The organism is Janthinobacterium sp. 1L-D-8-B-C4, from assembly GCF_057291295.1.
In genome coordinates this window covers 57468-113263 of record NZ_JBXAVX010000006.1, presented here as the reverse complement: position 1 = coordinate 113263, position 55796 = coordinate 57468, and the positions used below count along the sequence as shown (strand labels likewise).

The following is a 55796-nucleotide window of genomic DNA, read 5'->3' as shown; positions in this document are numbered from 1 at the left end:
TCCAGTCGATCCAGGCGTACACGCCGCGCGACGCGACCACCAATCCTTCGCTGATCCTGAAAGCGGTGCAAAAGGATGAATACAGGCCGCTGCTGGAAAAGGCCGTGCGCGACCATCCGAACGCGTCCACCGGCGAGATCATCGACCGCCTGTTGATCGCCTTTGGCGTGGAGATTTTGCAAACCATTCCCGGGCGCGTGTCGACCGAAGTCGATGCCCGCCTGTCGTTCGATATCGACGGCACGGTGGCCAAGGGCCGCGACCTGGTGGCGCTGTATTCGAACGCTGGCATTCCGCGCGAGCGCGTGCTGATCAAGATGGCCTCGACCTGGGAAGGCATCCGCGCCGCCGAGATCCTGGAAAAAGAAGGCATCCGCTGCAACATGACATTGCTGTTTTCGCTGGCGCAGGCGATCGCCTGCGCCGAAGCGGGCGCGCAGCTGATTTCGCCGTTCGTCGGCCGCATCTACGACTGGCACAAGAAGTCGACCGGCATCGACTACCTGGGCGCGGAAGACCCGGGCGTACAATCGGTCAAGCGCATCTACAACTACTACCGCAAGTTCGGCTACACCACCGAAGTGATGGGCGCGAGCTTTCGCAACACCTCGCAAATCCTGGAACTGGCCGGCTGCGACCTGCTGACCATCAGCCCCGACCTGCTGCAAAAGCTGGCCGACAGCGATGCGCCGGTGGCGCGCAAGCTGAGCGCCGAAGCGGCGCCCGGCGCCAGCATCGTCAAGATGTCGCTCGATGAAAAATCATTCCGCTTCATGATGAACGAGGACGCGATGGCAACCGAAAAACTGGCCGAAGGCATCCGCGCTTTCTGCGTCGATACGGGCAAGCTGAAACAGCTGATCTCGGCCCTGCGCTAAACAGTACCGCGCCAGGCGCATGTCTGCCCTTTCGTCCGCCATCACTATCCGCCTGGGCCGCCGCGCCCGCGCGCGCATTGCCGAGCACGGCTTGCGCGCGCGGGACATCGCCATCGTGCCGGCCGCCGCCGGCGGACCGAAGGGCCTGATCCTGCACCAGTTTGACTGCTGGCTGTTCGGCGACTTTCTGCCGCGCGCGCCGCGCCGGCGCCAGTTCATCGGCGCTTCGATCGGCGCCTGGCGCATGGCGGCCGCCACGTTTCCCGATCCGGTTGCAGCGCAGCGCCGCCTGGTGCATGAATACGTGGGCCAGCGCTATCCCGACAAGCCCACGCCGGCCCACGTCAGCCGCACCTGCCGCGCCCTGCTCGATACCATGCTCGACGGCCAGGATGCGCAGTTGCTGCAACACGCGCAGCACAGCCTGGGCGTGCTGGCCGTACGCGGCATAGGCGGCCTGGGCCGGCCGGGCCTGTGGCGCGACCGACGCGGCTTCCTGCTGGCCGCCGCTGGCAATGCGCTGGCGCGCGAGCGCCTGGCCGGCTCGCTTGAAAGAGTGGTATTTCATGCCGGGCCGGACGGCGCCAGCTGGCTGCGTTCGCGCTTCGACGCGTTCAATGCGCATTTCGTGCCGCTGGCACAAGACAATCTGCGCGACGCGCTGCTGGCCTCCGGCTCGATTCCGCTGGTGCTCGATGCCGTCAACGACATCGCCGGCGCGCCGCCGGGACGCTACTGGGACGGCGGCCTGGTCGACTACCATTTGCACCTGCCCTACCAGCGCGAGCCGGACCTGGTGCTGTATCCGCATTTTGCCGATCATCTCGTGCCGGGCTGGCTGGACAAGGCCATGCCCTGGCGCCGCGTGCACGGCCGCGATACGTCGCTGGACAACATGATCCTGGTATCGCCTTCGCCGGCCTTTGTGGCCAGCCTGCCCAACGGCAAGCTGCCCGACCGGCGCGACTTTCCCCATTACGGCCAGGACCATGCGGCGCGCATGCGAGACTGGCGCCGCGCGATCGCCGAAAGCGAGCGCATGGCCGCCGCCTTTGCGCGCTGGGCCGAGCAGCCGGACCTGCGCCAGGCGCTCGACCTGCACGCCTGAGCAAAAAACAACAGTGCGTCTGAAGCGCACTGAGCCGGTGCATTTTCATACCGACAGTCATTTTTGCGTGGTAGGATTTGCGCATCGCCTCCTTCATTCCTGACGCAAGGCATGGCGTTTTTACGCTATTTTTTCTTGCAGCATTTCGGGCCCCGACCCCGCCTGACGCATAGCGTTTGAGCACGATTACCATCGTCATGTCCATGTAGCATTTCCAATGGAAAATGCTTTCTTGTTCAATGTAACCAAAAGACATCATGAAGACACTCACCAACATCCGCATCGGCGCCCGCCTGGCGATCGGTTTTGCCATCGTGTTGCTGCTGGCGATCGTGTGCACCTCGTTTTCCGTGATCAGTGCCTGGGATAATGCCAGGGCCACGCGCGCCATGATGGAAAAGCCGCTGGCCAAGGAACGCCTGACCTCCGACCTGTACCTGCTGATCTATTCGGCCGTCGAGCGCACCACGCTGATCGCCAGGAGCACCGATGAAACGCTGTCGGTGACGTTTGCCGACGCGATAGCGGCCGGTACCAAAAAGGGCGGCGGCCTGCTGAAACAAGTCGAAGGCATGCTGTCGACCGAGCAGGAAAAGGCCGCTTTTGCCGCCGTGATGCAGGTGCGCGGCGTCTACCAGGAAGCCAAGCAGGCCGTGATGGCGGCCAAGAAGACCGGCCAGGCCGCCGACGCCGAGCGCGCCTACACGCAGCAGTACATGCCGGCTGCCGATGCCTACCAGGCCAAGGTACAGGGTTTCCTGGCGCAACAGCGCCAGGCCATCGACGACACGGCACGCGCCATCGAACAGGCCAATGCGCGCAGCCTGACCCTGACCCTGATCCTGGGCGTGCTGATGATGGTCTTCGGCAGCCTGTGCGCATGGCTGATCACGCGCTCGATCACGCAGCCGCTGCAGGCGGCCATCGCGGTCGCCGCCACCGTCGCGCAAGGCGACCTGCGCACGCAATTCGGCCACGCCACGCGCGATGAAGTGGGCGACCTGATGCGGACACTGAAAGACATGAACGATGCGCTGACCAATGTGGTATCCGAAGTGCAGACGGGCACCCATGCAATCGCTACCGCGTCCAGTGAAATTGCCGCCGGCAACCAGGATTTGTCATCGCGCACGGAACAGCAGGCCAGCTCGCTCGAAGAAACCGCCTCGTCGATGGAAGAGCTCACGTCGACCGTGCGGCAGAATGCCGACAATGCGCGCCAGGCCAACCAGCTGGCGCTGTCCGCCTCGGAAGTGGCGGAGCGCGGCGGCGGCATCGTCGGCCAGGTGGTCGACACCATGGGCGCCATCGATGCCTCGTCAAAAAAGATCGTCGACATCATCGGCGTGATCGACGGCATCGCTTTCCAGACCAATATCCTGGCGCTGAATGCGGCCGTGGAAGCGGCGCGCGCCGGCGAACAGGGACGCGGCTTTGCCGTGGTGGCCACCGAAGTACGCAACCTGGCCCAGAGGTCAGCAAGCGCGGCCAAGGAAATCAAGAGCCTGATCGACGATTCGGTGGCGCAGGTCAACGGCGGCAGCCGTCTGGTGCAGCAGGCCGGCAGCACCATGAACGAGGTGGTCGACAGCGTGCGCCGCGTCACCGACATCATGGCCGAGATCACCTCGGCCAGCGCCGAGCAGAGCATGGGCATCGACCAGGTCAACCAGGCGATCGCGCAGATGGACCAGGTCACGCAGCAGAACGCCGCGCTGGTAGAGGAAGCGGCGGCGGCGGCCGAAAGCATGCAGGACCAGGCAGCGCGCCTGGCGCAGGTAGCGGGCGGCTTCAAGCTGGAGCAGACGCTGACAGCGCCAGTGGCAGCTGCGGCCAAGCCACGTCCTGCCGTGCATGCGATGGCGGCCGCACGCAAGAGCGCCGTCAAACCGGCCCTGGCCGCCTAGCCTGCGCCGCGCAAGGCACCCGCCATGCCGTCTGGGGAACAGGACTGGGAAGAGTTCTAGGACAGCCGGCCTGGCCGAAGCCTATTCTTCCAGGAACATTTGCTGCAGGTCGTTGAGGAAACTGAGGCCCAGCTCGGTCGGCCGGATGATCTGGTGATCGCGGTACAGCAAGCCCTTCGCTTCGGCCGCATTGAGCGGCTGCTCGATGGCGTTCAGCGCCAGGCCGGTGCGCTCGGCAAACAAATTCGGCGCAAAGCCGCCTGTCAGGCGCAGGGTGTTGAGCATGAATTCAAAGCCCATTTCCTCGCGCGCCAGTTCGCGCTCTTCCTGCACCGGGTTACCGTTGCGTACCGCGTCCATATAGGCGCGCGGCTGCTTGTAGCGGGCCTGGCGCAGCACGCGGTGCGGGAACGAGATCTTCGAATGCGCGCCGGCGCCGATGCCCAGGTAGTCGCCAAACTCCCAGTAATTGCGGTTGTGGCGCGCCTGGCGGCCGCTCTGGGCATAGGCCGACACTTCGTAGCGGCCGTAGCCGGCCTGGGCGGCGCGCGCGGCCACCATGTCGGCGATATCGGCGCTCTCGTCGTCGTCGGGCAGCACCGGCGGATACTTCGCAAACAGCGTATTCGGTTCCAGGGTCAGGTGGTACAGCGACAGATGCGGCGGCGCGAATGACAATGCGGTTTCCAGGTCAGCCTGCGCTTCGGCCAGGGTCTGCGACGGCAGTGCGTACATCAGGTCGAGGTTGAAATTGTCGAAATGCGCATGCGCGATCTCGACCGCGCGGCGCGCTTCATTGTCGTCATGGATGCGGCCCAGCGATTGCAGGTGGCGGCGATTGAAACTCTGGATGCCAACCGACAGGCGGTTGACGCCGCTGGCGCGGTAGGACTTGAATTTTTCCGTCTCGAACGTGCCCGGGTTCGCTTCCATGGTGATTTCGCAGTCCGGTTCGAGCGGCAGCAAGGTGCGCACGTCCGACATCAGCCGGTCCAGCCCGGCCGCCGACATCAGGCTGGGCGTGCCGCCGCCGATGAAGATGGTGTGGATCTTGCGGCCCCAGATCAACGGCAGCGCCATTTCCAGGTCGAGGCGCAGCGCCGCCAGGTATTCGTCTTCCGGAAAGCCTTGCTCCTGCCTTACCTCGTGCGAATTGAAGTCGCAGTACGGGCATTTTTTGACGCACCACGGAAAATGGATATACAGCGACAGCGGCGGCAAGGCCGTCAGGTTCAACGCGCCCGGCTGCAGATAACGCAGAGCCGCGCCGGCGGCGCCGGAAATGCCTTCCTGCGGCGCGGGGGTATTGCCCGGCTTGCTGCCTGGCTTGCTGGTGCTGCCGGCGACTTTGATCGGGATCATTGCGGCTTCCGCAGTTTTTCTACCAGCACGCGCAGTGCCTGGCCACGGTGCGACAGCGCGTTCTTTTCATCCGACGTCAGCTCGGCGGCGCACTTGCCCAGGGCCGGGATATAAAAATGCGGGTCGTAGCCGAAGCCGCCCGCGCCGCGCGCAATGGCAATCATTTCGCCGTGCCAGCGCGCGTCGGCGATCACCGGCTGCGGATCGTCAGGGTGGCGCACATACACCAGCACGCAGTAGTAATAGGCCGATTTGTCGGCGTGTGGCCTGAGGTCGGCGATCAGTTTGGCGCTGTTGGCGGCGTCCGATTTCGGCTCGCCCGCATAGCGCGCGGAATACACGCCCGGTGCGCCGCCCAGAGCATTGACGCAGACGCCCGAATCGTCGGCCAGTGCAGGCAAGCCTGTCAGGCGCGAAGCGTGACGCGCTTTTTGCAGCGCGTTTTCAACGAAAGTATGAAACGGCTCGTCGGCCTCGGGCACATCGTACTCGCCCTGGGCGTGCACGGCAAAACCGATGGTCGAGAGCAGCTCGTTGAATTCCTTGAGCTTGCCGGCGTTATTGGAGGCGAGGATGAGGCGTTGGGTCATGTCAGTAGTCCGTTGGAAGTGCCGACATTGTAAACCTTTTGCGCCCCCGCCATCGCCCCGGCTTACAAGCCCAGCGCCTGCTTTTGCAGGGTAATCAACTCGGCGATGCCGCCTTGCGCCAGGTCCAGCAGGCGGTTCATGCCGGCGCGGTCGAACGCGGCGCCTTCGGCCGTGCCCTGCACTTCGATGAAGTGGCCCGCTTCCGTCATCACCACGTTCATGTCGGTATCGCAATTGGAGTCTTCGACGTAATCGAGGTCAAGCACCGGCATGCCCTGGTAGACGCCGACCGAGATGGCGGCGACAAAGCTTTTCACGGGAATCGCGGTGATCGCACCGCGCGCCTGCAACTGCGCAAACGCATCGTAGGCGGCAACCATCGCGCCGGTGATGGAAGCGGTGCGCGTTCCGCCATCGGCCTGGATCACGTCGCAATCGAGGTGCAAGGTACGTTCCCCGAACGCTTGCAGGTCAAACGCGGCGCGCAGCGAGCGGCCGATCAGGCGCTGGATTTCCTGGGTGCGGCCCGATTGCTTGCCGCGCGCCGCTTCGCGGTCCATGCGCGTGTGCGTCGAACGCGGCAGCATGCCGTATTCGGCCGTCAGCCAGCCTTGGCCCTTGCCCTTCAGGAAACCCGGCACCTTGTCTTCGATGCTGGCGGTGCAGATGACCTTGGTATCGCCGCACTCGATCAGCACCGAGCCTTCGGCATGCCTGGTGTACTGGCGGGTGATGCGGATGGCGCGCAGCGCGTCGACGGCGCGGCCGCTCGGGCGGGAGTCAAATGTCATGTGGGTGTCCTGTAGGGTTGAATGCGCAGCGATTTTAACACTGCACGCCGGCCGGCCAGCCAGCCATGGCGGCATGGCCGGGCCAATGGAAAAACAACACGCACACGATCCCTACAATCCTGCCCCGCCCTACTCAATTTTCTTTACAATGCCGTAAAACGCACACTATTCTGCACCATGAGCCATTTCATGCGCAAAAAACAGGCCGCCACATGATGGCTGGGCTGTTTTCAGGGCGCGGGCGGTCTTGCCTGCGCTGGCTGATTAAGTGTATAAGTGACTGTATACAAGACCAAATCGGGGAATCCTTTGAGCATTTCAAGCATGACAGGCTACGCGGTTGCCACCAGCGAAGGTGCTGCAGGCACGCTGACCATTGAAATCAAGAGCGTCAACTCACGCTTTCTCGACCTGCAATTCCGCATCAACGATGATTTGCGCACGCTCGAACCGGACTTGCGCGCCGCCGTCATGTCGGCCATCACGCGTGGCAAGGTCGAGGTCCGCCTGAGCTTTGGCCGCAAGGCCGCCACTGCCGGCACGCAGGCACTGAACCTGCCGCTGCTGGCCGAGCTGGCGCGATTGCAGTCGGAAGTGGGCCAGCATTTCGTGTCGGCGCCCGTGATGTCGGTAGCGGAACTGCTGCGCTGGCCTGGCGTGATCGAAGAAGCGCAAGTAGGCCAGGAATCCCTGCAGGCCGATGTGAGCGCACTGACCAAACGTACGATTGCCGCCTTTGTCGACAGCCGCAAGCGCGAAGGCGCGGCGCTCGAAGCGGTGCTGATCGCGCGCATCGAAGCGATGGAAGCGATCGTCAAGCGCATTACTCCGCTGATCCCGCAAGTGGTTGCCGCCTTCCAGCAAAAAGCCATCGAGCGCATGCAGGACGCGCTGGGCCTGGCCAGCCAGGGTTCGAATTCGGCCCTGTCGCGCCAGGACGCGATGGAACGCATCCGCCAGGAAGTGATTTTGTATGGCATCCGCATCGACGTGTCGGAAGAGCTGGCGCGCCTGTCGGCCCACCTGGGCGAAACGCGCCATATCCTGACCAAGGGCGGGCAAGTGGGCAAGCGCCTGGACTTCATGATGCAGGAACTGAATCGCGAAGCCAATACGCTGGGCGCCAAGGCTTCCGTCAAGGAACTGGCCGACGCCTCGATGGACCTGAAGCTGCTGATCGAGCAGATGCGCGAACAGGTGCAGAACCTGGAATAGCGGCTGGCCGCTGCGCCATGGGGCTGGCCGGGCGCCTTGCCTCTTGGTAAAATAGCGGATTGGGCGCCGCCAACCGGGCGCCGACATTACCCGCTATGGAAAGAATCGCATGAGCCACCCTACCGCCTTCTCCGGCAGCCTGTTCGTGGTCGCCGCCCCCTCCGGCGCCGGCAAATCGACCTTGGTCAACGCACTGCTGGCGCAGGAACCGGCCATCAAGCTGTCGATCTCGACCACCACGCGCGCGCCGCGCCCCGGCGAAGAGCACGGCCGTGAATACTATTTCACCAGCGCGGAAGACTTTATCGCGCGCGCCGACAAGGGCGAATTCCTGGAGTGGGCCGAAGTGCACGGCAATTACTATGGCACCTCGCGCATCATGGTTGAGCAGCAGATGGCGGCCGGCACCGATATCTTGCTGGAAATCGACTGGCAGGGCGCGCGCCAGGTGCGCAAACAGTTTCCGCGCGCGGCCGGCATTTTCATTTTGCCGCCGTCGATCGACGCGCTCGAAGAGCGTTTGAACAAGCGCGGCCAGGACGAACCGCACGTGATCACGCGCCGCCTGCTGGCGGCCGGCGGCGAAATCGCCCACGCGCCAGAGTTCGAATATGTTATTATCAATGAAGAGTTTACGGTCGCTTTGTCCGAACTGAGCGCGATCGTGAGAGCGGCCCGTTGCCGGTTTGCGCAACAAGCGGCCCGCAACGCCTCGCTTTTCGCCCAACTGGGCCTGCACGCGGAATAAGCGCGCTGCACGCCAGTCACACAGCGCCACGCACCAATACTGTAATAATATTAATAGATTAGGAGTTACCATGGCCCGTATCACCATTGAAGATTGCTTGAAGCAGATCCCTAACCGTTTCCAGCTGACCCTGGCAGCAACCTACCGCGCGCGTCAGTTGCTCCAAGGCCACACTCCCAAGGTGGAAGCCAAGGACAAGCCTACCGTGGTAGCACTGCGCGAAATCGCTGCTGGCAAAGTCGGCATCGAGATGCTGAAAAAGGTTCCGATGTAACAGGAGCCCGCGTGCCGGAACAGTGCTGATCCCTGGTTCTATTTTTTCCTTTATTCACACTGCGAAGTAACGCGACGTTTTATGAGTCTGACCCCAGCCGACACGACTTCAGCAGCACCGCCGCCCCTGGCCCCGCGCCAGGCGGCAAAACCGCAGGGCGCGCATGCGCCAGGCAGTGTCACGCCGCCCGCGCCGGTACCTGGCGTGGCATCGGTCAGCCACCTGGCCGACAAGCTGGCCGAATACCTGTCCCCCGCCGACCTGAAAAAAGTCAAGGAAGCCTACCGCTTCTCCGACGAAATGCACCTGGGCCAGATGCGCCGCTCGGGCGAGCCGTATATCTCGCACCCGATCGCCGTGGCCGAAATCTGCGCCGACTGGAAGCTCGACGCGCAAGCCATCATGGCCGCCCTGCTGCATGATGTGATGGAAGACCAGGATGTCAAGAAAGACGAACTGATCGAGCGCTTCGGCGCCCCCGTCGCGCACCTGGTCGACGGCCTGTCGAAGCTGGAAAAAATCGAGTTCCAGAGCCAGATCGAAGCGCAGGCGGAAAACTTCCGCAAGATGCTGCTGGCGATGGCCTCCGACGTACGCGTCATTTTGATCAAGCTGGCCGACCGCCTGCACAATATGCGCACGCTGGACTTCATGACGGCGGCAAAAAAAGCCCGCATCGCCAGCGAAACCATGGAAGTGTACGTACCGATCGCGCACCGCCTCGGCCTGAACAATATATTCCGCGAATTGCAGGATTTGTCGTTCTCGCACCTGCACCCGATGCGCTACCGGACCCTGGCCAAGGCCGTCAAGGCGGCGCGCGGCAACCGGCGCGAAGTGGTCAACAAGATCATGGAAGCGGTAAAAAGCACGCTCTCCATGGCCGAGATCGACGCCGAGGTCACGGGCCGCGAAAAATCCCTGCATGACATCTATAAAAAGATGCGCAGCAAGCACCTGTCGTTCTCGCAGGTGCTCGACGTGTATGGTTTCCGCGTAGTGGTCAACAACTTTGCCGACTGCTATGTCACCCTGGGCACCCTGCACAGCCTGTATAAGCCGATGCCGGGCAAGTTCAAGGATTACATTGCGATCCGCAAGCTGAACGGCTACCAGTCGCTGCACACCACCGTCATCGGCCCCTACGGCACGCCGGTGGAATTCCAGATCCGCACCCAGGAAATGCACCGCACGGCCGAGTCCGGCGTGGCGGCGCACTGGCTCTACAAGAGCGGCGAATCGAACCCGTCCGACCTGCAGCAGCGTACCCATGCGTGGCTGCAATCCTTGCTCGACATTCAGCAGCAGACGGGCGACTCGGCCGAGTTCCTGGAACACGTCAAGGTCGACCTGTTCCCTGATTCGGTGTATGTATTTACGCCCAAGTCGAAGATCATCGCCCTGCCGCGCGGCGCCACCGCCATCGATTTCGCCTATTCGATCCACACCGGCATCGGCGACCAGACCGTGGCCGTGAAAATCAACAACGAAACCTCGCCGCTGCGCACCGAGCTGCACAATGGCGACATCGTCGAGATCATCACCGATTCGGCCTCGCGCCCGAGCCCGACCTGGCTGTCGTTCGTGCGCACCGGCAAGGCCCGTTCGGCGATCCGCCATCATCTGCGCACCATCAACCTGCCCGAGTCGATTTCGCTGGGCCAGCAGCTGATGTCGCAGGCTTTGCTGACCCTGAACATCGACGCCGACCTGCCGGCGCCGCTGGTCGAACGCCTGCTCAACGAATCGAGCGCCAATTCGCTCGACGAACTGTACGCCGACATCGGCATCGGCAAGCGCATGGCCACTTTGGTGGCGCGCCATATCTTTGGCCTGATCGGCGGCGAAGCGGCCAGCATGCCGGTCGAGCATAACAGTGGCAGCGAGCTCGACCCGGTCACCATCTGCGGCAGCGAAGGCGTCTCGGTCCAGCTGGCGCCATGCTGTCTGCCGATCCCGGGCGACCAGATCATCGGCCAGCTGCGCCGCGACCAGGGCTTGCTGGTGCACACCAGCGACTGCACACAGGCAAAACGCCAGCGCATCAAGGAACCGGACCGCTGGATTGCGGTGCGCTGGGGAACCGAGCTGAACCGCCGTTTCGACTGCCGCATCAAGGTCCTGATCAACAGCGAGCGCGGCATCCTGGCGCGCGTCGCCGCCGAAATCGGCGAGTCCGACGCCAACATCATCTATGTCGGCATGGACGAGGACAAGGACAACGTGCTGGACCAACTGCGCTTCACCGTGCAAGTGAAAGACCGCGTCCACCTGGCCGCCCTGCTGCGCAATGTGCGCAGGGTCGCAGGCGTCAACCGCATTCTGCGCGAACGCAATTAGAAAACGCAGCGTAGAGCTGGGGTCAGACCCGACGGGTCTGACCCCGGATTTCCGCTGCGGACTACCGGCTTGCTTCAGCAACGCGTCGCAAAAACACCTGATCCCCCACAGCAAACTCCGCATTGATTGCCGCCCGCAACTGACCGACGCTCTGCTCGGTCAGCTTCTCCTGAAATAGCGATTGATACGTTTTTTGCCGCTCAGGCACCGTAACGCCCAAGCTCAAATACAAGGGATGTGGCGTAAGCAAGTCATCTTGCATCCCCTGCGCATTGCCGCGATAACTCGACCACCTGTACTGCCCAGGCAAATCGACGATATCGGCTCTGACCGGATTGAGTTCAATATAGCGCTGGCAGGTCAATAAATAGCGGTCACCTTGCACCAGACAGGATTTGTAACGCCCTTCCCACAAGCTGCCGCTTCGGCCATAACGCCAGTTGAAATATTGTGTATATCGCTGATTCAGCGTCTTCATCAGCAGGGATAGATGGGCTACTTCCTGCGTGGACAGCAAAAAATGCACATGATTGTTCATCAGCACATATGCATGCAGATCGCATGGCGCACCAGTTAAACAAGAGCGCAGGTAGTCAAGATAACGGTGCTTGTCGTGCACATCGCGAAAACAAGCTTGCCGGTTGACTCCGCGCTGTACAACATGCAACGGCATGCCAGGCAGGAATAAGCGTGCTGTACGGGGCATGGGACACTTTCCTGTTCAGGAAAACCTCCAGCGTGACAGCAATACGCCAGCAGTCACTGCGCCACCACAACCTACCCCTCCCCCGGCGCCGGATACGTCACCTCCAGCAACTCCAGCTCCTGCGCCCCCAGCGGCGTATTCAGAATGATCACATCGCCTTCGCGCGCCTTGGTGATTGCGCGCGCCATTGGCGAGACCCAGCTGATCTTGCCGTTCAGGGGGTCGAATTCGTCGATGCCGACGATCGTGATGGTATGGCTTTCGCCGTCGCTGGTCAGGTAGGTGACGGTGGCGCCGAAGAAGACCTGGTCGTTGCCGTGGTGCACACTGGGGTCGACGATGGCGGCCAGGTCCATGCGCTTGGTCAGGAAGCGGATGCGGCGGTCGATTTCGCGCAGGCGGCGCTTGCCGTAGATATAATCGCCGTTTTCCGAGCGGTCGCCGTTCGACGCCGCCCAGTGCACGATGCGCACCACTTCCGGGCGGTCGACGTCGATCAGTTGCAGCAGCTCGGCGCGGATGCGCTGGTAGCCTGCCGGCGTGATGTAATTCTTGGCGCCGGCGGGAATCGCCAGCGCCAGCGCGGCGGCTTCTTCATCGTCGTCGTTGTCGGACTCTTTTACAAATGCTTTATTCATCTGCCTATTGTAGCCTTGCAGGCGGACGCGTACCCCCTGTGTGCGGGCTTTTTTGACGTATCATCGGGAGAACCTCTGGAGCCGATGAAAAAACATTACCGTTTCAGGCGCTGGCTGTTCGCGCCGCTGGTCTACCTGGCCGCCATTTTCCTGCTGATCGAGGAATGGCTGTGGGCGACCGGCGCGCGCGCGATACAGGTGGTGGCGCAGTTTCCGCCGCTGCATGCGCTCGAGGCGCGCATACAGCGCCTGCCGCCTTACTGGGCGCTGGCCGTCTTCGTGCTGCCGGCCGTGCTGCTGTTTCCCGTCAAGCTGCTGGCCTTGCTGGCGATTGCGCGCGGCCATGCCTTTTCCGGCATCGGCGTGATCGTTGCGGCCAAGCTGGGCGGCGCGGCAGCGGTGGCGCGCCTGTACACCCTGACGCGCCCTACCCTGTTGAGCCTGCCGTGGTTTGCCCTCTGGCATGGTCGCTTCATCGAAACCAAGGACCGCTGGATTGCCCGCCTGCAAAGCACCCACGCCTGGCGCCGTATCAAACGCCTGTCTGCCCTGCTGGGACGCGCGCGCCGCACCTGGTGGCGCAGGCTGCGTAGTGGCGCCAGCAAGCGCGGCCGCCACAATTCGCGCCCGGCCCGCGTGCTGCGCCGTTTTACCGCCTTCTGGCGCGCCCGCCGCTAAGATCATGAAGAAAGCCAACACCATGCCGTCTCCGCCCAGGCTGGCCGCTACCATGCAGGCCGCCACCAGCGACGCCTATCTGTTCGACGCGGCCAGCTGGCAGTTGCTTGACGCCAATGCCGCTGCCTGCAGCCACCTGCAATACGCCTTGCCCGAGTTGCAAGCGATGAGCTTGCACCAACTGGCGCCGCAATGGCCGGCCGGGCAGCCGCTGCTGGACGAAGGCATCGGCGCATACGCCGAGCTCAATGCCCGGCTGCAACGGCGCGATACAACCATCCACGCCGTGCGCCTGCGCCTGAGCCGTACCGAACACCAGGGACGCGCACTGATCCTGGCCATCGGCGAGGACCTGCGCACGCCGCAAGAGACCGCCGCCGCCCTGGCGCAAGTGCAGTCGCGCTTCAACGCCATCGTCTCCAATACGCCGGGCCTGGTGTACCAGTTCAGCATGACGGCTGACGGGCGCGCCGGTTTTCCCTACCTGAGCGACGGCTGCCAGGCGCTGCTGGGCCTGTCACCAAAGCAGCTGCATGCGCAGCCGGAGCTGTTCTACCAGCTGATCCTGCCCGAAGACCGGGCCTCGTACCGCGACTCGATGCAGGCGTCGAAAAACGCGCTGTGGAGCTGGAACTGGGAAGGCCGTATCTGGGTCGACGCGTGGAAGGACGTCAAGTGGATCAACCTGCGCTCGACACCACGCGCGCTGGAACACGGCACAGTGCAGTGGGAAGGCATCATGACCAATATTACGGAAAGCCGGCTGGAACAGATCGAGGTGCGCCAGTCGCGCGCGCGCCTGGCCGAGCTGACGGCGCATATCGACAAGGTCAAGGAACAGGAACGTACGCGCCTGGCGCGCGAACTGCACGACGACCTGGGCGGCAACCTGACGGCGATCAAAATGGCGCTGGCGATGCTGACGCGCCGCCTGCCAGCAGGCGACGCGCTGCTGCAGGAAAAAGCCGCCTATGTCGACGACCTGGTCGACCGCAGCATCGACGCCGTGCATCGCATTTCGCTCGACCTGCGCCCGTCGATGCTGGACTTGGGGCTGGTCGCCGCGCTCGACTGGCAGGTCAGGGAGTTCGCCCGCCAGGCCGGCATCGGCTGCGCGTTTTCCTCGAACCGCAAGGACATCGAGCTGAGCCAGGACCAGGCCACCACCCTGTTTCGCATCGCCCAGGAGGCGCTGACCAATATCGCCAAGCACGCGCGCGCCAGCGCGGTCACGGTGCGCCTCGACAAGCAGCGCCAGCATATACGCCTGTGCATCAGCGACAATGGCGTCGGCATGCGCCCGCTTGATCGCGCCAAGCCGCAGTCCTTCGGCATCCGCGGCATGAGCGAGCGCGCCAGTGCGCTTGGCGGCACCCTGCAGCTGGCCGACGCCCCGGGTGGCGGTACCATGCTGACCATAAAAATCCGGCTGGCCTCGCCCCGAGAGGCGATAATAGCGGCTGCCGCCACTATGCCCACGCAACATGGCCAGCGGCAGCCAGACGTCAGTGAACCATAAAGAAACACATGCAGAAACGAACGCAGTCATGAAAGACAAAGCCATCATCCGGGTATTCATCGCCGACGACCATGCGATCGTGCGCGAGGGCCTGAAACAGATCCTGGCCGACACAAAGGACATCATCGTGGCCGGCGAGGCCGAAAACGGCCACGATGCGATCAAGCGCTTCCGTGCCTCGAAGTGCCAGGTCATGCTGCTTGACATCTCGCTGCCCGACCGCAGCGGCATCGACGTACTCAAGCAGATCAAGAAGGAAAAACCGGAACTGGCCGTGCTGATGCTGTCGATGCACCGCGAAGACCAGTATGCGATCCGCTCGCTGAAAGCGGGCGCGGCCGGGTATCTGACCAAGCAGAGTGCGCCGCGCGAGCTGGTCACGGCGATACGCCAGGTGGCCGAAGGCTTGAAATACATCAGCGCCGCGCTGGCGCAGGAACTGGCCAACACGGTGGGCGAAGACCATGAAACGGCGCTGCACGAAACCTTGTCGGACCGCGAATACCAGACCCTGGTGCTGATCGCCTCGGGCAAGACGGTCGGCGCGATTGCCGAAGAACTGAAGCTGTCGGCCAAGACCGTCAGCGAATACCGCGCGCGGCTGCTGCTGAAAATGAAGCTGAAAAACAGTGCCGAGCTGACCCATTATGCGATCCGCAACCAGCTGGTAGAGTAGCCGCCGGCGGCGTATCGCGCGAATTGGCTGGCCTTAGCCTTGCTGCTCGCACAATAAGTGCTTTGCCAACTCGCATATCATGGGGATAATTAGCAAATATCTAAAAAGGCCGTGCCTCAATGTCCAGTAAATTGCCCTCCCCGCCGGTCAGCGTGCCTGCGGCCCCTGTCAACCCCGCCACGAATCCTGCAGACATCGCGCGCGAAGCATTTCGCCGCCTGGCCACGCGCCGCATCGCGCCCACGCCGAACGCCTACCGCGACATCTACAATGAGATCGCCGGCATCACCGAGCCGGCTGAAGTCGCCGCGCCCGCGCCCGCCCCCGCCGCCGTGCTGGCGGCCAGCGCACCGCCCGACAATGGCGCCGAAAACGTGCTGAGCCAGTTTGCAGCGAAAATGAGCGAATCCGGCGGCGAACTGGGCGACTTTGGCCGCCGCTTCCAGCGCGCCCTGAAAGCGCGCGACTGGGACAGCTATGCGCGTACCCTGGCGCAGCTGTCGGAAAAGCAGGCCCGCAAGGGCGGTGGCATCGAGCTGCCGCCGCTGCCGGACGGCGAACAGACGCGCACCCTGCGAGAACTGCTGAGCCGCACCCTGGGCTTTGCCGTGGCGACCTTGCTGACCGGCACGCCGGCACTGGTGGAAGAAGCCGAATCGCTGGGCGCCGCCATCAAGCAGGCGCACACGGAAGACGCGCTCAACGAAGCGGCAGTACGCCTGAAACAGCTGTGCTACCAGATCGAGCTGAAAAGCGGCGATACGGCCGAGCAGCAGGAATTGCTGCTGCGCTTGTTCAAGCTGCTGCTGGACAACGTCAGCCAGTTGCTGGACGACGACAGCTGGCTGCGCGGCCAGGTCGAGGCGGTGCAGAACCTGATCGCCGGCCCGCTCGACCAGCGCGCGCTGGAAGACGCCACGCGCAGCCTGAAGGAAGTCATCTACAAGCAAAGCCAGCTCAAGCACAGCCTGTCGGACGTCAAGCTGACCGTCAAGAACATGATGATGACCTTTATCGACCGCCTGGGCCAGGTGGCGGCCAGTACCGGCGACTTCCATGAAAAGATCGGCGGCTATTCCGACAAGATCAGCCAGGCGGAAAATATCACCGACCTGAACCAGGTGCTCGACGACGTGCTGCACGAAACGCGGCTGGTGCAGACCGAGGCGCTGCGCGCGCGCGACAAGATGGTGCTGGCGCGCCAGGAAGTGCAGGATGCGGAACAGCGCATCCATACGCTGGAAGCCAAGCTCCAGCATATGAGCGAACTGGTGCGTGAAGACCAGCTGACGGGCAGCCTGAACCGGCGCGGCCTGGACGATGTGTTCGAACGCGAGACAGCGCGCGCGGACCGGCGCGGCACGCCGCTGTGCGTCGCCATGCTGGACCTGGACGATTTCAAGCGCCTGAACGATACCTATGGACATCTGGCCGGCGATGCGGCGCTGAAACACCTGGTCAAGATCGTCAAGGAGACCTTGCGCTCGATGGACGTGATCGCCCGCTTCGGCGGCGAGGAATTCCTGATCCTGATGCCCGAAACCACGGTCGAAGCGGCGTCCTCGACCATGACGCGGCTGCAGCGCGAACTGACGCGGCACTTCTTCCTGCACGACAATGAAAAGGTATTGATCACTTTTTCCGCCGGGGTCGCCCTGCGCCTGCCCAATGAAGACCAGGGCGAACTGGTGAAGCGCGCCGACCGCGCCATGTACCAGGCCAAGCAAACCGGCAAGAACCGCGTGGTGGTGGCCGATTGAGCGGCGCCGGTGACACGCCATGCCCGCCTTCCGGCGGGCTTTTTTTTGCCTGCCGCACCGGAAAAACGCGTTCATCGCGCCGAAATTTGGCATTTATTTTTTTTATTTTTGCCATAAAGTATCAAAAAACGCTGCCGTATAGGAGCGGCGACGGCAGCGCCTCATAGGGGAAAAGTCGAAAAAAGCGCATTTCCTGCCCTAAACTTTTTTGACCAGCGTCCGTTAATCTTTACAACTACGGTTTGAGTGTCCCAGAGCGCGGGGACAGACCAAGGTGAGCAGGCACAGAGCCAAAACCCGCACATCGGGAGCATCAAAATGGCCGCAGTTATCAACACCAATATCGCATCGCTCAACTCGCAACGTAATCTGGGCGCATCCCAAGCCGCACTGTCCACCTCCCTGCAACGCCTGTCGTCCGGTCTGCGCATCAACAGCGCGAAAGACGACGCCGCAGGGCTGGCGATTTCCGAGCGTTTCACCTCGCAAATCCGCGGTCTCGATCAGGCACGCCGCAACGCCAACGATGGCATCTCGCTGCTGCAAACGGCGGAAGGTTCGCTGCAATCGACGGGCGATATCCTGCAACGCATCCGTGAGTTGTCCGTGCAATCGGCCAATGCCACCAACTCGGCAGGCGACCGCAAGGCAATTCAACAGGAAGTTGGCCAACTGCTGTCGGAAGCGGACCGTATTTCGCAAACCTCGGAATTCAATGGCTTGAAATTGCTCGATGGCTCTTTCGGCTCGGCCAGCTTCCAGGTCGGCGCCAACGCCGGCCAGACCATCCAGGCCACCACCGCCAATTTCCGCACCAATAACTACGGCAACAATGAAGTGGGTACCAGCGCGCCCACCACCGCCGCGGGCCTGCAATACACCCCTGGATCGTTCACTATCCAGGGCTTGCAATCGGCCACCGTCGCCGTTAGCAGCGGCGATACCGCACAAATACTGGCCACCAATATCAATGGCGCCAGCGAAAAAACCGGCGTGACCGCCACAGCGAAAACCGAAGAATCGGCCACTTTCATTGCCGGCGGCGTGTACTCGCTGGCCGTCACCTCCGATAACTCCACCGCTGCCAACGTCGCCTTCACCGTGGGCAATCCGCTCAATGCAACGACCTTGGCCGCATCGGTCAGCGCGTTCAACGATGTTTCGGCCTCGACCGGCGTCACCGCCAAGCTCAACAGTACCAACAATGGCCTGATACTGACCAATGCAGCCGGCAACAATATCACGCTGGTCAACGGCAGCACCGATGTGGCGCATACCGTGTCGGCGGCAGCCATCGATGGCGCCGGCAACGTAGGCACACCGTTCGCTATTGCGGGCAGCGGCGGCACGGGCACCACCATGGGCCATATTTCGCTCAACTCCGACAAGGGCTTCTCGATCGGCGGCGTCACGGGCACCAATGCCGTGCCACTCGCTGGCGCCGGCTCCAAGCTGAACTCGGTATCCGGCATCGACGTATCGAGCGTCAAAGGCGCCTCCGATGCGCTCAAGGTGCTCGATTCGGCCCTGGCCAGCGTCAACAGCCAGCGCGCCACATTCGGCGCCTTGCAGTCGCGTTTTGAAACCGCCGTTACCAGTTTGCAATCGACGTCGGAAAACCTGTCGGCTTCACGCTCGCGCATCCAGGACACCGACTTTGCGGCGGAAACGGCCAAGCTGACGCGCGGCCAGATCCTGCAACAGGCAGGCACGGCCATGCTGGCCCAGGCCAACTCGCTGCCAAACGGCGTGCTGTCGCTGCTGCAAGGACGTTAAACCACCTGACGCGCGCGCCGCCAGGCGCGTTTGCCAACCATGTTCATCCCCGGCCGGAATATTTTCGCGCCGGGGCTTTTTTTTGATAAAAAAATAATAAAACATATTTCTTTTATTTAATTATTTTTGACCCTAAAGTTTATGGAAATCATGTCGCTTAAGCGCCCTCAACCATGGCAACTTGAGAGTGACAAACAAAAATATAGTCGCTTTCCTTTCCTAAACTTTCCATAGGGCATTCCGTTAATGAATATAACTGCGGTGTGAGTGTCCCGGAATGAAGGGGCAGACCAAGGTACCAGGCATATAGCCAAAACATATAGCAAGGAGCTTCAAAATGGCCTCAGTAATCAATACCAATACCGCGTCACTGAATGCACAACGCAACCTGAGCACGTCGCAGTCCGCCCTGTCCACCTCATTGCAACGCCTGTCCTCGGGTTTGCGCATCAATAGCGCAAAAGACGATGCTGCAGGCCTGGCGATTTCCGAGCGCTTCACGTCGCAAATCCGCGGCCTCGATCAAGCCAAGCGCAATGCCAACGACGGCGTCTCGCTGCTGCAAACGGCCGAGGGTTCGCTGCAATCGACGGGCGACATTCTGCAACGTGTACGTGAACTGTCAGTCCAGTCGGCGAACGCCACCAACTCGGCCGGCGACCGCAAGGCGATCCAGGCCGAGGTAGGCCAGCTGCTGTCGGAAGCCGACCGCATCTCGCAAACGTCGGAGTTCAACGGCCTGAAACTGCTCGACGGCTCGTTCGGTTCGGCATCGTTCCAGGTGGGCGCCAACGCTGGCCAGACCATCCAGGCCACGACCGCCAACTTCCGTACCAATAACTACGGCAACAACCAGTCCAGCGCTTCGGCACCAGCCACCTCGTCAGCTGCCGCTTATTCATCGGGTTCCTTCGATATCCAGGGCCTGAAAACTGCGAATGTCGTGGTATCAAGCACTGACACGGCGCAAACGCTGGCGGCCACCATCAATGGCAAAACCGCTGATACGGGCGTGACGGCGACGGCCAAAACCGAAGAAGCGGTCGGATTTTCTGCCGGTGGCGTGTACTCCATGCAAGTCACCTCCGATAACGGTACGGCAGCCAACGTTACCTTCACGGTGGGCACAAAGAACGCATCGGGCCTGGCCTCGGCAGTCAGCGCCTTCAATGACCTGTCATCGACCACCGGCGTGACTGCCAAGCTGAATGACGCCAAAGATGGCCTGGTACTGACAAATGTTTCAGGCAACAACATCAAACTGGTGAATGCAAGCTCGGCCGATACCTTTACCGCCGCCTCCATCGATTCCGCTGGCGGAGTGGGCGCTGCGCAAGTTGTGGCCAGTAACGGCACCTCCATCACAATGGGCACTGTCTCGCTGAACTCCGACAAGGGTTTTTCGCTTGGTGCCGTGGGAGCCGGCACTGGCGTAACAGGTGGTGCGGCCACGCTCAAATCGGTGTCCAGCATCGACGTGTCGACCGTCAAGGGTTCGAACGATGCGCTGAAGATTCTCGATTCCGCCCTGGCCAGTGTCAACAGCCAGCGCGCAACCTTCGGTGCCTTGCAGTCGCGCTTTGAAACGGCGGTAAGCAACCTGGAATCGACCTCGGAAAACCTGTCGGCATCGCGTAGCCGGATCCAGGATACCGACTTCGCATCGGAAACAGCCAAGCTGACGCGCGGCCAGATCCTGCAACAGGCTGGTACCGCGATGTTGGCCCAGGCCAACTCGCTGCCTAACGGCGTGCTGTCGCTGCTGCGCGGTTAATCTCCGCCCCGTAGTACCGTAGCTTAGCCCTCCCCGGCCGATCCAGATATCGCATCTTGATCCGCCGGGGAATTTCCGTTAAAGGACACCATCATGGATATCCAGGCAACAAACGGCCTCCCGGCCCCGCAGCCACAGCCACAGCCACAGCGCACTGCGGTCACGCCAGGCAGCGCCACGGCCGCCCGGCCGGCGGCGCCAGCGGCGATCGACGGCAAGGCCAATGGCAAGGACGACGCGCAGTCCGAGCTGAAAGACGTCAAGCAGGCCGTCAGCGAGATCAACAAGGCGATGCAATTCATGTCGCGCCAGCTGGAGTTTTCAGTCGATACCGACAGCGAGCGCACCATCGTCAAGGTGATCGACCAGCAAACCCGCGAGGTCATCCGCCAGATGCCGACCAAGGAAGCGCTGGAAATCGGCAAGGCGCTGGAAAAAGCCCAGGGTCTGCTGATCAAGCAGACAGCGTGAGATCGCCCTATGCCGCCGTTTGGCGGCATAGGGCAAACAGCTGGCCGAATACCCCTCTAAAGTATGGATGGATTATGCCGTTAACCAGGTATATTCATGCATTCCCATAGGAGGTTATTGTGGCTGTCTCATCCGTCAGTACTGGTGGCGTTCTCGACGTAAATGGCCTGGTCAGTCAGCTGATGGCCGTGGAGAGCCGCCCCTTTGTCGCCATGCAGGACAAAGAAAAGGCCATTACCTCCCAAATATCCGCCTATGGCACCCTGAGCGGCGCCGTCGGCGCGTTCCAGACCACGGTCACTGCCCTGGCCGATGCCTCGAAATACAAGGTGGCCAACGCCACCACCTCGGACGACAAGGTCCTGACTGCAACCGCCGGCAAGGACACCGTCAAGGGCAATTACAGCGTCAACGTGACCCAGCTGGCACAGGCGCAGACGATCACCGCCGCCGGCCAGGAAACCACCACCGCCCTGATCGGTTCGGGCGCCAGCACCGTGCTGACGTTCGACTTCGGCAGCGTCAAGGGTGGCACCCTTGCCGGCGGAAAATACACGGGCTCCACCTTCGACCTCGATGCAACGCGCGTGGCACGCACCGTCACCATCGACGGCAGCAACAACTCGCTGCAAGGCATCCGCGACGCCATCAACAAGGCCGGCATCGGCGTGACCGCCAGCATTATTTCCGACGGTAGCGACAAGCCCAACCGCCTGGTGCTGACCTCCGACAAGAGCGGCGAAACGTCGAGCATGCGCGTGTCCGTGGCCGGCGACCAGGACATCAGCGATTTGCTGTCGTATGCGCCGAATGGCACGCAAAACATGACGCAAAGCAATGCTGGTCAAAATGCCAAGCTGACCGTCAACGGCGTGGCCATTGACAGCCAGACCAATAATGTCGAGAACGCCGTGCCTGGCGTAACGATGTCGGTGCTGAAAATTGGCACCAGCAGTGTCGGCGTCAACATGGATACCTCCGGCATCAAGACGGCGCTGACCAATTTCGTCAAGGCTTATAACGAGCTCAATACATCGATCAACACCCTGACGGCCGTCACGCCCGGCCTGAAACAGGGCGCGGCGCGCACCGGCGGCCCGCTGGTGGGCGACTCGACCACCAACAGCCTGAAAACGGGCTTGCGCAAGCTGTTCGGCACCAGCGTGCCCGGCCTCGACAGTACCGTGACCAGCCTGAGCCAACTGGGTGTGGCGTTCCAGAAGGACGGCACCCTGAAACTCGATACGGGCAAGCTGCAGACGGCGATCGACAAGAATTCGGAAGACGTCATCAAGCTGTTGGCGACCTCGGGTTCGACCACCGACAGCCTGGTCAGCTTTGTCAGTTCGACCAGCAATTCGTCCGTCGGCACCAAGGGCATCTCGATTTCCAAGCTGGCAACGCAAGGCACCCTGGTCGGCAGCACGGCAGCCAACCTGAACATCATCGCCGGCGTCAACGATAATCTGTCGATGACCATCAATGGCGTTGCCACCAAGGCCACCCTGGTGCCCGGCACCTACACGGCCGACAGCCTGGTCAGCCACTTGCAGTCGCTGATCAACGGCGCCTCGGGCGTGACCGATGCCACCGCCAGTGTCAAGGTGACGCAGGAAAATGGCGTGTTCAGCATCGTGTCGAACAAATATGGCTCGTCATCGAAGCTGGAAATCACCGGCAATGGCGCCGACGACCTGTTCGGCACGCCGACCATGACCACCGGCGTGGACGTGGCCGGCACCATCGACGGTGCGGTGGCCGTCGGCAGCGGCCAGACCCTGACCGGTTCGGCCGGCTCCGGCAGTGCCGGGATTGCCGTCCTGATCAAGGGCGGACAGCTGGGCGACCGCGGCTCGGTTAACATTTCCAAGGGTATCAGCGCCTTGTTTGCTACTATTACGGATAGCTACCTGGGAACGTCGGGCCTGATCCAGAACAAGAATGACGGTTTGAACAAGAGCATTGCCGATATCGCCAAGCAGCGCGATGCGCTCAATACCAGGCTGTCCCTGACCGAGGCGCGCTTGCGCAAGCAATACAGTTCGCTCGATGTGACGCTCAGTTCGATGAACAGCACCAGCAATTATTTGACTCAGCAGCTCGCGGCGCTGGCCGCGAACTAACGAACATCTATCAGAGGAATACGAATGTTTGGATCATCAAACAAGGGCGCTCAGTCCTATGCCAAGGTTGGCCTGGAAACGGGCATCGGTGCGGCTTCTCCGCACAAGCTGATCGCCATGCTGTATGACGGTGCGCTGGTGGCCGTGCTGAGCGCGCAGATGCACATGAAAGCGGGCAATATCCCGGAAAAGGGCAAGTCGATTTCACGCGCCATGCAGCTGATCGACCATGGCCTGCGCGCCAGCCTGGACAAGAATGCGGGCGGCGAGATCGCCGAAAACCTCGACGCCCTGTATGAATACATGGGCGCACGCCTGCTGACGGCCAACCTGAAGAATGACTTGACCATCCTCGAGGAAGTACAGCGCCTGCTGACCGACCTGCGCGATACCTGGAACGCTATCGGCACCCCGAGCGGCATCAATATCGCCGCCAGCGACGCACCGATCTCCCGCATGAACAACTACGCGAGCGCCTGACATGATGACCGATCAGCAAGTACTCGATACCTACGAAGCGATGCAGGCGCTGACGGCGCGCATGCTGGTTGCCGCCGGTAATGCCGAATGGGACGAACTGGCAACCCTGGAGCAGCAGATCGGCAGGCTTGCGCAGCGCCTGAAGGACAACGAAGAGAACGTCGTGCTGGAAGGCGCGAGCCGCCTGCGCAAGGTGGCGCTGATCAGGCAAATGCTGGAAGACGACCGCAAGATCCGTGACCTGGCGATGCCGTGGATGGCGCAGTTGTCCAAGCTGATCAACAGCACCGGCACCGAACGGCGCCTGGCCAACGCCTATAGCGTTTAAAAACAAGGTCCGGCGCCATGCTGCCCAATAACATCGGCATGGCGCCGGTCGCCCCGGTCAAGAGTACCCGGCCGGCCGAGACGGTCGCCGAACCGCGCCAGGCCGAATTCCAGCGTTCCTTGCAGGGCATGGTCGGCAAATCGATGCCCGGCCAGGTGATGGCGCGCATGACCGACGGCAGCTATCTGGTGCGTGTGGCCGGCACGCCGGCGCGCATGCAGTTGCCAGCCGGCACCGAACTGGGCGCCAACGTTCCCTTGCTGCTGGTCGGCATCAATCCCCGTCCCTCGTTTCAGATCGGCGCCGGCCCGGATCCGCGTGCCACCGCGATGCTGACCTATGCCGATGCACAGGCCGAACCCGATGCGGCGGCCGCGCAAGGTGCACAAGCCGGCATGCGGACAGGAGGTGCGGCCGCCGCGCTCTTGGGCCGCGCACCACTGACGCCCGCCAATTTATTACCGACCCTGAATGCCGACACGCCTGCCCCGGAGCTGAGCAGCACCGCGCGCGCCATCAGCACCGTGCTGAGCCAGGCCGAAAGCGTCCCCGGTGCGCCGCTGTCGCTGGTCGGCAAGACCAGCCTGATGGCCACGCCAGGCACCGACCCGTCGCAAGTGGCGCAAAACCTGCGCGACGCCGTCGGCAGCAGCGGCCTGTTCTACGAATCGCACGTGGCCGAATGGGCCGACGGCAAGCGGCCGCTGGCGTCCTTGCTGCTGGAGCCGCAAATGCAGAAAACCCTGCAGGGCGAAGTCATGAAGAACGGCACCGACCTGGCTGCGGCGCAGCTGATCAATCTGCAGCTGCACACCCATGAACAAGCCAGGGTGCAATGGCAGGGCGAAGCCTGGCCCGGGCAAAAGATGCAGTGGGATATCACCAAGGATGAGCCGAACGGCGGCCAGCACCCGGGCCAGGACGAAGACGCCACCGCCTGGCGCAGCAGCGTGCGCTTCCAGTTTCCGTTGCTGGGCGACCTGTCGGCGCAGGTGGTGTTGCAAGGCGGTAAAGTCCAGATCCAGATGCAGGCCGGCAGCGAAGCGAGCGCCGAGACCCTGCGCCAGCACGCGGCACGCCTCGAAACGTCGATGGAAGCGGCCGGCTGGCCGCTGTCGTCGTTGACCATCGCGGGCAAACAAGGCGGAGACGACAATGCTGGATGACGGCAAGCGCAAGATGCCGCAGACGGCGGTGGCGCTGGCCTACCAGAGCGGCGCGCAAGCGCCCAAGGTGGTGGCCAAGGGCAGCGGCATGATCGCCGACAAGATCATCAGCACGGCGCGCGAGCATGGCGTGTTCGTGCATGAATCGAAGGAACTGGTGGCGCTGTTAATGGATATTGATCTGGACAGCCAGATTCCGCCTGGCCTGTATCGGGCGATTGCGGAACTGCTGGCCTGGTTATATCATATTGAATCTGCGAAAAGCGGGCCGCTCCCGCCACCGCCCGATACACTGGCGGCGCTCCCCACCGCACCATAGAACCGACAGGCATCAATGCAAGCACATATTATGGATTCCGGCCTCGAAAACTGGCATGACTTTGAAGTGGAATCACGGCGCGAAATCGTCGCGCTGCTGCGCAGCATCGGCGAAAAAAATCAGTTGATCCGCATGCAGGTGCATGGCGAATCCGATGTCTGCGTCACCTCCATCCTCGATATCGACGCTGAACGCAATATGGTCATCCTCGACCGCCCGGTCGATACCGGCCAGAGCCGGCGCATGGTGGCCGCCAGCGGCATCACGTTTGAAACCTCGCTCGACAAGATCCGTATCCTGTTTTCCAGCAATTCGGTGGAAGAATGCATGCATGGCACCACGCCGGCCTTGAAAATGGCCGTACCCGAGACTCTGATCCGCTTGCAGCGGCGCGAGTATTACCGCATGAATACACCCGTCAGCAATCCGGTGCGCGCGACAATTCCCATGGTCACTGACGAAGGCACGGCCAACGTGCCGTTCCCGCTGGCCGACATCAGCTGCGGCGGCATCGCCATCATGGACAACAAACTGGTGCTGGGCGACACCATCGGCAAGAACTACCCGGGCTGCCGCATCGACCTGCCCGAGATCGGCATCATCACGGTGACGTTGCAAATTCGCAACTCGCTGGACATGACCCTGCTGAACAACAAGCTGAACCGCCGCCTGGGCTGCCAGTTCGTCGACCTGTCGCGCGGTACCCTGGCGCAGGTGCAGCGCTACATCACGCGACTCGAACGCGAGCGCAACGCGCGCATTGCAGGCCTGAGCTGACAAGCTCCCTTTACAGGTTCATGCCGCCCGACACTTCGATGCGCTGGCCGGTGATCCAGCGGTTGCCGGGCTGCAGCAGCGAGGCGATGGCGCCGCCGATATCGTCCGGCAGTCCCACCCTTCCCAGCGCGGTGACCGAGGCAATGTGGGCATTGACGGCAGGATTGTCGCGCACCACGCCGCCGCCGAAATCGGTCTCGATCGCGCCCGGCGCCACCACATTGACGGCGATGCCGCGTGCGCCCAGCTCTTGCGCCATGTAACGGCTGAGCACCTCGACGCCCCCCTTCATCGCCGCGTAGGCGGCATAGCCGGGGTTGCTGAAACGCGCCAGCCCGCTCGACAGGTTGACGATGCGCCCGCCATCGGCCAGCAGCGGCAGCAGTTTCTGGGTCAGGAAAAATACCCCCTTCAGGTGCACATTCACCATGTCGTCGAATTGCGCTTCTGTGGTGTCGGCGATCGACGCATGCACGCCGCTGCCGGCGTTGTTGACCAGATAATCGAACTGCTTGCGCTGCCAGTCGCTGGCCAGCACCTTGCCCACGGCGCCGGCAAACTCGGCAAAACCGCGCGTGTCGGCCACCTCCAGCTGCAGCGCCACCGCATGGCGGCCCAGCGCCCGGATCTCGGCGACGACGGCGTTCGCTTCGTCGGCGTTATTGCGATAGGTAATGATCAGGTCGACTCCGGTCTCGGCCAGTTTCAGCGCGGCATTCTTGCCCAGGCCGCGGTTGGCGCCGGTAATCAGTGCGATTGGCGTGCTGTTGCTCATGATGGCGTTCCTTCAATGGTGGGGTGGCAGTCGATGTAGCGGATCGCTCATCGATGAAACTAGTATATTGTCGCCACCCCGATTGATAAACCGCGTGTATCCGATAAGACTGATCGGATTATCCGCACAATCGTTGCCAGCTTATCCTGCCATCCACTCACGCTCGATCAGCGCGCTCAGCCAATCCATAAAGACCCGGGTTCTCTTCGGCAAGTCGCGCCGGTGCGTATACATCAGGGCGATCGGCATCGGTGGCGCCACATGCTGCGGCAACACCGCCACCAGCGTGCCGGCGGCCAGATAAGCGCGCGCGCCACTCAAGGGCATCTGGGCAATGCCGAGGCCGCCAAGGCAAGCGCCCTGGAATGCTTCCGTATTGTTGACGGTGACATTGCCGGCCATCGGCAGCTGATGCAACTGGCCGTCCAGCACGTATTCGAAGCCGGACGAGCGCGCGCCCAGGGTGGTGACGTAGTGGACCAGGCGGTGTTGCGCCAGCTCGTCCACGGTGTGCGGCGTGCCATGGGCGCGCAGATAGGCCGGACTGGCGCAATTGACCATCGGCACCGTGCCCAGGTAACGGGCGATCAGCGACGGGTCTTGCACGTCGCCCGCGCGCAACACGCAATCGAAACCCTCGCGCACCAGGTCGACGCGCCGGTCGGTGCTGCTGACTTCGATCTGTATGTTCGGATAGGTGGCCAGGAATTCGCCCAGCCAGGGCATCACCAGCTGGCGTGCCGCCACGGTGGGCATGTCGATGCGCAAGCGGCCAGCGAGCACCGTGCCGTCCAGGCGGAACATGTTTTCCATGTCGTCCATGTCGGCCAACATGTCCTTGCAGCGCTGGTACAGCGCCAGGCCGTCCTGGGTGACGCTGACCTTGCGCGTGGTGCGGTTGAGCAAGCGTGCCCCCAGCAGCAATTCCAGGTCGCGCACATGCTCGGACACGCTGGCCTTGGGCAGGCCCAGGCTGGCGGCCGCCTGCGTAAAGCTGCTCAGCTCGGTAACGCGCACGAAGGTCTTCATCAGTTCCAGCTTGTTCATGCGCGCGCCGGCTCCAGCATCAGACTTGCATGTTCATGATCTCGTGGTAGGACGACACCAGTTTATTGCGCACCTGCACCGTCGCCTGGAACTGGATGCCGGCTTTTTGCGAGGCCACCATCACGTCCGACAGGCTGACCGAGTCGTCGCCCATGGTAAAGCGCTTGCCCAGGTCGGCCGACGTCTGTTGCGCGCTGGCGACGGAGTCCAGCGCGCCCTTGAGCGCGTCGGCAAAATTGACCTTGGCAGCGGGCGCCTCGGTCTGGATCGCCGGCACTTTCGCCTCCGGCCGCGTGGCCGCGGCCTTCAATTGCGAGATCATCGCCTCGATCCTGCTGCTGTCTATACCACCCATGCCACCTGTTTTCACTATGCCTCCCGATTCCTGTCTGTTGCCTCCAAGGCACAAAACCCTGGCCGGCAAGGCAGCGCCGGGTACAATTAGTGCTACCGTACGTTGCCAGTGTTCCACAATAACAGCAGGAAAGCCAGCCGCTCGGCCGAGCAGGCGGCAAAAGCACCTTCTATTTGGACGATCAAAGCGCATGCCAGGAGCGGATAATTCCCCTTATCGCCCCTCATGTCGCAGGCGGCGGCTCCCACCAACCCCACAATACCAGCGCCACGGAAGGCAATCATGGCTGTAGCGGAAGAGATCGAACTGAACCAACCCCCACCGGTGCCCGTGCCCGCGCGCAGCCCGGTTGAATCCGTGCAGGCGTTTGCCAAGACCCCGATGGGCAAGAATTTCCTGCGCGGCCTGGGCGTGGCGGCGCTGATCGCCATCGGCGTGGCACTGTACATGTGGAACCAGCCGCCAGAATACAAAGTCCTGTTTTCCAATTTCACCGACCGCGACGGCGGCGCGATTACCGCCTCGCTCGATCAGTTGGGCATCAAGCACAAGTTTTCCGAAGGCGGCGGCGCCATCCTGGTGCCCACCGAGCAGGTCCACGACGCGCGCCTGAAGCTGGCCGCGCAAGGCTTGCCGAAGGGCGGCAACGTCGGTTTCGAGCTGATGGAAAACCAGAAGCTGGGCGTATCGCAGTTCCTGGAACAAGTCAATTTCCAGCGCGCCCTCGAAGGCGAGCTGGCAAAGTCGATCGAATCGGTATCGGCGGTCGATACGGCGCGCGTCCACCTGGCCTTGCCCAAGCCGTCGGTGTTCGTGCGCGACCAGCAAAAGCCGACCGCGTCGGTGCTGCTGAACCTGCACCCGGGCCGCGGCCTGGACCAGCTGCAGGTCAGCGCCATCGTGCACCTGGTGGCGTCGAGCGTGCCGGAATTGCTGCCTATCAATGTGACCGTGGTCGACCAGGCGGGTTCTTTGCTGTCCAACCAGGAACGCGACAAGGATCGCGCCAACGGCATCAAGAGCCTCGATCCGAACCAGCTGAAATACGTGCAGCAACTGCAGCAAAGCGTGATCAAGCAGGTCGAATCGATCCTGCTGCCGATTGTCGGCGAAGGCAATGTGCGCGCCGAAGCGACCGCCGACGTCGATTTTTCGCAAAGCGAACAGGCGGCCGAGACCTACAAGCCGAACTCGCCGCCGGAAGCGTCGACCATCCGCAGCCAGCAGACGAGCGAATCGACCGGCGCCGGCAACGCCAATCCGTCCGGCGTGCCGGGCGCGCTGTCGAACCAGCCACCGGGCGTGGCCACCGCGCCGCTGACGGCCGAAGCGCCGGGCGCGCCTGGCGCGGGGGCACCGACCCAGCCGTCGCAAAAGGAATCGACCACCAATTATGAAGTCGACAAGACCGTGCGCTACGAGCAGAAATCGATGGGCGGCCTGCGCCGCCTGTCGGTGGCGGTGGTGGTCAACTACCGGCGCAATATCGCCGCCGACGGCAAGGTCACGGTGACGCCGATTTCGCCGGCCGAAATGGTGCAGATCAACAACCTCGTCAAGGAGGCGATGGGCTACAACAAGGACCGCGGCGACAGCTTCAGCGTGGCCAATTCGCCGTTCGACGGCATCGACCGCGCGCCCGAAGGCAAGCTGGAGTGGTGGCGTGATCCGGCCAACCTGCCGCTGGCGAAAGAACTGGCGAAGTTCCTGATTACGGCCCTGATCCTGCTGTATCTCTTCATCAAGATCGTGCGCCCGATGCTGCGCCCGGTGATGCGCAAGATCGACGATTTCGGCGCGCCGCCACCGGTGATCGAACCGGAACTGCCGAAAACCGATGAGGAAAACGAGGTCCTGCTCAGCGAAGCCGAGCTGGAAGAACTGGAAGAAGACACCGCGCGCGGCTACCGCGAGAACCTGGCGATGGCCCGGAAGCTGGCGCAGGACGACCCGCGCGTGGTCGCCAACATTATCAAGGCATGGATAGGCAATAATGACTGAATCGACGGGACTGCAAAAAGCGGCCATCCTGATGCTGGCCCTGGGCGAGAGCGAGGCGGCCGAAGTGATGAAATTTCTCGGCCCGCGCGAAGTGCTGAAACTGGGCGCGGCGATGGCCACCATGAAGGGCATCGCCCACGAACAGGTGGTCGACGTGCTCGACGACTTCCGCTCGCAAACGGAACTCAATTCCACCGTCGGCCTCGATTCGGACGAATATATCCGCCAGGTGCTGACCAAGGCGCTGGGCGACGACAAGGCTTCGGTATTGCTGTCGCGCATATTGGGCGGCAAGGATGCGTCCGGCATCGAATCGCTGAAATGGATGGATTCGCAATCGGTGTCCGAGCTGATCCGCAACGAACACCCGCAGATCATCGCCACCATTTTGGTGCATCTGGAGCGCGACCAGGCTTGCGAAATCCTCGGTCACTTCACCGACCGCCTGCGCAACGACGTGGTGCTGCGCATCGCCACCCTGGACGGAGTGCAGCCGGCCGCGCTGCGCGAGCTGAACGACGTGCTGACGAAACTGCTGTCGGGCAATGAAAACATCAAGAAATCGTCGCTGGGCGGCGTACGCGCCGCAGCCGAGATTTTGAACTTCATGAGCGGCGAGCAGGAAGGCTCGGTGATGGACAATATCAAGAACTACGACAACGACATGGCGCAGAAGATCATGGACGAAATGTTCGTGTTCGACAACCTGATCGATATCGAGGATCGTGGCATCCAGCTGCTGCTGCGCGAAGTGCAGTCGGAAATGCTGATCATCGCCCTGAAAGGCGCCTCGCAGGAGCTGCGCGAGAAGATCTTCAGAAACATGTCGCAGCGCGCCGGCGAGATGATGCGCGAAGACCTCGATTCGAAAGGCCCGGTGCGGCTGTCGGAAGTGGAATCGCAGCAGAAGCAGATCCTGCAAATCGTGCGCCGCCTGGCGGACGAAGGGCAGATAGTATTGGGTGGAAAAGGCGAGGACTCGTTTGTCTAATTTTATTCCCAAAGAGAAACAAACCGCGTATCAACGCTGGGAAATGACCTCGTTCGGCGACGACCGCCCGAGCGTGGTGGCGGCGCGCAAACTGCTCGAGCCCACGCCCGAGCCCGAACCCGAGGCCGACCCTTTCGCCGACCTGATTGAAGAAGAACTGGCGCCGCCGCTCGAATATCCGACCCAGGAAGAAATCGACGCCATCCGCGAGGCGGCGCACGCCACCGCTTTCGAGGAAGGCCGCAACGCCGGCTATGCCGAAGGCCATGCGGCCGGTCACGCCGATGGTCACGCGCAATCGTATGCCGAAGGCCAGCAGGCGGCCAGCGTGGAACTGGCGCATCTGCAGACCATTGCCGTCGGCTTCGGCACGGCGCTGCAGCAGGCCGACGAACTGATCGCCAATGAAGTCATGGAACTGGCCTTGCAGCTGGCCAAGGGCATGCTGAAAGCCGCCCTGCCGGTGCGCCCCGAACTGATGCTGCCGATGGTGCGCGAAGCCATCGAATACCTGCCCGTGCTGCAACAGCCGGCGCTGCTGATGCTCAACCCGGAAGACGCGCAGGTGGTGCGCGACGGCATCGGCGAAGAACTCGACAAGGGCGGCTGGCGCGTGATCGAAGACCCGTCCATCGAACGCGGCGGCTGCAAGATCGACACCGCCAGCAACCAGATCGATGCGCAGGCGTCGACTCGCTGGCAGCGCCTCACGCACGCGCTCGGCAAAGACCTGGACTGGCTGGCACCGTGACAGACCAGGCCGTCAACCCGCATGCGGCGCGCTGGCGCGCCTACCTGAACGATTGTAGCGCCGTGGTCGGTTTTGTCGAGCCGATGCAGGTTTCGGGTCGCGTCACCCGCGTGGCCGGCCTGGTGATGGAAGCGGTCGGCTTGCGCCTGGCCGTCGGCGCCGCCTGCACCGTACCGCTGCCCAATGGCGGCCGGGTCGAAGCCGAAGTGGTCGGTTTCGAAGGCGACCGGCTGTTCCTGATGCCGCAAAGCGATGTCGAAGGCATCGTGCCGGGCACCCGCGTGTTTTCGGTCGAGCCGGCGATCCCGCGCCCGGGCAGCGTGGCGCACCCGCGCCGCCGCCCCAGCGACCGTGCGCGCCATTTGCCGGTCGGCCCGCAATTGCTGGGCCGCGTGCTCGACGGCGCGGGCCGGCCGCTGGACCAGTTGGGCCCGCTGCACACCACCGACAGCGCTCCCATCAATGTGCGCCCCGCCAATCCGCTGGGGCGCGCGCCGATCGTCGACACGCTCGACGTGGGCGTGCGCTCGATCAACGCCATGCTGACAGTGGGCCGTGGCCAGCGCATGGGTCTGTTTGCCGGTTCCGGCGTCGGCAAGAGCGTGCTGCTGGGCATGATGGCCCGCTATACCGAGGCCGACGTGATCGTGGTCGGCCTGATCGGCGAACGCGGCCGTGAAGTAAAAGAATTCATCGAACAGATCCTCGGCCCCGAAGGCCTGGCGCGCTCGGTGGTGGTGGCCGCGCCGGCCGACACCCCGCCGCTGATGCGCCTGCAGGGCGCAGCCTACGCGACGGCGATTGCCGAGCACTTCCGCGACCAGGGACAAAACGTGCTGCTGATTATGGATTCGCTGACCCGCTATGCGATGGCGCAGCGCGAGATCGCGCTGGCGATCGGCGAGCCGCCCGCCACCAAGGGCTATCCGCCGTCCGTGTTTGCCAAGCTGCCAGTGCTGGTGGAACGGGCCGGCAATGGCGAGGAAGGCGGCGGCTCGATCACCGCGTTTTATACCGTGCTGACCGAGGGCGACGACCAGCAGGATCCGATCGCCGACTCGGCGCGCGCAATTCTCGACGGCCACATCGTGCTGAACCGCCGCCTGGCCGAAGCGGGCCACTACCCGGCGATCGACATCGAACAATCGATTTCACGCGCGGCGCACTCGATCACCACCCATGAACACCAGCAAAAAGCACGCAAGCTGAAACAATTGTATTCGCGCTACGAGCGCAGCCGCGACCTGATCAGCGTGGGCGCCTACGCCGCCGGCACCGACCCGGTGCTGGACCAGGCGATTGCCCTGCATGAGCGGATTGAAGCGTTTTTGCAACAGCAAATTACCGAGCGTGTCAGCATGGATGAGAGCTTGGGGCAACTTGCCGCTCTGTTCGACTGATTGAAGCGTGCCTGCCGGGCATATAATTAAACCATGGCATCTCCTTCCCAACTTGCAACCCTGATCGACCTGGCGCAGCGCGAGACCGATGACTGCGCCAAGCGCCTGGGCGCGGCCCTGAAGGCGCTCGACGATTGCCAGCAAAAGCTGCAGATGCTGGCAGGCTACCGCGACGACTATGCGCAACGCTTCGAAGCGAGCATGGCCAGCGGCATCACGCCGATGGCTTACCGCAACTTCCAGGCCTTCATGCTCAAGTTGGACAGCGCCATCACCGGCCAGCAGCAGGTGGTCAACCATGCGCAGGCGCGCAGCGAACATGAAAAGGCCAGTTGGCAGAATGCGGAAAGAAAGCGCATGTCGTACACCACGTTGAGCAACCGGGCGCAGGAGCAGGCCCTGAAGCTGGAAAACAAGCGCGACCAGAAGGCCATGGACGAACACGCGGCACGGCAAGCTTATTACAAACGTTAATTGACGCTTATTTACGCTGGCAGCAGCGCCACAGGGCCCACCATGCAAACTCCGATTTCCCAGATTCCCTCCCCGAATGCCACGCCGGCGCCGGCCCGGCGCGACATGCCGTCCGGCAGCGCGCCCGAAGGCGACTTCCAGCGCACCCTGAACCGCCAGCTGGAACAGCGCCAGGCCAATGGCCGCGCCCAGGCGCAGACGCCAGCGCAAGCGGCGGCGAAACCTGCGCCAGCGCCCACGCCTGCGCCAGCTGCCAACAAGGCGAACGAGCAAGCGGCAGCCGAGCAGGCCCATGCGAGCACAGCGAAGGAAGCGGCACCGGCCGACCAGGACAGCGAAAGCAGCGAATCGGAAGAGTCCGTGACGGCGGAAGCGAAGCCGCCAGCCGACCCGATCGCCGACATGCTGGCGCTGGTCGGCAGCATCAAGCTGGCGATGCAGCAGCCGGCCAATGGCGATGCCAGCGCGCGCGCTCTGGCCAGGGCCGACGGCAAGATCGATGGCAAGAGCATCAGTGCGGCGCAGTTGCTGGCCGGACAGGCGGCATCTGACACCGATAGCGTGCTCGACAACGGCAAGGCCGATGTTTTTGCCAGCAGCCTGGGCAAGGCGCAGGCCGGCGCCAATGTGCAAGCCGGCAAGCTTGACGCGGGCAAATTGGCGCTCGACGCGCAACTGGCGGCAAGCGTGAAAGCAGGCGCGGCGCTGGCCGAAGCCCTGCCAAAAGAAGCGCCGCCCGATCTGACCCGCCTGGCTGCGCAATTGCCCGCAGGCGCCCTGCAGCAGGCAGCGGCGGCGGCCGCCGTGCCGGCCGACAAACTGATGGGCCGCGTGGGCACGCCGGCCTGGGACCAGCAACTGGGGCAAAAAGTGGTGTGGATGGCCGCCGGCGGCGACCAGAGCGCCACCCTGACCCTGAACCCACCGGATCTCGGGCCGCTGCAAGTGGTGCTGACGGTCACCAATGACCAGGCCGACGCCGCCTTCATGTCGGCCCAGCCCGAAGTGCGCCAGGCGCTGGAAGCGGCCCTGCCGCGCCTGCGCGACATGATGGCCGAGGCCGGCATTGCGTTTGGCAACGCCACCGTGTCGGACGGCGCAGCGCAGCAGAACCAGGGCCAGCGCGACGGCTCCGGCAGTGGACGCGGCGGCAACCACGGCGGCACGGTGTCCGGCGGCGAGATCGCCATCACCCAGAACAGCAGCCGCAGCAGGCCAACACTGGGCGAAGTCGATACCTTTGCCTGAAGGTTTCTGCTGCAAAAAACAAGTTGAGCGCGCTTCTGCCCTCTTTTCGGCAGTTGCTTGTGCGCAGAATTTGCCGATAATGACATAATGGCGTCGTGATCCACTTCCATGCAGTCGAGTACCATTGAAAGCAAATCCAAAAATGAAAGCAGATCCGAAAGCCGATGCGGCGCTGGCACCTGCGGGAGCTTCCAAAAAGAAGCTGATCATCATCATTCTCGCCTCGGTCCTGGTGGCCGGCGGCGTGGGCGGTGGCGCGGCCTGGTACTTCTTGCACGGCAAGGGCGACCAGGAAGAATCATCGTCGTCGTCGAAGAAAAAGAAACATTCCGCAGCGAAAGCCGGCCCGCCCGTGTTCGTGCCGATCGATTCCTTCACCGTCAACCTGCAGCCCGAAAACGGCGAGCAATACCTGCAAATTGCCTTCACCCTGCAGGTGGCCAGTTCGGAAGAAATGGAAACCATCAAGGTGAACATGCCGAAGGTGCGCAGCCGTTTGTTGCTGCTGCTGTCAGGCAAGAAGGCGTCCGAGCTCAATACGGTGGAAGGCAAGCAGCAGCTGGCGGCGGAAATCATCAACCAGGTGAACCAGCCGTTCGAGGACAAAGGGCCGGAACAGGACGTAACGGACGTATTATTTACCGCATTTATCATTCAATAAGCAGCCATGGCCGATAATTTCCTTTCCCAGGAAGAAGTCGACGCCCTTCTAAAGGGCGTCAACGGAGACCAGGACGACGCGCAGGCGCCGGAAGACGTCACGGGCGTACGGACCTACAACCTGGCGACCCAGGAACGCATCGTGCGCGGCCGCATGCCGACGCTGGAGATTATCAACGAGCGTTTCGCGCGCCTGCTGCGCGTGGGCCTGTTCAACTTTTTGCGCCGCAGCGCCGAAGTGTCGGTCGGCTCGGTGCGCGTATCGAAATACAGCGAATTCATCCGTAACCTGGTGGTGCCGACCAATCTGAACCTGGTGCACATGAAGCCGCTGCGCGGCACGGCCCTGATGGTGTTCGATCCGGGCCTGGTGTTCTTGCTGGTCGACAATCTGTTCGGCGGCGACGGGCGTTTCCATACGCGCGTCGAAGGCCGCGACTTCACCCAGACCGAGCAGCGCATCATTTTGCGCATCCTCGATATCGTCTTCGAGGCCTACACGAAATCGTGGGAACCGGTGTTCCCGGTCGAGTTTGAATATATCCGCTCGGAAATGAACACCCAGTTCGCCAATATCGCCACGCCGAACGAGGTGGTGGTGGCGTCGACCTTCACGGTGGAGCTCGGTTCCGTGTCGGGCCAGATCCACTTCTGCATGCCGTATTCGATGATCGAGCCGATCCGCGATTCGCTGACCTCGAGCCTGCAGGGTGAGGCGCTGGAAGTGGACAAGCGCTGGATCCGCCTGATGACGCAGCAGATCCAGATCGCCGAAGTGGAACTGGTGGCGTCCTTGGGCACGGCGCGCGTGTCGTTCGATGAAATCCTGAACATGAAGGTGGGCGACATCATTCCACTGAATATCCCGGAGCTGATCGCCGCGACGGTGGACGGCGTGCCCGTGATGGATTGCACTTACGGCGTATTGAACGGACAATATGCATTGAAGGTCGAGAAACTGCTCGCCAATGCCGATAACATCAATAATCACTAGTAATTAGCAAGCGGGCCGCACGGCTGCCTGCATCTGTACAACAGGAGAAACACATGTCCGACAACCAAGACGACCAAAGCATGGACGACGACTGGGGCGCGGCGATCGCCGAGCAGGCCAAGGCAGAAGCCGAAGCGCTGCAAAACCAGGCCGCCAATACCGCCAGCGCGGCCAGCGCCGCCGTCTTCAAGGATTTTTCGAAACAGGCGTCGAAGTCGGAAACCCATAACGATATCGATTTCATCCTCGATATCCCGGTGCAACTGACGGTCGAACTGGGCCGTACCAAGATCGCCATCAAGAACCTGCTGCAACTGGCGCAGGGTTCGGTGGTGGAACTGGACGGCCTGGCCGGCGAACCGATGGACGTGCTGGTCAACGGCTGCCTGATCGCGCAAGGCGAAGTGGTGGTAGTGAACGACAAGTTCGGCATCCGCCTGACCGACATCATCACGCCGTCCGAACGTATCCGAAAACTCAATAAATGAAGCCTGGCCTGTTGATTTCCACCATGCTGCTGCCGCTGGCTGCGGCATGCTGCATTGCGCAAGCGGCCGATGCGCCGGCCAGCGTGCCGGCCACGCCAAACGTCGAGATCGTCGCACCGGCGGCAACTGAAAAGGCTGCCCCTGCAGCTGCCGACACCGCGCCGGCAAGCGCAGCTGCGGCAGCGACGCCCCTGCCCGCCATGCCGCCCGGCGCGCCGATGACGATGGCGCCGACGGCGTCGAGCGGCAGCCTGCTGCAAACCATTTTCGCCCTGATGTTCGTGCTGGCCCTGCTGATCGCGCTGGCCTGGGCCATGAAACGCTATGGCCCGAAAGCGCTGGGCGGCAACAGCAAGATGCGCGTGGTCAGCTCGCTCAACCTGGGCGGGCGCGAACGCATCGTGCTGATCGAAGTGGCCGACCAGTGGATCGTGGTAGGCGCCTCGCCCGGCAGGATCAACGCACTGGCCACCCTGCCGCGCCAGGAAGGCGAGCTGCCGATCTTGTCGAGCGCGCAGAACGGCCCGGCCGCCGCCAATTTTTCCGAGTGGCTGAAACAGACCATTGAAAAACGCAATGGGAAATAAGCAGGCGAAGACGTTGAACAATCCGAAGACGATATTGAAATGGCTGCTGGCCGGCGTCGCGCTGGCCTTGCCGCTGTGGGCGCTGGCCCAGCCCGGCATTCCCGCCTTCAACAGCGCGCCGGCGCCCGGTGGCGGACAAGCCTATTCGCTGCCTCTGCAGACGCTGATCCTGATGACGTCGCTGACGTTCCTGCCGGCGGCCTTGTTGATGATGACCTGCTTTACCCGCATTATCATCGTGCTGTCGCTGCTGCGCCAGGCGATCGGCACGCAGTCGGCGCCGCCGAACCAGGTGATGGTGGGCCTGGCGCTGTTCCTGACGCTGTTCGTGATGGGCCCGGTGTTCGATAAAATCTACACGGACGCCTACCTGCCCTACCAGGAAAACAAGCTGACCATGCAGCAGGCGCTCGACAAGGGCGTCGATCCCCTGAAGACCTTCATGCTCAAGCAGACACGCCAGGCCGACCTGGCCCTGTTCGCCAAGATGTCGCGCTCGCCGGCCCTGCAGGGACCGGAAGACGTGCCGCTGCGCATCCTGGTGCCGGCCTTTGTCACCAGTGAACTGAAAACGGCGTTCCAGATCGGCTTTGCGATTTTCATTCCCTTCCTGATCATCGACATGGTGGTGGCCAGCGTGCTGATGTCGATGGGCATGATGATGATGTCGCCGGCCACCATCTCGCTGCCGTTCAAGCTGATGCTGTTCGTGCTGGTCGATGGCTGGCAGTTGCTGCTCGGCTCGCTGTCACAAAGTTTCTATTAGGGGCGAGCGATGACACCCGAAAGCGTCATGACAATGGGCCGCCAGGCGATGGAAATCACCCTGATGGTGGCGGCGCCCATGCTGCTGGTCGCGCTGATCATCGGCCTGGTCGTCAGCATCTTCCAGGCCGCCACCCAGATCAACGAAGCGACCCTCTCCTTTATTCCCAAGCTGGTCGGCATTTTTGTCGCCATCGTGGTGGCCGGCCCGTGGATACTGTCCGTCATGCTGGACTACATGCGCCAGGTATTTACCGGCATTCCGAACCTGGTCGGCTGAACGTGGTGCAAGGGCAACCGCCGTGCTGACCTTGTCGAGCATTGAAATGAATACCTGGATCGCGGCCCTGTTGTGGCCGCTGAGCCGCATCCTCGGCCTGGTGGCGGCCGCGCCACTGTTCGGCAATGCAGCCGTGCCCGTCAGCACCAAGGTCGCCCTGGGCGTGTTGTTGGCCATGATTATCGCCCCCACCGTGCCGGCCCTGCCCGCCACGGACCCGATGTCGATGGCCGGCCTGCTGATACTGACGCAGGAAATGCTGGTTGGCCTGGCGATGGGATTTTCGATCCGCATCGTGTTTGCCGCCGTCGAGATGGCCGGCGAGATCGCCAGCCTGACCATGGGCCTGGGCTTTGCCTCGTTCTTCGACCCGCAAACCAAGGGCCGCTCGTCGGCCATCAGCCAGTTTTTGACCATGCTGGCCACCTTGATGTTCCTGACGGTGAATGGTCACCTGGTGCTGCTGGCGGCGCTGGCCGAAAGCTTTGTCAGCCTGCCGATTTCAGCCAGCCCCATCAATGGTGGCGGCTTCCAGCAGCTGGCCGCCTGGGGCGCTGAAATTTTCCGCTCGGGCGTGCAGATTTCGCTGCCCATCGTCGCCGCCTTGTTGCTGACCAACGTTGCGCTGGGCATCCTGACGCGCGCCGCGCCGCAGCTGAACATCTTCGGTATCGGCTTTCCCGTGACCCTGGGCGTGGGCCTCCTGGTGCTGGCGATGGTGCTGCCCTACCTGGCGGTCCCGTTCCAGAACATGTTCCTGCGCGGCATAGAAACAGCGCGCCTGCTGCCGCGCGGCTTTGCCACGCGCGAACGGCCACCACCGCCACCACCGCCCAATCCGCTGCGCCCGGCGCCACCAGTCACACCAGTACCAACGCCCTAGTGCTGGCCGCCGCTCAGCGCGAAGCGCCAGCGCCGGCTGTCGAAGCGCAGTTTCAGGCCGTGGTATTTCACCAGGTAGCGCACGCCGACGGCGGCCGCCGCAAAGCCTGACAAGGCGCCGATGCCCAGTGCCCAGCGCGGGCCGAACACATCGGCCACCCAGCCGACAATCGGCGCGCCGAGCGGCGTGCCGCCAGCCGAGATCGCCAGCACGATGGCCATCACGCGGCCACGCATGGCCGGCGCCGTCGACAGTTGCACCGCGCTGTTGACGGTGGTGGTAAAGGTTTGCGCGGCAATCCCGATGATCACCAGCATGACCCCGAACAGCCAGTAATTGGGCATCACGGCGGCCAGCGCGCAGCCGAAACCGAACAGGGCGGCGGCGCCCAGCAGCAGCGCCAGGCGCGGCTTGTCGCGCCCGGCCGCCATCAGCGCGCCGGCCACCGAACCGCAGGCCATGATGGAACTGAGCAGGCCATACTGGCTCGCGCCCGCATGGAAGGCCGTGACCGACATGGTGGACAGAAAGATCGGGAAATTCAAACCGAAGGTGCCGATCAGGAACAGCATCAGCAACACCGACACCAGGTCGGGCCGCGAACTGACATAGCGGAAACCTTCGGCCAGGCCGGCGCGGCTGGCCTTGATGCGCGGCGCGCGGCGTAGCAGCGCCGTGCGCAGCAGCAACAGCGAACCGATCACGCCGGCAAACGAGAACGCGTTGATAATGAAGACCCAGCCGGTGCCGACGCTGCTGATCAACAGACCGGCCACGGCCGGGCCCAGCATGCGCGCGGCGTTGAACGAGGTGGAGTTCAAGGCCACGGCGTTCGTCAGGTCTTCTTCGCTGACGATTTCCGAGACAAAGGTCTGGCGCACGGGCGCGTCAAACGCCGTCACGCAGCCCAGCAGGAAGGCAAACACATACACATGCCACAGCTCTACGCGGCCGCTGATGCACAACAATCCCAGGCCCAGCGCCAATAAACCCAGCGCCGCTTGCGTGAACAGCAGCAATTTGCGCCGATCCAGCAGGTCGGCCGCCATGCCGGTCAGCGGCAGCAACAGCAATTGCGGGCCGAACTGCAACGCCATGACGATGCCGACGGCGCTGGCGTTATGCCGGGTCAACTCGCTGAGCACCAGCCAGTCTTGCGCGGTGCGTTGCATCCAGGTGCCGACATTCGAGACCAGGGCACCAGCGGCCCAGATACGGTAATTGGGATTCTTGAGCGAGCGGAAAGTATTGAGCATCTGTGTGGGGAGCCTCCTGGCCTGGGTCAGTATTCAAGATTGTGTTTTCAGTCCGCCAAACGCTTTAACAGCGCCATGGCCTGCTGCAGTTGTGCAGCTTCGTCCTGCGACAGCCGGCTTTCGATGGTGCGCGCCAGCCAGTCTTCACGCGCCGCGCGACTCGCTTTCACGAGCGTGCGGCAATGCTCGGTCAGGCTCAGGATGGTCTGGCGCTTGTCGAGCGGGTCGGGCGCGCCTGTTACCAGTTGCGCTTCCGTCAAGGCCAGCACGGTGGCGGCCATCGATTGCGGGCGCATGCCTTCGGCGCGCGCCAGGCTGCTGGCGGTGGCCGGGCCATCGCGCTCGAGCCGGCTCAGCACCGACGCCTGCGACGGTGTGACGTCGGCGATATGCGCTTCTTCGCGCAGGCGGCGGCGCAGCTTGCACACCTGGATGCGCAATTCGCCGGCCAGCAGCAGGACGTGTTCGTGGTGTTCGGTGGCGGACATGAGGGCAGTGAAATATTGATTGGCCTCAAGTATAACAGATAGACAGTTTAGCTGCACAGTTTGCCTGCATATCTACCCTGGACGTAAAAAAACCGGGACGCGTCATCACGCTGTCCCGGCTTGCTGGCGGCGAACCCGCGTCAGTTGATGTAATTAAACAGCGACAAGCCCGACACCTGCGTAAAAGTTTTCTGCGCCGCCTGCAAGGTAATTTGCTGCTGGGTGAACAGCGACACGGTCTTGACCATGTCCAGGTCCTGCAGGTCGGACAAGGTGGCAGAGTATTGCAAGTCCAGGTCATCGCCGGAACTGGCCAGGTAATCGAGTTCCTTCATGCGCGCGCCCACTTCAGCGGTGACCGACAGGACATTGTCGTAGGCGGTGCTGAGGTTGCTGCTGGCCGCGCTGAGGTTATTGGCCAGGCGGGCCTGGCCGGCGTCGCCATTGCCCGAGGTGCGCAAGGCGCCGATCAGGTTGGTCACGGTGGAAAACAGCGACTCCTTGGCGCTGGGCGCCACGCCGAAGCTGTCCTGGTCGCCGGGCTTGCCGCTGATCACCACCTGCTGGCCGTCGAAATTGATCGCGTCGCCCGCCTTGTAGGCCACCGGCACGGCCGGATTGGGCACCGTCTGGCCCAGGGTCAGGTCATTGATGGTGTAGCTGGTGACGGCCGCGTCGCCGGTGCCGCTCACGCTGAACTTGATTTCGTACTTGTTGCCGGTCAGCTTGCTGGCGTCGGTGACGGTGCTGCTGGTGACGATGCCGGCGCCGCCGCGGGTAAAATTGCCGCTGTCGGGGGTGACGGTAAATTTGCCGTTGCCGGTCATGTTGTTTTCAAACACCGCGGCGCCCGAATCGCTGGTGGCCAGGAAACGCGACGAGCCCACCTGCAGCTCGCGCTGGCCCTGGTCGCCGGCATAGGCGGCGCCGGTCGGCGTCTGGCTGAACGGCTGGGTGCTCGATTTATAGCCGCCGAACAGATAGCCGCCGGAGCCGTCGGAGGTGTTGGCGATGCCCAGCAAGTCGGTCATGCGCCCTTCCAGCTCCTTGGCGATGGTGGCGCGCTCTTCGTCGCGCAAGCCAGGATTGCCGGCCTTGACCACCAGTTCCTGCACGTCGGCAATCAGGTTGGTGGTGCTTTTCAGCGCCAGTTCTTCCTGCGACAGGAAATTGGTGGCGTTCGAGCGGTTGGTAACGAACTGGGTATTGAGCGACTGCGACTGCGTCACTTCCAGCGCGCGCGCCGAAGCGATCGGATCGTCGGCCGGCGTCAGGTTGCGGCGGTTGGTCGACAGCTGCATTTGCGTGCGGTTCAAGGCACTCTGCAAAGTGTTCAGCTGGGTGCTGCCCTGCTCGTAAATCATTCGTGTGCTGATGCGCATGATGCTGCCCTTCCTGATGGCGGCGGCGATGCCGCTGCAAAATAATGATTAGCGTCCGAGGCCGATGACCACGTCGAACAGGGTACTGGCAATCTGCATGACCTTGCCGCACGCCTGGTAGGCCTGCTGGTAGCGCAGCAGGTTGGCCGCCTCTTCATCGAGGTTGACGCCCGACACGGCCTGCTGCTGGCTGGTGGTCTGTTCCAGCAGGGCCTGGCTGGCCAGCCCGCTGACCTGCACTTCGCGCGTCTTGTTGCCGACAAAGCTGACGGTTTCCGCATACGAGCCCTGGAAGGTGGCCTTGCCGCCGTCGAGGATATTGGTGGTCTGCAAGGCCGCCAGCGCCGCCGCATTGCGGTTGTCGCCCACCCCGCCCGTATTCGGCGCGATGGTGTACTTGTCGCCATTGGCCGGCACGCCCGTCATGGCCACATTGATGCCGCCAAAGCTGAACTTGTCACCTTCCTTGTAGGGAATGCTGGCAGTGCCGGCTGGATAGGTCGTGCTGTTGCCATCGAGTCCCTTGACGATGACGGTCTTGTCAGCCGGAAAGCCGCTGAGGGCATTGCTGGCCTTGTCATACGTCAGGGTCACCGGAGAGCTCAAGGCATTGCCCGCTTCCAGGTAGGTCTTGTCGATGGTGCCGGCCGACAATTTGCCGCTGCCGGTATTGCTGACCGGCGCACCGGTGGTGATCGGCGAAGCCGCCGCCAGCTTGTTGCGGTCGGCAATCAGGACACCGAGGCCGGCGGCCACGTTGGCGGTTGGCTTGACGACATAATTATCGCCTTCGGCGGCCGTGCCCGAGATCGAAAAATCAACGCCGTCGATGGTTTGCGGCGTGGTTTGCGGATACGGATTGATGACGGTGCGCGCGCCATCGGTCTGGCGCGTCACGACATAGTTGTTGCCGTCGTATTTCAGGCTGTAATCGCTGGCCGTCAGTGCGCTGGGGTCGCTGATCTTGGCCGACAGTACGGTGGTGCTCGACGCGCTGTTCAGGCGGCTCGCGCCGATCTGCGGGTCGGGGATCTTGAAAAAATCGCCGCCCATGTCGCCGTTCAGGTCCTGGCCCAGCTTGTGCTGCTCGTTGAAGGTGGTGGCCATGGCGGCGGCAACCTTGCCCAGCGAATTTTGCACGCGGTCCAGGGTGCCGCTGCGGAACTCCAGCAGGCCGCCCAGCGAGCCGCCGGTCAGCGCGTTTTCCGGCAGGATGGTGACGTTCTTGCCCGTCACATAGCCCACTTCCACCCGGTTCGGGTCGGTCAGCGATGGCGTGGCGGCCAGCTCGAAACTGCGGTTGGCCACCACCAGCGGCTGGCCCGAGCCGATCGACAGCGTAATGGTGTTGTTCGAGCCCGGCTGCGCGGTGGTCTTGACGTATTTGTTGAGCTCATTGACCAGCTGGTCGCGCTGGTCGAGCAGGTCGTTCGGCTGGGTCTGCGGATCGACCGTCAGTTGCGAAATCGATGTGTTCAGTTCGGCAATCTGCTTGGCGTAGGTATTGATCACCGCCACGTTCGAGGTGATTTGCGAATCGACGCCCGAGCCGATCTCGGACAGGCGTCCGCTCAGGCTCTGGAAGCGCGCCGTCAGCGAACCGGCACTCGACAGCAGGGCCTGGCGCGACGACACCGACGACGGGTTCGAGCTGAAGTCCTGCACGCCCTTGAAAAAATCCTGCAGCGACGGCGACAGGCCGGCCGTGGAATCGGCCAGCAGGTTGTCGATCTGGCTGATCTGCGTGTAGTAGGCGTTGAGCGAACTGGTGGTGCTTTGCGCGGCATTGACCTGGGTCGACATGAAACTGTCGTACTGGCGCTTGATCTGCGACACTTCCGTGCCCGTGCCCACATAGCCGTAACCGGCAAAGTTGGCGTTCGCCGTCTGCTGCTCGACGGTCTGGCGGTTGTAGCCGGCCACGTTCACGTTGGTGATGTTATGGCCGGTCGTTGACAGGCCCACTTGCGCTGCGAGCAAGCCACTTTTACCGATACTGAGTAGATTCGAGGTCATGGTGTCTTTTTAGGTTCCTGTCCTGTTTGTTTACGGCAGCGGTGGCGAAAACTTGAAGCCGGCGATCACTGCCGGCCGCACCACACTCTAGCCGACCAGCGAACCCTTGATGATTTTTGTCAGTTTGGCAGCGTAATTCGGGTCGGTGGCGTAACCGGCTTTTTGCAGGCCTTGCGCAAAAGTGCTGGCGTCGCCAGCGGCGGCCAGGACTTTTTCATAGCGTTTATTACCAGTAATTAACTGTGCATAATCCTTGAAGCTGTCCGCATAGCTGTCGTAGGCACGGAATTTCTCCACCTTGCGCTGTGCCTTGCCATTGACGTATTCGGTGGTGACCGCTTCCGTGACCTTGCCTTTCCAGTCGCCGGTGGCCTTGATGCCGAACAGGTTGTGGCTGCTGCTGCCGTCGCGGCCGATAATTTCACGCTTGCCCCAGCCCGTTTCCAGCGCCGCCTGGCCCAGCATGAACTTGGCCGGGATGCCGGTTGTACGGCTGGCTTCTTCGGCATGGACGCCCAGCTTTTCCTGGAAGGCACGCACGTGCGGCGCCTGGCTCGCGTTGGCCTTGTCGCTCAGGGTCTTGCCGGTCCCGATCCCGGTCCCGCCGGCGGCTGCCGGCGCACCGTCCATGACGGCACCCTGCTGCTGGCGGAAGGCTGCCAGCGCGGCGGCCATGCTCGACGAGCGCGGCGAGGCGGCGGCCTCGCTGTCCGGCAGCGCCTGGTTGGCCGACAGTTGCCGCAGCAACACATCGGCCAGGCCGGTGCCGCGCTTGGCCAGGTTCTGGCTGGTCTGCTGGTCCAGCATCGAGGTGTACATCTTGCTTTGCTGGCTATCCATCACGCCGTCCTGCGGCGTGGCGTCGCGCATGCTTTTCATCATCATGTTGATGAACATGGCTTCGAACTGCGTGGCCGCCTCTTTCAGCGCGGCAGGGTCCTTCGCCTTGGCGGACTGGCGCAAGCCGTCCATGCCCTTGACGTCATAGGCGGCTGTATTGCTGAGGTCGGTTTGGCTGATCATGGCAGGCCCAATCAAATGATTTCAAGTTCGGCGCGCAGCGAGCCTGCCGCCTTCATCGCTTGCAAGATGGCCAGCAAGTCCTGCGGCGAGGCGCCGATGGCGTTGAGGGCTTTCACGACATCGGACAGCGCAGCGCCGCCCTTGACCAGCATCACCTTGCCCGGTTCCTTCTTGATATCGATCTGCGCCGTCTGCGTGACCACCGTCGTGCCGCCCGACAATGGCGGCGGCTGGCTCACCTGCGGCTCGGTATTGATGGTAACCGACAGGTTGCCGTGCGAAATGGCGCAAGTTTCCAGCGTGACGGACTGGTTCATCACCACCGAACCGGTGCGTGCATTCATGATGACCTTTGCGGCCAGGCGGGCCGGATTGACTTCGATGCTTTCCAGCTGGCCAAGAAAAGCCACACGCTGGTCGCTGCCAGGGGGCGTGCGCACCTGGATCACGCGCCCGTCGAGGGCGGCGGCGGTGCCCGGACCGTAGCGGCTGTTGACGGCCTCGACCACCCGGCTGGCGGTGGCGAAATCGGTGGCGTTCAGTTCCAGGCGGATGATGTCGTTGGCGCCTACCGCGCTGGCGACGCTGCGCTCGACCGTGGCGCCGCCCGAAATACGGCCCACGCTCAGATGATTGATGACGACGGAACTGCCGGCCGCCTGCGCGCCCACGCCGCCAACCAATACATTGCCCTGCGCCATGCCATACACCTGGCCATCGGCGCCCTTCAATGGCGTCATCAGCAAGGTGCCGCCGCGCAAGCTCTTGGCGTTACCCATCGAAGAAACGGTGACATCGAGCAACTGGCCTGGCTGGGCAAACGCCGGCAAGGCGGTGGTCACCATCACGGCGGCGACGTTTTTCAGTTGCAAGCTGGAGCCTTGCGGCAGGTTGATGCCCTGCTGCTGCAGCATCGCCGCCACGCTCTGGATGGTAAATGGGGTCTGGGTGGTCTGGTCGCCGCTGCCATCGAGGCCCACCACCAGGCCATAGCCCATCAGCTGATTCTGGCGCACGCCGGCAATGCTGGCCAGGTCTTTCAGGCGCTCGGCCTGGGCCAGCGGCGCGATCATCGATGCCGCCAGCGCACAGGCGAGCAGGACGCGGGGAAAAGTCAGCATGGCCATGATCAGAACGGCAGCAAGCTGAGGAAGAAGCGCGAAGCCATCGAGGCCATTTCGGCGCGGTCGATCTGGCTGTTGGTGCGGTATTCGACGCGCGCGTCGGCCACCTGCGTCGACGGCACCACGTTGCCGATGCCGATGGTATCGGGATTGACCATGCCCGAGAAACGGATGAATTCGATGCCCTTGTTCATGGCAATCTGCTTCTCGCCGGCCACGATCAAATTGCCGTTCGGCAGTTCCTCGATCACCGTCACGCCGATCGTGCCGGAAAAGGTGTTGCTGGCCGACTGGTTGTCGCCAGCCGAGTTGCTGAGCTTGCCTTCCACCGCCACCGTGCCGCCAAAGCGGCCCTGCAGCAGGCCCGGCGTGCCGAAACTGGCGCTGTTCGATTTGTTGCCCGAACTGGCGCCCGACTTGACGGCATTGGTGCGTTCGGTAATGGCGATCGTCATGGTGTCGCCCACATGGCGCGCGCGGCGGTCTTCGAAGGCCGGGCGGTAGGTCGACGGCTGGTAGATGGAACCGTTGTTGGCCACCACCGGTTCGGGCATCGGCGCGCGCGTGGTGGTCGGGTAAGGCACGATCGAGGTGGGGGTAACCGCGCAGCCGGACAGTATGGCTGCAGCAACGATGGCAAGGATGGGGTAACGCATGATGAGCCTCCGCTGCCATCCAGAGGCGGATGGCATGACAAAATTTAAAGCTGTGAAAGTTTCTGCAACATCTGGTCGGATGTGGTGATGGCCTTGCTGTTGATCTCGTAGGCGCGCTGCGTCTGGATCATGTTGACCATTTCCTCGGCCACGTTGACGTTCGAGGTTTCGATATAGCCCTGCATCAACAGGCCGGCGCCATTGGTGCCCGGCGTATTGGTCTGCGCCACGCCGGAAGCACCGGTTTCCATGTACAGGTTTTCGCCTTTCGATTCCAGGCCGGCCGGATTGACGAAGGTGGTCAGCTGCAAGGAGCCGATCTGCGACGGCGCCACCGTATCGGGCAAGGTCACGGAAACGGTGCCGTCACGCGCCACGGTCAGGCTCAGGGCATTGGTCGGCACGGTGATCGCCGGCTGGATCACGAAACCTTCGGACGTCACCAGCTGGCCGTTGGCATCGGTCTGGAACGAACCGTCGCGGGTGTAGGCGGTGGCGCCGTCGGGCAGCAGCACCTGGAAAAAGCCGGTGCCGTTGATCATCACGTCGCGCGAATTGCCGGAAGCCTGGGGATTGCCCTGCGTGTGGATGCGCTCGGTGGCGACGGTGCGCACGCCGGTGCCGATCTGCAGGCCCGATGGCAGCTGGGTCTGCTGCGACGATTGCGCGCCAGGCTGGCGCACGTTCTGGTACAGCAAATCTTCAAAGACGGCGCGCGACTTCTTGAAGCCGGTGGTGCTGACGTTGGCCAGGTTATTGGCAATCACGTCCATCTGCGTTTGCTGCGCTTCCAGGCCGGTCTTGGCAATCCAAAGGGAACGAATCATGATTTTTCTCCAATAACAGCGCGCGCAGGCCCTGTGACAATTTCTATGTGGCCATTATGCGGCTCACTCTATCAATTCAAAGCGAGGATCTGGGTAGCTTTCGCCGCGTTATTCTCGGCATTCTTGAGCAGGCTCATTTGGGTTTCGAACTGGCGCGCCAGCGCGATCATGGTCACCATCGAGTCGACCGGGCTGACATTGCTGCCCTCCAGCGCGCCGGTGGTCAGTTTGACGGCCTGGTCGGCCGGCGGCACGCTGCCGTCTTTCAGGCGGAACAGGCCATCGTCGCCGCGCACCAGTTGCTGCTCCGGCGGGTTGACCAGCTTGATGCGGCCCAGCACCGTCGACGGCCCTGGCGGCACGTCGGTGGAAATGGTGCCGATGGTGCCGTCGCCGGCAATCGCCACGGTCACGCCGGGCGGCACCGCCAGCGGCCCCGTATCGCCCTGCACCATCAGGCCCGACTGGGTTTGCAGCATGCCGTTCTCATTGAGCTTGAGGGCACCGTTGCGGGTATAGGCTTCAGAGCCGTCGGCCGACTGCACCGCGATCCAGCCGTTGTTTTCCACCGCCACGTCGAGCGCGCGGCCGGTATGGATCATCGGCCCCTGCTCGAAATTGGAGCCGACCGTCGAATCGACGACAAAGGTACGCGTCGGCATCATGCCGTCGGCCACCACCGGCACCGCGCGAAACGAGTCGAGCTGGGCCCGGAAGCCCGTGCTGGTCGCGTTCGCCAGGTTGTTGGCCGTGGTCGCCTGCTTGTCCATGATGTGCTTGGCGCCCGAGCTGGCGGTGTAGATAAGACGGTCCATGTAGTTCTCCAGGGGGTCGGACCCTTCGGGTCGGACCCCGGCATTTAACGGGTTATTAACGCAGGTTGACCAAAGTTTGCAGGATCGAATCCTGCGTCTTGATGGTCTGCGCATTGGCCTGGTAGGAGCGCTGGGCGGTGATCATGTTGACCAGCTCGGCCGTCAGGTCGACGTTCGACACTTCCACCGCCGACGAGCGCAGGTTGCCGGCCGTGCCGGTGCCTGGTACGCCGATGATGGGGCCACCCGAGGTCGAGGTTTCGCCCCAGGCATTGTTACCGAGGGGCTGCAAGCCGTTCGGATTGGTGAACGAGGTCAGGATGACCTGGCCCAGGTCGCGCGTCCTGCCGTTGCTGTACTGCCCCTGGATGACGCCGTCCGCACCGACCACGAAGCGGCTCAACTGGCCGGCAGCATAGCCATCGGCGACGGTTTTCTTTTCGCTTGTCGCGATGCCCAGCTGCGTCGAATTGCTGAAATCGACCTTGATCGCCAGGGTGCCGGTGGCGCCGGTGGCAGGAATGATCGGCAGGGTGACGTTGATCGGCAAGGTCTGCGGCGGATTGAGCGCCAGCATGGCGGCCTTGTCCAGGCTGCCGACGCTGTTGAAAATCAGCGAGCCGGTCTTGACCGCAGGCACCACGGTGGCAGCGGCAATCGCCGCGTCGATCTGATCCGGCGTACGGCTCGAATTGACGCCGTTGGCCACCGCGCTGCCATAGGTGGCGGCAATCGCGTCCAGCTGGGCGGTGCTGGCGCCGGCGCCGCCTGCAGCGGTGGTCACGGCGGCGCCGGCCGCGTTGGCATAGGCGACGGCGGCGTTGGCGACGTTGGCGCTGACCTGCGGCACGGCGGTCACGGCAGCCTGGTAGGCGGCGCGTGCGGCCAGAGCAGTAGGGTCGGTCTGCAGTGCGGAGGCGGTCTTGGCGCTGGTCACTTCCAGGTCATCGGAGGCCGTATAGACGTCCCAGGCATTGGTGCCGGTCTTGACGTAGAACATCGACATGGTGTGGGCATTGCCCAGCGTATCGTAGACGGCAACCGGAATCTGCTTGTTGTACGAGGTCGGTTCGGTCATGCTGAACGGCACCGTGGTCGGCATTTCCGAATTCGAATTGAGGTTGATCTGGGTGTCGACCTTGGTGGTGGCCTGCGGGCTCATGTCGCCCGGATCGATCTGCAAAGGAATCGGGGCGCCGGCCAGCACCTTGCCGTTGGCGTCGACCGGATAGCCGGTCAGCTGGGCATTTTGCGCGTTGACGATAAAGCCGTTCTTGTCGACCTGGAACTGGCCATTGCGCGAATACTGGATGGTGCCGCCGGCGTTGGTGCGGAAAAAACCGCCGCCATTGATGGCGAGATCGAGTGGATTGGCCGACGTTTCCAGGTTACCCTGGGTAAATGACTGCGCCACTTGTGAGACCGCCACGCCGATGCCGGCCTGGCTGCCGGCCACGCCATACAGCGAGCTGGCGTAAATATCGGCAAACTGCGCCTGCGATTGCTTGAAACCCACGGTGCCCGAGTTGGCGATATTGTTGCCGATGACGTCCAGCGATTTGGCGGCGCCGTTCAAGCCGCTCAGGCCTTGTTGGAAAGACATATTTGCTCCTGGTAAGGAATTTTTTCGTTAAATGGTCAGGGAGCAGCGGGTTTCAGGCTGCAAAGGGGTTTTGCAACACTTACAGAATCTGTTTCACGTCGGCCATGTTGATGCTGCCCACGCCGGGCACGTTCAGTTTTACGCCGGTCGCGCTGGTCGACACGCTGGCCACCGAGCCGAAGGTCAGGCCGGTGGCGTCCTTGAGTTTCTCGCCGCCGCGCGTGGCCACCACGTCAAAGGTATAGTCGCCGTCGGCCAGCACGATGGCCTTGCCGGCGGCGTCCTTTTCGCCGGTTTCTCCATTCCAGCCCAGCGGCAAGGTGCCCGCCTCCTGGGCACCGAGGTCGATCACATGGACTGCCTTGCCCGCGCCGTCATAGATTGTGACCTTGACATTGTCGGCGGCGGTCGCCAGGTCCACGCCCAGCAGCGAAGCGCTTTTGCTCAGCGTAATGCCCTTGCCGGCGGTCAGCACGCCATGGCCGATGATATTGGCCGCCTGCATCGATTCGGCTTGCTGGTAACTGGTTTTCAGGGTTTCCAGGGTCGAATTGAGCTTGTTGACGCCGGTCACCGTCGACAACTGGGCCAGCTGGCTGGTCAGTTGCGCATTGTCGAGCGGATTCATCGGATCCTGGTTTTGCAGCTGCGTGACAAGCAAGGTGAGGAATTTATTGGTGTCCTCTTCCACGCTGCCGGCGGCAGCCGTGGTTTTCTTCGGATTCATCGTCGCCATCAGATCGGTGGTGACGGCGGGAGTATTGGTATCGATGGTTGCCATAATGGTCAATCAGGCCTTACTGGCCGAGTGTGAGTGTTTTCAGGAGCAGCGACTTGGCCGCATTCATGGTTTCCACGTTCGTCTGGTAGGAACGCGAAGCGGACAGCATATTGACCATTTCATCGACGGTGTTGACGTTGGGCATGGTCACATACCCCTTGTCGTCGGCCAGCGGATTCTTCGGGTCGTACACCAGCTTCATCGGTGAAGGATCTTCAATCACCTTCTGTACCTTGACGGCGGTGCCGCCAGCGGCCAGCGGCACGGCTTCGAACACCACCTGCTTGGCGCGGTAGGCTTCGCCGCTGGCGCTGGTGGCGCTGTCGGCATTGGCCAGGTTGCTGGCCACCGTGTTCAGGCGCTGCGCCTGGGCGCTCATTGCTGAACCGGAAACATTGAAAATATTAAACAGCGACATGATTATTGTCCTCCCTGGATGGCCGTCAGCATGCTCTTGATCTGCGAATTGAGCAGCGTGATGCTCGCTTCATAACGGATCGCATTGTCGGCAAAGGCATTGCGTTCGAGATCCATGTCGACCGTGTTGCCATCGACGGCGCCCTGCGCCGGTGCGCGGTACAGCAGCGGCGTGCCATCCGGCATGGTCTCCAGCTTGGCGCCGGCCGCGGTGCCGGCCGCCACGCCATTGCCGGGCAGATGTTTGGCCGCAGTACCGGTCAAGGCCGGGGCCACGCCCTCGCCGCGCGCCAGCACGCCTTTCAGGGCACTGGCGAAATCGACGTCGCGCGCCTTGTAGTTCGGCGTGTCGGCATTGGCGATATTCGAGGCGAGCAATTCCTGGCGTGTCGAACGCAAGCTCAGCGCAGACTCGTGAAAGCGCAGGTAATCGTCGAGTTTCCCTATCATGTCAGGCTCCGGAAAGGTCCGCCACTGGCGCCTCATGGCGGAAGGATGGCGATATATATGATGACAGGAAAGATAGTACGGTTCTGGGCAGCAATACCATCGCCCGATCAGACCACACTTTCGCCCCTTAATCCACGCTTCAAGGTCATCGCACGAGACTATCATGGCAGTATTCCAGAGCCCTATCACCATGAAAAAAACTTTCCTCTCGCTCATCTTCCTTGTTGCTCTGGCGCCACTAGCGCAAGCGCAGACAGCTGGCCGCCAGTCGCCGGAAGCGCTGCGGCAGACGGTACAGCAATTCCTGCAACTGCAGAGCAATGGCTTGCCGGGCCAGATCACCGTCACGGTGGGCGCGGTCGACCCGCGCCTGAACCTGGCTGCCTGCCCCGCGCCGCAAGCGTTCATGGCGCCGGGCAGCCGCGCCTGGGGCAAGAGCACGGTGGGCGTGCGCTGCACCGCGCCGGCCAGCTGGACGATTTACCTGCAAGCCAATGTGGCGGTGGTGGGCGATTATATCGCCAGCGCCGTGCCGCTGGCACAAGGACAAACCATCGACGCCAGCCAGCTGGTGACGATGCAGGGCGACCTGGCGGCGTTACCGGCCGGCATCGCCACCAATATGGAACAAGTGGTGGGCGCCAGCACCAATATGTCGCTGCCGGCGGGCACGCCGATGCGCACCGACACCCTGCGCCGTCCGCCCGTGGTCAAGCAGGGCCAGCTGGTACGGGTAGTGTCCAGCGGCAATGGCTTCCAAGTAGCGTCAGAAGGCCGCGCCATCGGCAACGCCGGCGACGGTCAGACGGTGCAGGTACGCACCCAAGGCGGCCAGCAAATCAGCGGCGTGGCGCGCGCGGGAGGTTTGGTGGAAGTGGCCTTTTAAAGCACTTCAAACTTGTCTGGACAACGATATTTGTCATCTGGCACACTAAAGTTTCAGGATTAGTGGCCGATAAAGACTCATATCCCGGAGTTTTTTGACTTCGACCAGACGAGGATCACGTTGTGAAAATTACCGATAACATTAAAAGCAATCCCGGCTTGCCGGTCACGCCGGCGGCCACGTCAGGCGCCCGCAACGCCGAGAAGGCACAAGCTGCCCCGGCATCGTCGGACAGCGTACGCCTGTCGCCGCAAGGGCAGGCACTGGCGACCAGTGCAACGACCAACAGCAATAGCGTGTTCGACACCAAGAAAGTCGAACGCATCAAACTCGCGATTGCCGACGGCCAGTTCCAGGTCAATTCTGAAAAAGTGGCGGACGGTCTCCTCGACACGGTCAAGGACCTGCTGCACTCACGAAATAGATAGGTTCCCCCATGCAATCCGTGACTCCGTTTTCCAGCCTGCGCGACGAGCATGAGCTCATGACCACACTGCTGGCATTGATGAAACAGGAACAGCTGCATCTGGTTGCAGCCGACATCGATGCATTGTCGGACATCACGGTACGCAAGACAGCACTGATCGGACAACTGAGCCAGCTGGCGCAGCAACGCCACCAGGCACTGGCTGCGGCCGGCTTTGCCGCCGGCGAAGACGGCATGGACGGCTGGCTGGCCGCCACCGCCGAAACGGCAGCGGCGCCACTGTGGGCCGAACTGCTCGGCGCCACGCGCGCGGCCAAGGAACAGAACCGCCTGAACAGCCTGCTGGTCAACAAACACCTGCTGCACACCCAGGGCGCACTGAACGCCATGCGCCCGCCCGCCCAGAGCGGCAATTTCTACGGCCCCAGCGGCCAGACCACCACCAATACGGCCAACCGCCGCGTCGTGATCGGCTGATCCTGGCGTCAATGGCTGCGTGGCAAATCGCGCAGCCTCAATACTGGCCGTTCCACCAGCAGATACAGCACCGTGGCCACCGCCAGCGCTGCACCGTTGTGCACGCTCATCGCCAGCAGAACCGACTTGCCCAGCACCGCGCCCATCGCTTCGTCAAGCAGGTGATACACCTGCCTGTGCGTCAGGTACAGGCTGAACGCCAGCGTGGCCAGCAACTGTGCGCCAGGCAGGCGCCAGCGGCCCGGCCAGGTGCGCTCGCTGATACAGCCGGCCACCACGCATGCCAGGCTCAACGCCAACAATGGATATCCAAAGACGATGCCGGCAAAACCGGGCACGCCGCGCAGCAGCCACATGGCACCAGCCACGCCGGCGATGCCGGCGGCCAGCACGCTGGCGCCATGCGCCATCAGCCAGTGCCACCAGCCAGGCCGGAAGCCGCGTACGACAGCCAGCATCACGCCGGCCAGCAAGCCGTCGAGGCGGGTCCAGCTGGGCATGTAAATGAGCGCAATAAAGCGTTGCAGATAAGCGCCCTGGTCGGCCAGCGGCGCCAGGGCTTGCTGCCACAGCCAGCCGCGCAGCAGCATGCCGCCGGCCAGCACGCCCAGCACGACAGCGGCCGTCTTGCGCCAACCGGGCCGGCGCAGCAGCCACCAGGCAAGCGGTGGCAGCAGCAGATAAAAGTGTTCTTCGACGCACAGCGACCAGGCGTGGGAAAAAGCGCGCTGGTCCATGCTGGCAGGAAGCAGATTGACGGTAAAGGTCAAAAATTGCCACAGCGGCCGCATCCCGGGAGCTTCCCTGACAGCCGGCACGGCCACATACAGCGCCAGCACGGCAAGGTAAGCGGGCAGGATGCGCAGCGCGCGGCGCAGCATGAAGCCGCGCCACCACGGCCACCAGGCAGGCGTATCGCCCTGCAGCCATGGCCGCAGCAACTGCCAGCCGATCAGATAGCCACTGAGCACGAAAAACAGATCGACGCCCATCCAGCCGAAACCGGCCAGCGGTCCGGGCAAATGCACGCCATAACTTTCCAGGTGATACAGCATGATCCAGGCG

At 62.8% G+C, this 55796-nt stretch carries 58 protein-coding genes (2 of these 58 cut by a window edge); 36 read left to right on the top strand and 22 right to left on the bottom strand.

Annotated elements, in window-relative coordinates; genetic code table 11:
- The 3 genes from tal to AC0Z42_RS12645 all read left to right on the top strand — a co-directional run.
- Positions 1-878, top strand: the 3' portion of a protein-coding gene (tal, locus tag AC0Z42_RS12655) for a transaldolase (protein ID WP_485468569.1). 58 nt of this gene lie to the left of the window's left edge; the window shows 878 of its 936 coding nt (coding positions 59-936); the start codon falls outside the window, past its left edge; it ends in the stop codon at positions 876-878.
- 19 nt (positions 879-897) lie between these two features.
- Entirely contained in the window at positions 898-1986 is a 1089-nt protein-coding gene (locus AC0Z42_RS12650; RefSeq protein WP_485468568.1) for a patatin-like phospholipase family protein, read from the top strand.
- Positions 1987-2243: 257 nt separating this feature from the next.
- Positions 2244-3893: a methyl-accepting chemotaxis protein gene (locus tag AC0Z42_RS12645; protein ID WP_485468567.1), complete on the top strand. Its 1650-nt coding sequence runs from the start codon at positions 2244-2246 to the stop codon at positions 3891-3893.
- 81 nt (positions 3894-3974) lie between these two features.
- Here AC0Z42_RS12645 and hemW read toward each other — a convergent pair whose 3' ends face one another.
- The 3 genes from hemW to rph all read right to left on the bottom strand — a co-directional run bounded on the left by hemW (position 3975) and on the right by rph (position 6636).
- Complete coding sequence (hemW, locus tag AC0Z42_RS12640) at positions 3975-5255, bottom strand: radical SAM family heme chaperone HemW (RefSeq protein WP_485468566.1); 1281 nt, start codon at positions 5253-5255, stop codon at positions 3975-3977.
- The gene (gene rdgB / locus AC0Z42_RS12635) at positions 5252-5845 is read right to left on the bottom strand and encodes an RdgB/HAM1 family non-canonical purine NTP pyrophosphatase (RefSeq protein ID WP_485468565.1); all 594 of its coding nucleotides are present in this window, start codon (positions 5843-5845) and stop codon (positions 5252-5254) included. The genes hemW and rdgB overlap by 4 nt, the downstream gene beginning before the upstream one ends.
- Before the next feature lie 62 nt (positions 5846-5907).
- Positions 5908-6636 carry a ribonuclease PH gene (gene rph / locus AC0Z42_RS12630; RefSeq protein WP_485468564.1) on the bottom strand — a complete coding sequence of 243 codons (729 nt, stop codon included), beginning with the start codon at positions 6634-6636 and terminating at the stop codon, positions 5908-5910.
- 324 nt (positions 6637-6960) lie between these two features.
- Between rph and AC0Z42_RS12625 the strand changes: the two genes are divergently transcribed.
- From AC0Z42_RS12625 to AC0Z42_RS12610, 4 genes are all read left to right on the top strand, one after another.
- On the top strand, positions 6961-7851 hold the full coding sequence (locus AC0Z42_RS12625) for a YicC/YloC family endoribonuclease (protein ID WP_485468563.1): 891 nt from the start codon (positions 6961-6963) through the stop codon (positions 7849-7851).
- 109 nt (positions 7852-7960) lie between these two features.
- On the top strand, positions 7961-8599 hold the full coding sequence (gmk, locus tag AC0Z42_RS12620; protein WP_312438342.1) for a guanylate kinase: 639 nt from the start codon (positions 7961-7963) through the stop codon (positions 8597-8599).
- Positions 8600-8669: 70 nt separating this feature from the next.
- Positions 8670-8873, top strand: coding sequence for a DNA-directed RNA polymerase subunit omega (gene rpoZ, locus AC0Z42_RS12615; RefSeq protein ID WP_010400723.1), 204 nt, complete (start codon positions 8670-8672; stop codon positions 8871-8873).
- 81 nt (positions 8874-8954) lie between these two features.
- A complete protein-coding gene (locus AC0Z42_RS12610; protein ID WP_485468562.1) occupies positions 8955-11213 on the top strand; it encodes a RelA/SpoT family protein in 2259 nt (752 codons plus the stop codon).
- Positions 11214-11274: 61 nt separating this feature from the next.
- Here AC0Z42_RS12610 and AC0Z42_RS12605 read toward each other — a convergent pair whose 3' ends face one another.
- Positions 11275-11919 (bottom strand): transposase, encoded by a 645-nt coding sequence (locus AC0Z42_RS12605; RefSeq protein ID WP_485468561.1) that lies wholly within the window; start codon positions 11917-11919, stop codon positions 11275-11277.
- 71 nt (positions 11920-11990) lie between these two features.
- Positions 11991-12557, bottom strand: a complete 567-nt coding sequence (greB, locus tag AC0Z42_RS12600) for a transcription elongation factor GreB (protein ID WP_485468560.1) — start codon at positions 12555-12557, stop codon at positions 11991-11993.
- A gap of 84 nt (positions 12558-12641) precedes the next feature.
- Here greB and AC0Z42_RS12595 point away from each other — a divergent pair, with 84 nt between their 5' ends.
- The 13 genes from AC0Z42_RS12595 (at position 12642) to AC0Z42_RS12535 (ending at position 26404) form a co-directional block, all read left to right on the top strand.
- A complete protein-coding gene (locus AC0Z42_RS12595; protein WP_485468559.1) occupies positions 12642-13235 on the top strand; it encodes a hypothetical protein in 594 nt (197 codons plus the stop codon).
- 4 nt (positions 13236-13239) lie between these two features.
- Entirely contained in the window at positions 13240-14754 is a 1515-nt protein-coding gene (locus AC0Z42_RS12590) for a sensor histidine kinase (RefSeq protein WP_485468558.1), read from the top strand.
- Between the two features lie 28 nt (positions 14755-14782).
- Positions 14783-15430 (top strand): response regulator, encoded by a 648-nt coding sequence (locus tag AC0Z42_RS12585; protein ID WP_485468557.1) that lies wholly within the window; start codon positions 14783-14785, stop codon positions 15428-15430.
- A gap of 119 nt (positions 15431-15549) precedes the next feature.
- A complete protein-coding gene (locus AC0Z42_RS12580) occupies positions 15550-17190 on the top strand; it encodes a GGDEF domain-containing protein (protein ID WP_485468556.1) in 1641 nt (546 codons plus the stop codon).
- A gap of 318 nt (positions 17191-17508) precedes the next feature.
- Positions 17509-18966: a flagellin N-terminal helical domain-containing protein gene (locus tag AC0Z42_RS12575; RefSeq protein WP_485468555.1), complete on the top strand. Its 1458-nt coding sequence runs from the start codon at positions 17509-17511 to the stop codon at positions 18964-18966.
- A gap of 337 nt (positions 18967-19303) precedes the next feature.
- On the top strand, positions 19304-20740 hold the full coding sequence (locus AC0Z42_RS12570) for a flagellin N-terminal helical domain-containing protein (RefSeq protein ID WP_485468554.1): 1437 nt from the start codon (positions 19304-19306) through the stop codon (positions 20738-20740).
- Between the two features lie 93 nt (positions 20741-20833).
- A complete protein-coding gene (locus AC0Z42_RS12565; RefSeq protein WP_485468553.1) occupies positions 20834-21211 on the top strand; it encodes a flagellar protein FlaG in 378 nt (125 codons plus the stop codon).
- A gap of 119 nt (positions 21212-21330) precedes the next feature.
- A complete protein-coding gene (gene fliD, locus AC0Z42_RS12560; protein ID WP_485468552.1) occupies positions 21331-23334 on the top strand; it encodes a flagellar filament capping protein FliD in 2004 nt (667 codons plus the stop codon).
- Between the two features lie 24 nt (positions 23335-23358).
- Positions 23359-23814, top strand: a complete 456-nt coding sequence (gene fliS, locus AC0Z42_RS12555; protein ID WP_485468551.1) for a flagellar export chaperone FliS — start codon at positions 23359-23361, stop codon at positions 23812-23814.
- A gap of 1 nt (position 23815) precedes the next feature.
- Positions 23816-24142, top strand: a complete 327-nt coding sequence (locus tag AC0Z42_RS12550) for a flagellar protein FliT (protein WP_485468550.1) — start codon at positions 23816-23818, stop codon at positions 24140-24142.
- Positions 24143-24159: 17 nt separating this feature from the next.
- Positions 24160-25308, top strand: coding sequence for a flagellar hook-length control protein FliK (gene fliK, locus AC0Z42_RS12545; protein WP_485468549.1), 1149 nt, complete (start codon positions 24160-24162; stop codon positions 25306-25308).
- Positions 25298-25627 carry an EscU/YscU/HrcU family type III secretion system export apparatus switch protein gene (locus tag AC0Z42_RS12540; RefSeq protein WP_485468548.1) on the top strand — a complete coding sequence of 110 codons (330 nt, stop codon included), beginning with the start codon at positions 25298-25300 and terminating at the stop codon, positions 25625-25627. Before fliK ends, AC0Z42_RS12540 begins: the two co-directional genes overlap by 11 nt.
- A gap of 30 nt (positions 25628-25657) precedes the next feature.
- Positions 25658-26404 carry a flagellar brake protein gene (locus AC0Z42_RS12535; RefSeq protein ID WP_485468547.1) on the top strand — a complete coding sequence of 249 codons (747 nt, stop codon included), beginning with the start codon at positions 25658-25660 and terminating at the stop codon, positions 26402-26404.
- Positions 26405-26414: 10 nt separating this feature from the next.
- Here AC0Z42_RS12535 and AC0Z42_RS12530 read toward each other — a convergent pair whose 3' ends face one another.
- The 3 genes from AC0Z42_RS12530 to fliE all read right to left on the bottom strand — a co-directional run bounded on the left by AC0Z42_RS12530 (position 26415) and on the right by fliE (position 28581).
- Complete coding sequence (locus AC0Z42_RS12530; protein ID WP_485468546.1) at positions 26415-27179, bottom strand: SDR family NAD(P)-dependent oxidoreductase; 765 nt, start codon at positions 27177-27179, stop codon at positions 26415-26417.
- A gap of 141 nt (positions 27180-27320) precedes the next feature.
- Positions 27321-28226, bottom strand: a complete 906-nt coding sequence (locus tag AC0Z42_RS12525) for a LysR family transcriptional regulator (RefSeq protein ID WP_485468545.1) — start codon at positions 28224-28226, stop codon at positions 27321-27323.
- A gap of 19 nt (positions 28227-28245) precedes the next feature.
- Positions 28246-28581: a flagellar hook-basal body complex protein FliE gene (fliE, locus tag AC0Z42_RS12520; RefSeq protein ID WP_485468544.1), complete on the bottom strand. Its 336-nt coding sequence runs from the start codon at positions 28579-28581 to the stop codon at positions 28246-28248.
- Between the two features lie 282 nt (positions 28582-28863).
- Here fliE and fliF point away from each other — a divergent pair, with 282 nt between their 5' ends.
- From fliF to fliR, 13 genes are all read left to right on the top strand, one after another.
- Positions 28864-30582: a flagellar basal-body MS-ring/collar protein FliF gene (gene fliF / locus AC0Z42_RS12515; RefSeq protein ID WP_485468543.1), complete on the top strand. Its 1719-nt coding sequence runs from the start codon at positions 28864-28866 to the stop codon at positions 30580-30582.
- Positions 30575-31573, top strand: coding sequence for a flagellar motor switch protein FliG (gene fliG / locus AC0Z42_RS12510; protein WP_485468542.1), 999 nt, complete (start codon positions 30575-30577; stop codon positions 31571-31573). The genes fliF and fliG overlap by 8 nt, the downstream gene beginning before the upstream one ends.
- A 43-nt stretch (positions 31574-31616) precedes the next feature.
- Positions 31617-32324, top strand: a complete 708-nt coding sequence (locus tag AC0Z42_RS12505; RefSeq protein ID WP_485468744.1) for a flagellar assembly protein FliH — start codon at positions 31617-31619, stop codon at positions 32322-32324.
- Positions 32325-32407: 83 nt separating this feature from the next.
- Positions 32408-33724 (top strand): flagellar protein export ATPase FliI, encoded by a 1317-nt coding sequence (gene fliI / locus AC0Z42_RS12500; RefSeq protein ID WP_485468743.1) that lies wholly within the window; start codon positions 32408-32410, stop codon positions 33722-33724.
- 33 nt (positions 33725-33757) lie between these two features.
- The gene (gene fliJ, locus AC0Z42_RS12495) at positions 33758-34198 is read left to right on the top strand and encodes a flagellar export protein FliJ (protein ID WP_485468541.1); all 441 of its coding nucleotides are present in this window, start codon (positions 33758-33760) and stop codon (positions 34196-34198) included.
- 42 nt (positions 34199-34240) lie between these two features.
- Positions 34241-35446: a flagellar hook-length control protein FliK gene (locus AC0Z42_RS12490; RefSeq protein WP_485468540.1), complete on the top strand. Its 1206-nt coding sequence runs from the start codon at positions 34241-34243 to the stop codon at positions 35444-35446.
- Between the two features lie 142 nt (positions 35447-35588).
- On the top strand, positions 35589-36107 hold the full coding sequence (gene fliL / locus AC0Z42_RS12485) for a flagellar basal body-associated protein FliL (protein ID WP_485468539.1): 519 nt from the start codon (positions 35589-35591) through the stop codon (positions 36105-36107).
- A gap of 6 nt (positions 36108-36113) precedes the next feature.
- Positions 36114-37100, top strand: coding sequence for a flagellar motor switch protein FliM (fliM, locus tag AC0Z42_RS12480; RefSeq protein ID WP_065306849.1), 987 nt, complete (start codon positions 36114-36116; stop codon positions 37098-37100).
- 53 nt (positions 37101-37153) lie between these two features.
- Positions 37154-37588: a flagellar motor switch protein FliN gene (fliN, locus tag AC0Z42_RS12475; protein WP_485468538.1), complete on the top strand. Its 435-nt coding sequence runs from the start codon at positions 37154-37156 to the stop codon at positions 37586-37588.
- Positions 37585-38175, top strand: a complete 591-nt coding sequence (gene fliO / locus AC0Z42_RS12470) for a flagellar biosynthetic protein FliO (RefSeq protein ID WP_485468537.1) — start codon at positions 37585-37587, stop codon at positions 38173-38175. Before fliN ends, fliO begins: the two co-directional genes overlap by 4 nt.
- Positions 38165-38941, top strand: a complete 777-nt coding sequence (gene fliP, locus AC0Z42_RS12465) for a flagellar type III secretion system pore protein FliP (protein WP_485468536.1) — start codon at positions 38165-38167, stop codon at positions 38939-38941. The genes fliO and fliP overlap by 11 nt, the downstream gene beginning before the upstream one ends.
- A 9-nt stretch (positions 38942-38950) precedes the next feature.
- Positions 38951-39220: a flagellar biosynthesis protein FliQ gene (gene fliQ / locus AC0Z42_RS12460; protein ID WP_485468535.1), complete on the top strand. Its 270-nt coding sequence runs from the start codon at positions 38951-38953 to the stop codon at positions 39218-39220.
- 22 nt (positions 39221-39242) lie between these two features.
- Positions 39243-40103, top strand: coding sequence for a flagellar biosynthetic protein FliR (gene fliR / locus AC0Z42_RS12455; RefSeq protein ID WP_485468534.1), 861 nt, complete (start codon positions 39243-39245; stop codon positions 40101-40103).
- Here the strand turns inward: fliR and AC0Z42_RS12450 are convergent.
- The 13 genes from AC0Z42_RS12450 to flgB form a co-directional block, all read right to left on the bottom strand.
- Entirely contained in the window at positions 40100-41359 is a 1260-nt protein-coding gene (locus tag AC0Z42_RS12450) for an MFS transporter (RefSeq protein WP_485468533.1), read from the bottom strand. The two genes, fliR and AC0Z42_RS12450, sit on opposite strands and share 4 nt — an antisense overlap.
- Before the next feature lie 47 nt (positions 41360-41406).
- Entirely contained in the window at positions 41407-41847 is a 441-nt protein-coding gene (locus AC0Z42_RS12445; protein WP_485468532.1) for a MarR family winged helix-turn-helix transcriptional regulator, read from the bottom strand.
- Between the two features lie 140 nt (positions 41848-41987).
- Positions 41988-43229, bottom strand: coding sequence for a flagellar hook-associated protein FlgL (gene flgL, locus AC0Z42_RS12440; RefSeq protein WP_485468531.1), 1242 nt, complete (start codon positions 43227-43229; stop codon positions 41988-41990).
- A 48-nt stretch (positions 43230-43277) separates the two neighbouring features.
- The gene (gene flgK, locus AC0Z42_RS12435; RefSeq protein ID WP_485468530.1) at positions 43278-45245 is read right to left on the bottom strand and encodes a flagellar hook-associated protein FlgK; all 1968 of its coding nucleotides are present in this window, start codon (positions 45243-45245) and stop codon (positions 43278-43280) included.
- Positions 45246-45332: 87 nt separating this feature from the next.
- A complete protein-coding gene (gene flgJ, locus AC0Z42_RS12430; RefSeq protein WP_485468529.1) occupies positions 45333-46268 on the bottom strand; it encodes a flagellar assembly peptidoglycan hydrolase FlgJ in 936 nt (311 codons plus the stop codon).
- Positions 46269-46279: 11 nt separating this feature from the next.
- Complete coding sequence (locus tag AC0Z42_RS12425; RefSeq protein WP_485468528.1) at positions 46280-47389, bottom strand: flagellar basal body P-ring protein FlgI; 1110 nt, start codon at positions 47387-47389, stop codon at positions 46280-46282.
- An 8-nt stretch (positions 47390-47397) separates the two neighbouring features.
- A complete protein-coding gene (locus AC0Z42_RS12420) occupies positions 47398-48048 on the bottom strand; it encodes a flagellar basal body L-ring protein FlgH (protein WP_485468527.1) in 651 nt (216 codons plus the stop codon).
- A 44-nt stretch (positions 48049-48092) separates the two neighbouring features.
- A complete protein-coding gene (gene flgG, locus AC0Z42_RS12415; RefSeq protein ID WP_485468526.1) occupies positions 48093-48875 on the bottom strand; it encodes a flagellar basal-body rod protein FlgG in 783 nt (260 codons plus the stop codon).
- A 71-nt stretch (positions 48876-48946) separates the two neighbouring features.
- On the bottom strand, positions 48947-49690 hold the full coding sequence (locus AC0Z42_RS12410; protein WP_485468525.1) for a flagellar basal body rod protein FlgF: 744 nt from the start codon (positions 49688-49690) through the stop codon (positions 48947-48949).
- A 55-nt stretch (positions 49691-49745) separates the two neighbouring features.
- Positions 49746-51293: a flagellar hook protein FlgE gene (locus tag AC0Z42_RS12405; protein WP_485468524.1), complete on the bottom strand. Its 1548-nt coding sequence runs from the start codon at positions 51291-51293 to the stop codon at positions 49746-49748.
- Positions 51294-51372: 79 nt separating this feature from the next.
- Positions 51373-52074 (bottom strand): flagellar hook assembly protein FlgD, encoded by a 702-nt coding sequence (locus AC0Z42_RS12400; RefSeq protein WP_485468523.1) that lies wholly within the window; start codon positions 52072-52074, stop codon positions 51373-51375.
- Between the two features lie 16 nt (positions 52075-52090).
- Entirely contained in the window at positions 52091-52492 is a 402-nt protein-coding gene (flgC, locus tag AC0Z42_RS12395; protein ID WP_065306833.1) for a flagellar basal body rod protein FlgC, read from the bottom strand.
- 2 nt (positions 52493-52494) lie between these two features.
- Positions 52495-52941, bottom strand: coding sequence for a flagellar basal body rod protein FlgB (flgB, locus tag AC0Z42_RS12390; protein ID WP_485468522.1), 447 nt, complete (start codon positions 52939-52941; stop codon positions 52495-52497).
- Between the two features lie 190 nt (positions 52942-53131).
- Between flgB and flgA the strand changes: the two genes are divergently transcribed.
- From flgA to AC0Z42_RS12375, 3 genes are all read left to right on the top strand, one after another.
- Positions 53132-53827, top strand: a complete 696-nt coding sequence (gene flgA / locus AC0Z42_RS12385; protein WP_485468521.1) for a flagellar basal body P-ring formation chaperone FlgA — start codon at positions 53132-53134, stop codon at positions 53825-53827.
- A gap of 122 nt (positions 53828-53949) precedes the next feature.
- A complete protein-coding gene (gene flgM, locus AC0Z42_RS12380) occupies positions 53950-54255 on the top strand; it encodes a flagellar biosynthesis anti-sigma factor FlgM (RefSeq protein ID WP_485468520.1) in 306 nt (101 codons plus the stop codon).
- 8 nt (positions 54256-54263) lie between these two features.
- A complete protein-coding gene (locus AC0Z42_RS12375) occupies positions 54264-54731 on the top strand; it encodes a flagella synthesis protein FlgN (RefSeq protein WP_485468519.1) in 468 nt (155 codons plus the stop codon).
- Between the two features lie 8 nt (positions 54732-54739).
- Here the strand turns inward: AC0Z42_RS12375 and AC0Z42_RS12370 are convergent, their stop codons facing one another.
- Positions 54740-55796: the 3' portion of an acyltransferase family protein gene (locus AC0Z42_RS12370; RefSeq protein ID WP_485468518.1), read on the bottom strand. The gene runs 71 nt beyond the window's last position; only the last 1057 of its 1128 coding nucleotides appear in the window; its start codon lies beyond the right edge, outside the window; its stop codon occupies positions 54740-54742.

Bases quoted from the DNA above. Each gene is read 5' to 3' on its own strand.
- fliL (WP_485468539.1), top strand. From the start codon at position 35,589: ATGAAAGCAGATCCGAAAGCCGATGCGGCGCTGGCACCTGCGGGAGCT.
- AC0Z42_RS12410 (WP_485468525.1), bottom strand. From the start codon at position 49,690: ATGGACCGTCTTATCTACACCGCCAGCTCGGGCGCCAAGCACATCATG.
- AC0Z42_RS12585 (WP_485468557.1), top strand. From the start codon at position 14,783: ATGAAAGACAAAGCCATCATCCGGGTATTCATCGCCGACGACCATGCG.
- rpoZ (WP_010400723.1), top strand. From the start codon at position 8,670: ATGGCCCGTATCACCATTGAAGATTGCTTGAAGCAGATCCCTAACCGT.
- hemW (WP_485468566.1), bottom strand. From the start codon at position 5,255: ATGATCCCGATCAAAGTCGCCGGCAGCACCAGCAAGCCAGGCAGCAAG.
- AC0Z42_RS12595 (WP_485468559.1), top strand. From the start codon at position 12,642: ATGAAAAAACATTACCGTTTCAGGCGCTGGCTGTTCGCGCCGCTGGTC.
- AC0Z42_RS12610 (WP_485468562.1), top strand. From the start codon at position 8,955: ATGAGTCTGACCCCAGCCGACACGACTTCAGCAGCACCGCCGCCCCTG.
- AC0Z42_RS12535 (WP_485468547.1), top strand. From the start codon at position 25,658: ATGGATTCCGGCCTCGAAAACTGGCATGACTTTGAAGTGGAATCACGG.
- fliF (WP_485468543.1), top strand. From the start codon at position 28,864: ATGGCTGTAGCGGAAGAGATCGAACTGAACCAACCCCCACCGGTGCCC.
- AC0Z42_RS12425 (WP_485468528.1), bottom strand. From the start codon at position 47,389: ATGCTGACTTTTCCCCGCGTCCTGCTCGCCTGTGCGCTGGCGGCATCG.
- AC0Z42_RS12445 (WP_485468532.1), bottom strand. From the start codon at position 41,847: ATGTCCGCCACCGAACACCACGAACACGTCCTGCTGCTGGCCGGCGAA.
- flgG (WP_485468526.1), bottom strand. From the start codon at position 48,875: ATGATTCGTTCCCTTTGGATTGCCAAGACCGGCCTGGAAGCGCAGCAA.
- AC0Z42_RS12375 (WP_485468519.1), top strand. From the start codon at position 54,264: ATGCAATCCGTGACTCCGTTTTCCAGCCTGCGCGACGAGCATGAGCTC.
- AC0Z42_RS12420 (WP_485468527.1), bottom strand. From the start codon at position 48,048: ATGCGTTACCCCATCCTTGCCATCGTTGCTGCAGCCATACTGTCCGGC.
- greB (WP_485468560.1), bottom strand. From the start codon at position 12,557: ATGAATAAAGCATTTGTAAAAGAGTCCGACAACGACGACGATGAAGAA.
- flgC (WP_065306833.1), bottom strand. From the start codon at position 52,492: ATGTCGCTGTTTAATATTTTCAATGTTTCCGGTTCAGCAATGAGCGCC.
- fliQ (WP_485468535.1), top strand. From the start codon at position 38,951: ATGACACCCGAAAGCGTCATGACAATGGGCCGCCAGGCGATGGAAATC.
- fliM (WP_065306849.1), top strand. From the start codon at position 36,114: ATGGCCGATAATTTCCTTTCCCAGGAAGAAGTCGACGCCCTTCTAAAG.
- flgL (WP_485468531.1), bottom strand. From the start codon at position 43,229: ATGCGCATCAGCACACGAATGATTTACGAGCAGGGCAGCACCCAGCTG.
- fliG (WP_485468542.1), top strand. From the start codon at position 30,575: ATGACTGAATCGACGGGACTGCAAAAAGCGGCCATCCTGATGCTGGCC.
- fliO (WP_485468537.1), top strand. From the start codon at position 37,585: ATGAAGCCTGGCCTGTTGATTTCCACCATGCTGCTGCCGCTGGCTGCG.
- fliP (WP_485468536.1), top strand. From the start codon at position 38,165: ATGGGAAATAAGCAGGCGAAGACGTTGAACAATCCGAAGACGATATTG.
- AC0Z42_RS12590 (WP_485468558.1), top strand. From the start codon at position 13,240: ATGAAGAAAGCCAACACCATGCCGTCTCCGCCCAGGCTGGCCGCTACC.
- AC0Z42_RS12550 (WP_485468550.1), top strand. From the start codon at position 23,816: ATGATGACCGATCAGCAAGTACTCGATACCTACGAAGCGATGCAGGCG.
- flgB (WP_485468522.1), bottom strand. From the start codon at position 52,941: ATGATAGGGAAACTCGACGATTACCTGCGCTTTCACGAGTCTGCGCTG.
- AC0Z42_RS12530 (WP_485468546.1), bottom strand. From the start codon at position 27,179: ATGAGCAACAGCACGCCAATCGCACTGATTACCGGCGCCAACCGCGGC.
- fliS (WP_485468551.1), top strand. From the start codon at position 23,359: ATGTTTGGATCATCAAACAAGGGCGCTCAGTCCTATGCCAAGGTTGGC.
- AC0Z42_RS12490 (WP_485468540.1), top strand. From the start codon at position 34,241: ATGCAAACTCCGATTTCCCAGATTCCCTCCCCGAATGCCACGCCGGCG.
- fliI (WP_485468743.1), top strand. From the start codon at position 32,408: ATGCAGGTTTCGGGTCGCGTCACCCGCGTGGCCGGCCTGGTGATGGAA.
- AC0Z42_RS12580 (WP_485468556.1), top strand. From the start codon at position 15,550: ATGTCCAGTAAATTGCCCTCCCCGCCGGTCAGCGTGCCTGCGGCCCCT.
- AC0Z42_RS12400 (WP_485468523.1), bottom strand. From the start codon at position 52,074: ATGGCAACCATCGATACCAATACTCCCGCCGTCACCACCGATCTGATG.
- fliJ (WP_485468541.1), top strand. From the start codon at position 33,758: ATGGCATCTCCTTCCCAACTTGCAACCCTGATCGACCTGGCGCAGCGC.
- AC0Z42_RS12505 (WP_485468744.1), top strand. From the start codon at position 31,617: ATGACCTCGTTCGGCGACGACCGCCCGAGCGTGGTGGCGGCGCGCAAA.
- AC0Z42_RS12405 (WP_485468524.1), bottom strand. From the start codon at position 51,293: ATGTCTTTCCAACAAGGCCTGAGCGGCTTGAACGGCGCCGCCAAATCG.
- rph (WP_485468564.1), bottom strand. From the start codon at position 6,636: ATGACATTTGACTCCCGCCCGAGCGGCCGCGCCGTCGACGCGCTGCGC.
- AC0Z42_RS12450 (WP_485468533.1), bottom strand. From the start codon at position 41,359: ATGCTCAATACTTTCCGCTCGCTCAAGAATCCCAATTACCGTATCTGG.
- flgK (WP_485468530.1), bottom strand. From the start codon at position 45,245: ATGACCTCGAATCTACTCAGTATCGGTAAAAGTGGCTTGCTCGCAGCG.
- fliE (WP_485468544.1), bottom strand. From the start codon at position 28,581: ATGGGTGGTATAGACAGCAGCAGGATCGAGGCGATGATCTCGCAATTG.
- flgA (WP_485468521.1), top strand. From the start codon at position 53,132: ATGAAAAAAACTTTCCTCTCGCTCATCTTCCTTGTTGCTCTGGCGCCA.
- AC0Z42_RS12575 (WP_485468555.1), top strand. From the start codon at position 17,509: ATGGCCGCAGTTATCAACACCAATATCGCATCGCTCAACTCGCAACGT.
- AC0Z42_RS12605 (WP_485468561.1), bottom strand. From the start codon at position 11,919: ATGCCCCGTACAGCACGCTTATTCCTGCCTGGCATGCCGTTGCATGTT.
- AC0Z42_RS12570 (WP_485468554.1), top strand. From the start codon at position 19,304: ATGGCCTCAGTAATCAATACCAATACCGCGTCACTGAATGCACAACGC.
- AC0Z42_RS12650 (WP_485468568.1), top strand. From the start codon at position 898: ATGTCTGCCCTTTCGTCCGCCATCACTATCCGCCTGGGCCGCCGCGCC.
- AC0Z42_RS12645 (WP_485468567.1), top strand. From the start codon at position 2,244: ATGAAGACACTCACCAACATCCGCATCGGCGCCCGCCTGGCGATCGGT.
- fliK (WP_485468549.1), top strand. From the start codon at position 24,160: ATGCTGCCCAATAACATCGGCATGGCGCCGGTCGCCCCGGTCAAGAGT.
- AC0Z42_RS12625 (WP_485468563.1), top strand. From the start codon at position 6,961: ATGACAGGCTACGCGGTTGCCACCAGCGAAGGTGCTGCAGGCACGCTG.
- flgJ (WP_485468529.1), bottom strand. From the start codon at position 46,268: ATGATCAGCCAAACCGACCTCAGCAATACAGCCGCCTATGACGTCAAG.
- AC0Z42_RS12525 (WP_485468545.1), bottom strand. From the start codon at position 28,226: ATGAACAAGCTGGAACTGATGAAGACCTTCGTGCGCGTTACCGAGCTG.
- rdgB (WP_485468565.1), bottom strand. From the start codon at position 5,845: ATGACCCAACGCCTCATCCTCGCCTCCAATAACGCCGGCAAGCTCAAG.
- gmk (WP_312438342.1), top strand. From the start codon at position 7,961: ATGAGCCACCCTACCGCCTTCTCCGGCAGCCTGTTCGTGGTCGCCGCC.
- fliN (WP_485468538.1), top strand. From the start codon at position 37,154: ATGTCCGACAACCAAGACGACCAAAGCATGGACGACGACTGGGGCGCG.
- AC0Z42_RS12565 (WP_485468553.1), top strand. From the start codon at position 20,834: ATGGATATCCAGGCAACAAACGGCCTCCCGGCCCCGCAGCCACAGCCA.
- AC0Z42_RS12540 (WP_485468548.1), top strand. From the start codon at position 25,298: ATGCTGGATGACGGCAAGCGCAAGATGCCGCAGACGGCGGTGGCGCTG.